Source organism: Pseudoalteromonas sp. NSLLW218 (assembly GCF_015864775.1).
Lineage (GTDB): Bacteria > Pseudomonadota > Gammaproteobacteria > Enterobacterales > Alteromonadaceae > Pseudoalteromonas.
In genome coordinates this window covers 1-57,671 of sequence record NZ_JADYWO010000016.1, presented here as the reverse complement: position 1 = coordinate 57,671, position 57,671 = coordinate 1, and the positions used below count along the sequence as shown (strand labels likewise).

The following is a 57,671-nucleotide window of genomic DNA, read 5'->3' as shown; positions in this document are numbered from 1 at the left end:
GATGGCGTAGATGCAAATGGTTTTAACCGAAGCGGCGTACGTACAATAGCAATACCTACAGAGCGCTACTTATTCGCCTCAAATGGTAGCTATGAGTTAAGTGACAAGCATAGCTTTTTTTATGAAGGCACTTACGCTGCAACAACAACTGTTTCTGAATTAGAGCCGTTCCCTTTTGCTTCTGATGATATTTATGCAAATGGCCAAGTACCGATTGAATTTAATGTAAACGGTGAAATATTACGTAATGCATTTGTACCAGACGATATATATAACGCAGCAACCGACACCGATGGTGATGGTATGCGTGATATCTTTTTTGCAAAACGTTTGAGTGACATTGGTAACCGTGGAGCACGAGCAGAGCGTGATACATTCCGTTTAGCGCTTGGTTTTCAAGGTGAAATAGCAGATGGTTGGTTTTACGATACTTACTACGTATATGGTAAAACAAAAGAGCAGCAAGTTTCTGGTGGTTTAGTCAACGTGCAAAGCTTCCGTCAAGGTTTAGAAGCTGTTATTGATAGCCAAGATTTAGATGGTGATGGTATTACTGACGAGGCTATCTGTATCGATGCGACAGCCCGCGGCTTTAACTGTGCGCCTGTAGACATTTATGGTTTTAATTCGTTATCACAAGGTGCTATTGATTTTGTAAGTGCACCTAGCTCTCTTTCAACGTCAGTTGAGCAAGAAATCATTGGTGGTAATATCTCAGGTGATTTATTTGAACTACCAGCGGGTGTTGTAGGCATTGCTGCTGGTTTTGAATACCGCGAAGAATTTTCACGCAGTGAATTTGATGCGCTACAGCAAGCCGGTCTTAATGCAGGTAATGCAATCCCAGCAACAGAAGGCTCGTTTGACGTAACAGAGTACTATGTAGAAGCAAACATCCCAGTACTTGATACTGTAACGATGAATGCAGCAGTTCGTTTATCTGATTATTCAACAGTCGGTAACACCGAAAGTTGGAATGTGGGTGTTGATTGGGAAGTAATGGATAGCTTACGTTTACGTGCTACTCGTGCTCGTTCAACGCGTGCTCCAAATATCGATGAACTATTTTCTCCGCCTTCACAAACGTTCCCAAGTGGTTTAAACGATCCATGTTTAGGTGTTACTAATAGTGGCGGTGGTGCTGCTGGTGATGCTTGTCGTACAGATGGTGGTGTTACAACTAATATCGCTACAAATGGTGAGTTCACGCTTAACCAGTCTGACTTACAAGGTATTAGTGGCTTTAACCGTGGCAACCAAGATTTAAAAGAAGAAGTTGGTGACTCTGTAACAGTAGGTTTAGTATTTACACCAGAAAACCTAATTTCAGGACTAGACATTACGCTTGATTACTTTGATATCGAAATTACAGATGCAATAGTATCTACACCTCGTCAGTTTATTCTTGACCAATGTTATGGCGGCGGCGATACAAGCTTTTGTGACTTTGTGACTCGTCGTAGTGCGCCATCAGGTAATAATAGTGCTGGTTCACTAGAATTTATCGACAGTGGTGTATCTAACAGTGGTGGTTTAGGTACAGAAGGTGTTGATTTAACACTAACGTACTCTACTGATATTGGTCCAGGTGCGTTTAGAACTCGCCTTGCTTATACTTACCTAATCGATGGTTATAGCATTCCACTTCCAGGCGCTGATAAAGATGAGTTTGCTGGAGAAATTGGTGCATCAGAGCATAAAGCTAACTGGAACTTTGGTTATAAACTTAACGACTTTGATTTTAACTGGAGCTTAACTTACATTGGCGCTGCAGACTTTGATGATCAATTCTTAAGTGGTTTTGGTATTGCTCCAGGTGGAGTAGGGATTGGTTCAGTAACGTATCATGATGTTCAAGCAAGTTACCATATCAGCGATTCAACAGAGCTTTACGCTGGTGCAAGTAACTTATTTGATAAAGAGCCACCGCGCATTTTATCGGGTGTAAGTGGTTCAAGTACTGGTACTGAAACTGATGCAGGTACGTACGACCCAATTGGCCAATCATTCTACATCGGTTTTAGAAGTAAGTTCTAACCAGCAATAACGACACTAATATAGTTACTTAATTAGTTACGTTCACAAAGCCCCAGTATCGCAGGGGCTTTTTTATTGGAAAAAATAATGAGAGCAGTAATGCTCATATATTGTTTATCCCAATATATGAGCATTGTACCCACTTAAACCAAAAACAACGCCACTGGTAACAGGGGCGTTGTTTAGTATTGGGAGCAGGCTAATATAGTAACCGAATCGCTTGATTATTTAACGATTTATCCCTATTTGTGGCCCTCTTCATTGAGGGCTTTTTTTTGCTAGTTTAGTCTAAGTAAGCCTTTAGCATCCAAACCAGTTTTTCTTGCTCTGAGATGTAATCGCTCATTAGTGAGGCAGTACCTTCATCATCTGCATCACCAGCTTGGCTTAAAATATCACGCTGCATGTGAATTAATGTGCTGTAACCAGCAAGTAGGTTTTCTACGGCTGTAACGCCATCACTAATACCTTTAGCTTCTTTAATTTTACTTACTTCAAGGTAATCAGAAAATGCATGTAGAGGCGCACCATCTAACGTTAAAATACGTTCTGCAACTTCGTCTACTTTTAGAAGTAGTAAGTTATAAATTTCTTCAAATTTAACGTGTAGTTCAAAAAAGTTACGGCCTTTAATATTCCAGTGAAAGCCACGCGCGTTCATGTATTGAATCTGGTAGCTACTCAATAATGTATTGAGTGACTTTATGATGTCTTCGCTTTTTGCACTGTTTAGACCAATTGCGTTTACATGTGACATAACTTGCTCCTGAATAACCGTTTGTTTGTGAACTTGTGATAAGTATCGCGGATTTTTATTGTTTAGTAAAATCGTTTAAATATATCTAGTTAATAGCTTTAACCTATTAACTGCTTTTGATATCAATACGCACCTCTAACTATTAATAGAAATGGGTCTGATTAATAAAAATACCACCCCTTAAAAGTAAATAAACTCTAAATAAGTATAAATTATGATCTAAAACAAACTTTATTCAAGGCGATAATTTAGCTATTTTTTTATTGATGCAGGTCAAAAATCATCCACCCTAACGGCGCATAATAAGTGTGTCGAAATAATTAGGAGAGATAACATGCATGCAAAAACAGCGAAACAAAATAAAGCAGAGTTAATAGTGGTAGGTCTTGCAGTCATCGCATTTGTATTAGGGTTAGTAGCCCACTTAGCAGGTGCGAGTTTTGCGAATTCGGATGTTTTTGGCTACATTGCGGCGCCGATTCCGCTTATATTGGCAGTAGTATTTTTAATTAGTTATAAAATAGCAGCCAATGCTGAGGATTAATCGCTTTCGTTTAAGCACTTTAAAATGTAATCGAGTACTTGGCGCGAGTAAATCATACTGGTATGGCTTAAATGAAACACTTTATGTTCGGCCATACCTTTAAGTTTGGTTTCATCTAGTAATACAGTGCCATCTGACTGGCTACCTTTAACTATTAAGGGCATAAGCCCAATAGGTAAATCGCCTGCAATACTGTAAAGCTTAGCTTTAAAAGGCCAATTACCATTTTTAGTGAGTAAAAATTCAACACTATTTTTTAAAAATGATTCAAACCCTTTTTGTTTCATCTTTTGCGCAATATGGCTGCCTTTGTGTGGAGTACCAAGCGTAATTACCTTCGTAACATTCTGGCTAGCAGGGGAGTTTGCCTCTAGGTAAGCACGTGCAATCAGCCCTCCCATAGAGTGGCATACAAGCGCTGCAGGCTCGTTAGAAATACACTCATCAATTTGTGCAAATATGGTATCGCGGTGAGGGTCGAGCGTATTATAGGTAATGTTTAATACTGTCATCCCCGATTCTTCAAGCCGTGAACAAAGTGGGCGCATAACAAAGCCAGACATATACAAGCCATGTAAAACAATAACGTGTTTAACTTTCATATGCTCCCTAATACCAATTTTATTAAAAACATGATCATTCTAGCGTATTAAATAATCCGCTACCTGCGTTAAAAATTATTTATATAGAACAACTATATGTCATAATTTTCGCCTTGTTATCGACTTATTTATTTGTCGCTATAATAGATAACTAATTTAATGCAATTGGTATAACTACCGTAATTACATTAACTGTAGCGGTTTTATTTCAATATTGGTTGTATCGGTATTTACCCATACTTCACCATCTTGAATGGTAATGGCGAGCTTAATTCCACGATCAACTAAAGCAGCAAGTGCTTGTGTTGCTGCATAATCAAGGCTAAAAATACTTAGATTTTTAAATTCATACAATTTAGGTTGATGTTTTTGCCACCAAATTGCTTGATTGTTTTCACCATAAGTATATAGCACTACTTTTTTAGATTTATTACAGGCTTTTTTAAGGCGTTTTTCATCTGGTAAGCCAAGCTCAACCCACAGCTCTATCTCTTCACTATAGCTAACATGCCAAAGTTCAGGCTCATCATCAGCGCTTAATCCTTTAGTAAATTCTAAACCATCACAGCTATTTAGAGCAAAAGCGAGTAAGCGAATCATCAACCGTTGATCGGTCTCTGATGGGTGTTGAGCCAAGGTTAAATTAAAATCTTGATAAACGTGGCGGTCCATATCGCTAAGCGATAACTGCACTTTCATAATGGTGGATTTAAGAGCCATAACAACTAATCTGAAAAAATTTGCGTCAGTATAGCGCAATTAAATGAATTGCCAGTTAAAATAGCGGTTAATTATACGTTAGGAGTTAAAAATGGCTATCCAGTGGTTCCCTGGGCATATGAATAAAGCCCGCAATGAAATTAAAGAAATAATGCCACAAATGGATGTGATCATTGAAGTGCTTGATGCGCGCATTCCCTACAGTAGTGAAAACCCGATGGTGGCAACCTTGCGTGAAGGCAAGCCAGTCATCAAAATTTTAAATAAGGCTGATTTAGCTGATCCTAAAATGACTCAAATTTGGAAAGATTATTTTGAGCAAGAAAACGGTGTTAAAGCGATTTCTTTTGGACATGATAAAGCAGCTGAAGTACACCGTATTAATGAGCTTTGTAAAAAGCTAGTGCCGCATAAAGTGGGCGCCGATAAGCAAATTAAAGCCATGATAATGGGTATTCCTAACGTGGGTAAATCTACGTTAATTAATGTATTGGCTGGACGTATAGTTGCAAAAACAGGTAATGAGCCTGCTGTTACTAAAGCGCAACAACGCATTAAGCTTGAAGACGGTATTATGCTTTACGATACGCCAGGTATGTTGTGGCCAAAAGTAGAAAACGAAAACTCAGGTTATCGCTTAGGCGCTACCGGTGCTATTCGTGATACTGCGCTTGAGTATGAAGAAGTAGCAAGTTACACCGCTGAGTACTTATTGCGTGCTTACCCTGAGCTTTTAAAAGCGCGTTATAAAATTGCCGAACTGCCTGAAAGTGATTGGGAATTTGTTGAAATGGCGGGTAAAAAACGCGGCTGTATCCGTGGTGGTAATCAAATAGACACATACAAAATGTCTGAAATACTAATCAACGAATTGCGCGATGGTATTATTGGCCGTATTACGATGGAAACTCCGCAAATGCGTGAGGAAGAAGAAGTAATGGTTGCTGGTTTACGCGCCGCTGCAGAAGCTAAAAAAGCAGCTAAAGAAGAAGAAAAGCTTCAACGCCGGGCACGAGCACGTAAAAATCGTCGTTAATTAGTTTAATTTAACCAACTAAATTACAGACATAAAAAAAGCCCGTAAGGGCTTTTTTAGTTTCATATCTACCGTCACCGATATGAGCAATGTAGCAAGTAAAATAGTAGGGCGGTTACTCATCATCAACATCAAGGGGCGTTGCGTTCATAACAAGTAACCATAGCTGTTTACGTGCGCCACACGTTGTTTCAGGGTCGAGAAACAAATCAATTCATTCCTTAACAAGTGGTATGCAATCCGTCTTGTTGATATTGATTATCAGTTAGATCTAACTGTCTGTCAACACCTAAATGCAAATAATTCTTATTATTGTGGAGCTTGTTTTTTATTCATATATAAATCGGCTAGTTAGCACTGCCATTTCATAAAAATGCTTATCTTGGTTAAACAATTAAGAATAGGTTTTTAATACTTATTAAATAATTTGATATGGATTTTTAGTATAAAAGCATTGATCTTTCAAAGTTAAAATAAATTCAAGCTAGGAATGATTTTATCGCCTTCCAAGACAGCGACTGCTTTGATATAAAATCAAATAGTCTCTTGTAAAATCTTAGCCCTCAAAGATTAACAGCCTTTAATTAGTGGCTAAAAATATTCGTACTAATTGGATATTTTAAGCCACTAACGCACTTTATTTGCTGTTATACGTAAATTAATCTGCTCCACTAGTACTTTATCCTGCTTGTTTAGACGCCCTACAATGAGTAAGAAGTCACTACCGTCAGTTTTTATTACTTTTATACTTGTGTTATCAAGCTTGGTTTTACCGTACGAGGCTTCTATTTTTTCTATATCTTTAAAGTGACTAAGATCCGATTCAAGCTTACCGTCATCGTTTTTGTAGTAACTAAAAATATAGTTTTCGGTTATTCCGTTACCGTCTTCTCGGTAATCAAATACTGCATCGCTATAAAAATAAAGTATTTCTTCGTTTTCAGGTGTTAGGCGATTACGTTTTAAAAAGTGTACTTGGTAAGGCCATAAACTATCGCCTTTGATAATTGCAGCATTGGGTAAAATATTTACTTCTTGAAGTACGCCCAAAAATAATAGAGGTGCAAACGCAAGCGAGATTAAATACTGTCTAATTCGCCAGTACGAGTTGTAATGTAAGGCTTCTTTACTTGTATCGGTTTGCTCAATGTAACTAACTAGAGGCAACCATAAAAATGGCATTATACAAATCACTATGGTTGCGTATTCGTCCATTCGATAAGCAAAGGCGCTGGCAAGTACCATTAGCCAGAGTGTTAAGGCAGTCCAGTTAGGCATTACTTTATTTTTGTTTAGCTGTTGTTGGCTGTGCTCTGCAAGTGCGAGATACAAAGGGTAATACCATAAAAATGCAAATATACCTCGAGCAATAGGCATAATACTTGAGTTATCGCGTTCTTTAATGGCTTTAAAGTTACGATAACTCCAGTAGTTAACAAATATGCCTAAACTCAAAATACTGTAAATAATAAACTTACTTACAGATACGGCATAAAATGGACTATCTTCAAATTTCACTTTTTTTGCTGACTCTAATCGCCAATCGGCGAAAAAGAATATGAGTACTAAAATATAACCAGCCAACACATATTTAAGCCAGCTATAACCGAAGCTATCTAACACATCAGCTGTTGTTTGAGGCGTTTCGCTCGCCTTTGCATATTTTAGAATAGGGTAATGAGTTGCTGATATTAACTTTTTACGCTGTGCTAAATAATCATCTATTTGAGTGGCTTTTATATGATCTTGTTTTGCGTAATAGCTATAGGTCAGTGTTAAAACGTTATTATTAAATTCAGTGGCTGTTTTTAAATTAAAGTAGTCGTTATCAATTTCTTCTTTTTCGCTATCAAATCCCCAATCTTTTTCTGTAAAATGTAGTTTTATTGTGGTGTTAATTATATTGGGATAGCTGAAGTAAAGCGGGTCAGTTCTGTTTACTTGTTTTGGTTCGTAAACACTGTTTTGTATTTCACTTGCATAAAAACTAGCTTCGTAGCCTTCATCTGTTTTTTCCCAAAATTCATCAATTAAATACGATTCTTTGGTTATTAGTTTACCCGTTTGCTCTTGCTCACTAATTGCCATTGTTTCATTTATTGATAAACCATTTAAAAATCCTTGGTAATACTCAAAGTAAGACTTAGCAACGCTATTTAGACCACTGCTGGCTATATTAATTCTTCGGTTAATTGCTTCAAATCCGGCATAAGTGTATTGGGTTTCAAAACGTGATGGCTCAGATACTTTTTCTGCAATAAAAAAGTTATCTTCTACAGATACATTTGTATGTACAGGCTTTTGTGCCATAGAGGTTAAAGCAGTTTCACCTTTATCAATAATTAGGGCATAGCCATAATCAGGTTGTGCTAAATATTCAAGTGTACCTCGTTGGTAGTTCACCGTAGGATCGAGCCAGTAGCGCTTTCCGTCTTGCTTAAGCGTAACAATTACGTGATTAAACACACTTGCAGTAGCCGGTAGTTCTATTAAACGTTTGGTTTCTTCAGTATCGACCAGCGCAGGGAAAGCCTCTATACCCATCGCTTTTAATAACGAAATAAGCAGTACCGTTTTATCTTTACAATCGCCGTATCGTAGCGAAAGCGTTTCTGAAGCTGACGTTGGTTGATGCGAGTTAGTGCCCATTTCAAGCCCTAAATATCGAACTTCGTCTTGGCTAAAGCGCAGTGCTGCGGCAATTTTATCTGATGTTTTTGTGTGTGTTGCTTTTATGTTTTCAGCTACATCCAAAATGCTATTTGGGGTTTCTATGGCTGATTGATAAAGTGGATATGCCCAGTTAACTACCTGACCCCAATCGTCAAACTCAGAAAAGTAAACTTGTGTATATGGGTCATACCACGTTGGGGTTTGAGAATTCTGCTCCAGTAAAGGTTCTTCAAAAAGAGTTATAGAATAATCTTTGCCATATTTATTAAGCGTTTCTTGAATATCGGCTGCGCCGTTTATTGTATTTATATGTAGAGGTGTTTGTTTACCCCAAAGTACACGCATATTTTGTTGCACTACGGGTACCGACCAGTTCAGCGTGCGTCTTGTACTAAATTTATTAGCATATATAGGGTTGCTGCCTGTAACGGTGTAGCTGTAATCAAGTATGTCGCCACTGCGCATATCATCAATAATAATATTGAGTGACAGGCTACCGTTATAAATACGATCTGCTAATTCAGATTCACCTTGTATAACCGTCATTCTCGCGCTACCAAGCTTATCAATGCGCTCGCTATTTCTAATAATTGTTAAGCTGTTTAATGTTAGCGACTCGTAACTTGGATCAAAATCAAGATTAAGCTGGCTTATATAATCAACACCACTTTGATTTAAAGCTTTCATAACTAGGCGGGTATAGCGTTGTTGCTTTTGTTTATTTGGAATATAAGTTTGGTTATCGAGTAACAAATAAAGTGTACCGTCACGCACTTTGGTTATGTCGGAATGCTTGGGTTGCTCAATAATATGTGTATTAACCCAATTAGCTGGTTTATCTATTTTATATTGCTGCGCAAAAATATTATGAGAGAAAATTAATAAGGTAAGTGCAAGTAGCCAAAAGCTGAGTCGAAGAAAGTTCCATTTCATTGTAGGGTCTTATAGTTGTTTTTATAAATACTATCGAGGAAAGAATGTACCAAATTTAGACTTTTTTGACAATGAGATGTTAACAGGCCCGTACGTGAGTAGTTAATTAATAGTATATAAATGAACTGCTATGTAATTGCGAAACGCTTAGCTTCCCCTAAAATGTTCTTGAAATAATTTTTTAGTGGTATTTCCAAACCATAATTAGTTAAACCTACTTTATTACTGGTTTCGTTAGATCTGCAAAAATCCTATCTGTTTATTCGTACGGTAATCATTAAAACCCTTAAAAGTATTTATAAATCAAAATATAACAGCAACTGTTTTTGCTCTTTTTGTTCATGAACTTTATGAGCAAAAAGCACATAACGATCATCAATGCACCTTACCTTCTAAATATTTCGTTAATTTCCCGTTAACAATAAGCTGCGCGTTAGATAGCAGTTTGTCGTCGCTTATCTACCTGACAATAAATATACACACAAGCGTGGAGAAAATAATGAAAGCAAGTAACACACAACTCGCTTTGGCAGTTGCTGCTGCATTAGCAAGCACATCCGTTTTAGCCAATAACGATACGCAAAAACTACAAGATCAATTGGATGCGCTACAAAAAGAAGTAAGTGCATTAAAAACTACCAGCGGTTTTAATTTAGAGTTTGGTGGACGGGTTCAGCTCGACTACAACTATTTTGACGGTGCTTACAACGCCGATAACGAGGGCTCTGGCGGCAGCGATTTTTTTCCTCGTCGTATTCGTACTTACGTTGAAAGTGAGCACGGAAATTGGGATCACAAGTTATTACTCGAATTTGCTGAAGGCACTGCTGAAATAGTGATGGCGCGTGTTCGTTATGCTTTTGATAACGGACTTAAAGTTAAAGCAGGTAAAATTCGTGAAGATATATCGCTAAATGCATTAACCAGTTCAAAGCACATTAATACGATTGAGCGTAGCTCGCTAGCCAATACTTTCTCTCCATTTTTTCGTTGGGGCGCTTCTGCTTATCAATATTTTAAAGACTCTGGCTTTCGTTACGCGATAGGCGTTTATAAAAATGATGCATTTGGTGCAACAGGTAGTGATGAAAACGACAAGCTTACTCTTGCTATTACTGGGCGTGCTACATGGTCGAGTGCATCACCTGGCGATGTAATTCATTTAGGCGTGTGGCATTCATATCGCGACATGGGAGGCAATGAATTAGGAGCACGTTTTGCGCGTGGTGAAGTGCGCGAAGCCAATACCCGCCTTGTTGATTATGCCGCCGGTGGTGTAACAAGCCCACTTGATAGCTTATCTCAAACCGGTTTTGAGTTTGCCTATCAGGCGAACTCTTTAACACTTGAGGCTGAATATGCAAGCCGCTCACTTGATGCCGCTAATAGTACTGATTTTTTAGATGGCGAGCGCTTTGATGGTTTTCATGTATCGGCAAGTTACTTTTTAGGGGGCGAGCAGCGCCAATACAAAGCGAGCTCTGCATTATTTGTACAACCTAAAAATATTAAAGATGCATGGGAGTTGGTGGCACGTGCTTCAGAAGTAGACGCTACAAGTAGCTTACAAGGCACAAAAGCAACAACTTATACATTAGGTACATCTTATTACGTAAGTAGTGATATTAAATTTATGGGCAATCTAATTTACAGCGATGTAGAAGGTGCCGGCACTCCAGCACTTGTTGGCGATGAAGACTCTGGCATGGGCTTTAGTGCACGTATGCAGTATTTATTTTAAGGATACACAATGAAATTATTTAAGTCATTTAAATCGGTAAAAACGACCATAATTGCAGCATCGTTAGTGCTTAGCAGTCCATTGGCAATAGCCGACACTCACTTTTTAATTCCAGGCGGTCCTGGTGGTGGTTGGGATACAACAGCCCGAGGTATAGGTGAAGGTTTAGTTAAGTCGGGTATTGAAGGTAACGCATCTTTTCAAAATATGTCTGGCGGTGGTGGCGGTCGCGCTATTGCATACTTAATCGAGTCGGGTACAAAAAAGGGCGATATTTTAATGGTTAATTCAACGCCTATTGTATTGCGTGCTTTAAGCGGGCGAATTCCTTATAGCTACCGTGATTTAACCCCTGTAGCCAGCATGGTTGCAGATTACGGCGCATTTGTTGTACGTAACGATTCTCCATTTAAAACTTGGGAGGATGTTATTAAATCAATAAAAGAAGATCCAAGTTCGATAAAAGTGGCGGGCGGTTCTGCTCGCGGCAGTATGGATCACTTAGTGGCGGCTCAAGCTGTTAAAGCGGCGGGTATAGATGGTCGACGCTTGCGTTATATTCCTTACGATGCAGGTGGAAAAGCGAAAGCAGGGTTGCTTTCAGGCGAAGTGAATTTACTTTCAACAGGTTTAAGTGAAGCGCTTGAAGTAGCTAACGGTGGTCAAGCACGCATTTTAGCGGTTACATCTGGTAAACCTTTACCTGATTACCCAGAAATCCCTACGCTTAAGTCGCTTGGTTACGATATGGAATTTGTAAATTGGCGTGGTCTTTTTGCTGCGCCTAATTTACCCGCTGAAAAGTTAGCACAGTACACAAAAAAGCTTCGTGAGTTGCAAAGTACTCCTGAGTGGGAGGCTGTGAGAGCTCGTAATGGTTGGCTAAATCTGTTTCAAGAAAAAGATGAATTTATTAAGTCACTAGAAGCGCAGGAAGCACAACTTAAAGTGGTTATGGAAGAGCTTGGTTTTATCCGTGCAGCACGTTAATCGAGGTTTAAAATGATGAATCGCGAATTACTAGGGCCAAGTTTATTCTTGGCACTATTTACTTTATATGCCGTGGTTGCATGGCAAATTCCACTATTACCGTTTGAAGAATACGAAACAGTTACCTCAGCGACTCTTCCTAAAGTATATGCTGGGTTTGGTATTGTGGTGTGCTTACTGTCTATTGGTTCAACATTGCTTAAACCAAGAGAAAAAACGAATGCAGGTGATGTTCTTGAAAAATCACACATGCTGCGCACTTTTGGTTTATTAATATTAATGGTGATTTATAGCGCTGCACTTGAGCCAATTGGTTTTTTAATTTCGACTAGTGCATTTTTGCTTGCCGGTTTTTTTGTGATGGGCGAAAGACGTAAGGGAATTTTGCTATTTGCATCGATCCCGGTTGCAGTGGTGTTTTGGTTTTTGATGACTCAAGTATTAGGTATTTACTTGGTTCCGGGCGATTTTTGGAGTTAAGTTATGTTTGATGGAATTATGCTTGGTTTGTCGACCGTGCTCGACTTTAATAATTTAATGTATGTTATTGCGGGTTGCCTTGTTGGCACCTTTATAGGCATGTTACCAGGATTGGGGCCAATTACCGCAATTGCCTTAATGATCCCTATTACTTATAGCATTGGCGCCGACTCGGGCATGATTTTAATGGCGGGTGTTTATTATGGAGCAATTTTTGGTGGCTCTACGTCGTCTATTTTAATTAATGCACCAGGGGTTGCAGGCACTGTGGCTTCTTCCTTTGATGGCTATCCGCTGGCAAAACAAGGTCATGCAGGTAAAGCATTGGCAATTGCTGCTTATTCCTCCTTTATAGGCGGAACAATTGGCGCCATATTATTAATGGTTGCTGCGCCTTTATTAGCAAAGGTGTCATTGAGTTTTCAATCCCCTGATTATGTAGTACTGATGTTTTTAGGCTTAACAGCTATCGCCGCATTTTCAAATAAAGGGCAATTTTTAAAAGCAATGATGATGACCGTGTTTGGCTTAATGCTAGCAACGGTTGGAATCGATCCGTCATCAGGTACTGACCGATTTACCTTTGGACAACCTGATTTACTCGACGGAATAAGCTTTTTATTAGTTGCTATGGCAACGTTTGCATTAGCCGAGGCACTTGTAAATGTTGTAAAGCCAGAGAAAAAAGATGCTAAAAATATTAATGATTCCGACACTCCGCAAATAGGTTCAACCAAGTTAAGTAAAGCCGAGGTTAAAGAAATAGCACCAGTAATTGGTCGCTCGTCTATTTTAGGTTTTATAGTGGGAGTGCTACCGGGTGCAGGTGCAACTATTGCGAGCTTTATGGCTTATGCAACAGAGCGAAATTTAGCGCCAAAAGGTTTAAAAGAAAAATTTGGTAAAGGCTCATTACGTGGCTTAGCTGCCCCAGAATCAGCAAATAATGCCGCGTGTACAGGATCGTTTGTACCGCTGTTAACGCTTGGTATTCCGGGCTCAGGAACAACTGCAATTATGCTAGGCGCTTTAATTGCTTACGGTATTCAGCCAGGTCCAATGCTTATGCAAGAAAACCCAAGTGTATTTTGGGCGGTTATTGTAAGTATGTACTTTGGTAACATTGTGCTGCTTATTTTAAATCTTCCGCTTATCCCTTACTTTGCAAAAGTGTTAGCAATGCCTAAGTCAGTACTTACTGTGATGATTTTGTTCTTTAGCTTAATTGGTGTTTACTTAGTGTCCTTCAATACCTTCGACTTATTTATGATGGTAGGATTTGCAGTGGTTGCGCTAATATTGCGATTACTGTCGTTTCCTATGGCACCATTATTATTAGGTTTTATATTAGGAGATATGATTGAGCGAAACTTCCGTCGTTCAATGATGATTTCCGATGGTTCATTAAGCTTTTTATGGGATCGCCCGCTAACATTGAGCATATTTATAATTTCAATTTTAGTACTGTTATTTCCTTTAAAAGATTATTTAATGCAACGCCGTCAAGACAAAGCAAATGCATAATTGAGAATGAAATGAAAAACACCAACAAGCTAAATCCATTGCAAAACATGGTCACAAAACCTAAACGTTTAGAAACACGATTAATTATTTGGGTAACAGGATTATGTGTATTGCAGGCTTTATTATTTGGCGCGTTGGTGTATCAACTTACAGCGCAAAGTTTACATAGCCATATTGGTGATAAGGCATTAGCTGTGGCTAGTAGTGTAGCTACACGTGCTGATGTAATTAATGCATTGCAAACCCCTAGTGACTTAAACGCTATCAATGTGCAAATTGAAGATTTACGACAACTTGTAGGTGCTGACTTTATTGTTATTGGCGATGAGAATGCATTTCGTATTGTACATCCTGATGAAGATAAAATTGGCAAGAAAATGGTTGGTGGCGATAGCCAAGCTGCGCTAAAAGGTAAACGCTATATTTCGGTAGCTCATGGTAGTTTAGGTGAATCAATTCGTGGCAAAGTGCCGGTGTACGCAGGTAATAATGAAATAGTAGGCGTTGTGTCGGTTGGTTTTTTAGTACAATCAATCGATCCGCTTATTCTCTCTCGCAGTAGTGAAATTTTAATATGGGGCTTAATACTTGTAGGTTTAAGTATACTGGCGGCTATTTATATTGGACAGCGTGTCAGAAATGCTATTTTTGGCCTGCAGCCAGATGAAATTGCACGTTTGTTTTCAGAGCAAGATGCAATTTTAAATACGGTACGCAGCGGTATTATTGCACTCGACCCGGACGGAAAAGTACGAAAACTCAACCAACGCGCCTGCGAAATATTAGATAAACCAACTTCAATTATTAATCAGAACCTCAGCTTAAACGATTTACTGCCAGAGCACGCAGAGTTTCTATTACGAAATCAGCGGCGTAAAATAGTGGGTTTTGAATTGTTTGCCGCCGATAAACGACTCATTTTATCGAGGTTTTCTTTACAGGTGCAAGGGCAGGCAGATGGTATTTTACTAAGTATGCGCCCCTCTGATGAACTTGAATATTTAAGCCAGCAACTTACTAAAGTTCAGGCTTTTGCAGAGCTTTTAAGGGTACAAACTCATGACTACTCCAATAAGCTCAACTTAATTGGCGCGTTAGTGCAAATGGGGAAAAATGAGCAAGCTATAGAAATTATAGGACAAGAAAGCCAAGGCTCCCAAGCACAAATTCATAACTTGTTAGAGTGTATACAAGACCCAGTGCTTGCTGGTTTGTTAGTTGGTAAATATCATAAAGCGCGAGAGTTAAATGTTGTGCTTGAGCTTAATCCCGACAGTCTACTTGGCGTTATTGCACGCAAAGATATGCTAGAGCGAGTAGTGTCTATTTTAGGAAACTTAATAGACAATGCCATTGAAGCTGCAATTAGAGCATCAGATTCTCGCTCTGCAAAAGTACGTGTAACCGTTGATGAAACCAGTCAAACACTTTTATTTGATGTAGAAGATACTGGCTTTGGGTTAGGCTCTGACCATGATGTTATTTTTACTCCTCAATACAGCTCTAAATCGGGAGCGGGGCATGGTATTGGGTTATATTTAGTAAAAACAAATTTGGACTCATGTGGTGGCACGTTAGAAATTGGTGAGTCAGACTTGCTTGGTGCAAGGCTAAGTATTTATATTCCAAAATAATAAGAGCATTAAATATGACGTATTCAGTAGTAATAATTGAAGACGAAGTAGAGGTAGCACAGCTATTAGCGCAGTACTTGTTATTACCAAATGGTGTGGCCGGTAGCCAAACGCCAAAGCAGAGCTTAAGACAAGCTCAGTATCAGGTAGTAGGCATTGCCGGTAATTTAAGTACGGCAACAGCTTTGTTGCATGCTATTGAACCCGATTTAATTCTACTCGATATACATTTGCCAGATGGCAATGGCTTAGATTTGTTAAGCGATTTACGACGACGGGCGATTAAAAGTGAAGTTATGTTGTTAACAGCAGCTAAAGAGGTCGAAACCCTTGAAAAAGCAATGCAGTTAGGCGCGTGCGACTTTTTAGTAAAGCCGTTAATGCTAAGCCGTCTTGATCAAGCTCTTGCACGTTTTGAATCACGTCAGCAATGTTTTTCTGATGCGAGTGAAGTAACACAGTCGATGGTTGATACATTATTTGGCTCAAAGCAACAAACCAACACGTCTATTCGTTTACCAAAAGGGGTCGATCAACTTACCCTACAAAAAATACATAATGCTTTTGTAGAGCACGGAACCACTGCATTTACCGCTCAACAAATGGGCGATTTAGTTGGCGTAAGCCGCTCTACAGCGCGCCGTTACTTGGAGTATTTACTGGAGTCAGGCAAGTTAACTGCGGATCAAAGCTACGGTAGTATTGGCCGCCCTGAACGCTGCTATAAAATAACGAAGTAACTTCGTGCATTTGAAGTAAATGCATTAAATTCCATTTATTTCAAGGCCTTGCATGTTTTTTGTTATGTTTGATATTTAATGGATTCTGGCATATAAAAAAATATGTTGAATTGATTGCATTTTAAGCGGCTTGTATGGTGATGTTCGCTTTAAGTGATGTTATACTCCTGCCGAATAATTTATCGACTTTATTAAGAGTAAAATTAATGGCAGATTTATCGAAGTACAGAAACATTGGTATTTTCGCGCACGTTGATGCGGGTAAAACCACGACTACTGAGCGTATCCTAAAGCTTACTGGTCAAATCCATAAAACAGGTGAGGTTCATGATGGTGAATCTACTACTGACTTCATGGAACAAGAAGCTGAGCGCGGTATTACTATTCAGTCTGCGGCTGTAAGCTGTTTCTGGAAAGATCACCGTTTTAACGTTATCGATACTCCTGGACACGTTGACTTCACAGTTGAAGTTTACCGTTCACTTAAAGTATTAGATGGCGGTGTTGGTGTGTTCTGTGGTTCTGGTGGTGTTGAACCACAATCAGAAACTAACTGGCGTTATGCTAATGACTCAGAAGTTGCACGTATTATCTTCGTAAACAAATTAGACCGTATGGGTGCTGATTTTTACCGTGTAACTGAACAAGTACGTAAAGTACTTGGTGCTGTACCACTAATCATGACTTTACCAATTGGTATTGAAGATGAGTTTGTTGGTGTTGTTGATGTTTTAACTAAAAAAGCATACGTTTGGGATGACACTGGTCTTCCTGAAAACTACGAAATCACAGATGTTCCTGCAGACATGGTAGAAAAAACTGACGAGTATTATGAAATGCTTGTTGAAACTGCCCTTGAGCAAGACGATGAACTACTTGAAGCTTACATGGAAGGTGAAGCACCTTCTGTAGAAGACATCAAACGTTGTATCCGTAAAGGTACTCGTGACCTTGCTTTCTTCCCTACATACTGTGGTTCTGCGTTTAAGAACAAAGGTATGCAGCTTATTCTTGACGCTGTTGTTGATTACTTACCAGCTCCTACAGAAGTTGACCCTCAACCTCTTATGGATGAAGAAGGTAACGAAAATGGTGAATTTGCAATCGTATCTGCAGATGAACCTTTCAAAGCATTAGCATTCAAGATAATGGATGACCGTTTTGGTGCATTAACATTCGTACGTATTTACTCAGGTAAACTAAACAAGGGTGATACTATCCTTAACTCGTTTACTGGTAAAACTGAGCGTGTGGGCCGTATGGTTGAGATGCAAGCAGATGACCGTAACGAATTAACTAGCGCACAAGCTGGTGACATCATTGCTATCGTAGGCATGAAAAACGTGCAAACTGGTCACACATTATGTGATCCTAAGCACCCAGTAACACTTGAGCCAATGGTATTCCCAACTCCAGTAATCTCGATTGCTGTACAGCCTAAAGATAAAGGCGGTAATGAGAAAATGGGTGTTGCTATCGGTAAAATGGTTGCAGAAGATCCATCTTTCCAAGTTGAGACTGATGAAGATTCAGGCGAGACTATCCTTAAAGGTATGGGTGAGCTTCACTTAGATATCAAAGTAGATATTCTTAAGCGTACTTATGGCGTAGACCTTATTGTTGGTCAACCACAAGTTGCTTACCGTGAAACTATCACTAAAGAAATTGAAGATAGCTACACGCATAAGAAACAATCTGGTGGTTCTGGTCAGTTCGGTAAAATTGATTACCGTATCAAGCCAGGCGAAGTTGCTTCAGGCTTTACGTTTAAATCATCTGTTGTTGGTGGTAACGTACCTAAAGAATTCTGGCCTGCAGTTGAGAAAGGCTTCAAGTCAATGATGGGTACTGGTGTTCTAGCTGGCTTCCCTGTACTTGACGTTGAAATTGAACTTTTCGACGGTGGTTTCCATGCCGTGGATTCATCTGCAATCGCGTTCGAAATCGCTGCTAAAGGCGCTTTCCGTCAATCGATCCCTAAAGCGGGCGCACAACTTCTTGAGCCAATCATGAATGTTGACGTGTTCACTCCAGAAGATCACGTTGGTGACGTAATCGGTGACCTTAACCGTCGTCGTGGTATGATGAAAGACCAAGAAGCTGGTTTAACAGGCAGCCGTATTAAAGCTGACGTACCGTTATCAGAAATGTTCGGTTACATCGGTACACTACGTACAATGACATCAGGTCGTGGTCAGTTCTCTATGGAGTTCTCACACTACGCTGCATGTCCGCAAAACGTTGCTGATACAGTAATCGCTGCAGAAAAAGAGAAAAAAGCTGCTAAATAATTAGCTCTTTAACTCTTTAAAAAAAACCCGCACATGTTGCGGGTTTTTTATTGCCTATAATTTAGTTTTTTTTGTAGTTGTTTATAGCTACATTTTATTATTAAGTAGTCCTATATTATCAGTTAGTAAAAAGGTATTAGAGAGCATTTTATTTACTTCATTTACTTAATCAGTTGGTTTGTAAGGAGTTAATTGTAAATGCTATGTAACCTACTGAATTTTAAGAACTTCTGTTGATGCTTCTATGTGCGTAATGTAGAATACCAGCACTTTCAGACTAGAGCTCTAAAGTCAGATAGGGAAGTCTCCGCAGCAGAGACGTTTACATATTAATTCCATATAAGACGTAACGATCATGAAATCTATTAAATTAGCACCAAACTGGTGGCTACAATTCACAAAATGTATTTTAGCATTCAGCATAATATTTTTAATTCATATTATGTTTACTGTGAACCTAAAGATTGTTTTTCTCACTGTAATGCCAGCTCTACTAATTATCATTGCTTTTAATATTCTTCATCTTCGTTTTTTACATTGTTATAAAGCAGGTATTTGTTATACACGTTTGTGCACAGAGCGCTATATCAATAGTGAGGAAATTAGTTGCGTATCATTTAGTTCGTTTTTTCTTTTCACCATTTTTAAGGTGAAGCTAGATAATGGCAAAAATTTCCATTTCTATAACTGGCAACTTGATGATGAAGCGCAGTCAGCTATTTCTGAAATGTACTGTAATAAGTTAGCTGACAAAGTGGAAAATATTAGCGATAAATGCAACGCTTGATTTTTAATTAAGATAGCAAAAAGGAGCGATTAATCGCTCCTTTTTAGTTTTTGTATTTTATAACGCGCTAATTAAACTTTTTTATAGCCTTAGCTTTTAGCGCTTTCATCTTTAGCCTGCTTGGCTTTTTAAAGGACTGGATAGGCATTGTTACCAATTGCTCTTGTGGTAGTGTCGGTATAGTTTGTGGATAAGCACCTTCCTCAGGTATCGAAATTTCTTTTAGGTGCGTTTTAAGCGCTTCTAGCGTTGAATCGTTATCAACTTCGCTAGGGCAAATAAATATACCTAACTTTCTAAGCTGTACACCGAGCTTAATGCTACTGGTATAGCGGATAATTGGAGCGCCTAACACTAAGCCTAATAATATAGGCGATAACCACCAAAAGAACACTGGTGTGAAGTAATAAGCTGTACTACCCCATGCAATAGCCACAATAGTTGAGAATAACGTATAACCAAACGCTTCCTTCCAAGGGACCATGCGACCTTCACGAGGTTGTGCATCCCACTTCACTTTTTTGCCTAAAAACACACAAAGTACAAAGTAAGCATGAAATACCATCATTAATGGGGCAACAATAATAGCAAATACAGTTTCAATGATTGAACCTAGTATTAGCTTAATTGAACCACCAAAGCGTTTGTTTCTATGTATTAGGGTTACTATTATGCCCATTAATTTAGGCATTAATAAAATAATAATAGTTAGATACAAGAGTGAATCAATAAGATCGGTTTTAGCTATTTGCCATGTGGGGAATAATTGGTAAACACGGTTAAAGTACACATCACTATTTAATGCGCGAGTTACTGCATCAATAGTACTTAGCGCCAACATTGAGAGCCAAATTAGCGATGAAATATAGGCTGTGGCACCGAGTAGAAAATGCAACTTACTCATTAATTTTAATTTGGATGACGATAGTAAACCTAAGTGCTGAATATTACCTTGCACCCAACGTCTATCGCGTACAGCGTAGTCTAGAATGTTACTTGGTACTTCTTCATAGCTACCTTCAATATCTGATAGCAACAATACATCCCAACCAGCACTATGAAGTAGTGAAGCTTCTACAAAGTCATGACTTAAAATTTCGCCGCCAAAAGGTGCATTACCTTTTAGTGTTGGCAAACCACAGCACGTTATAAATGCCTCAACTCTAATGATTGCATTATGACCCCAATAGTTTGCTTTATCAGTTTGCCAAAAAGCTGAGCCAGTCGCGAGCATTGGGCTATAAAGTACTGACGCAAACTGTAAAAAACGGCCAAAAAAGGTATCTTGACGAACAGGGATCGGAATAGTTTGGATCAGACCTGCTTGTGGGTTGTTGAGCATACTTGTAGTAAGCTCTAACATACATTTTCCGGTCATTACGCTATCTGCATCAAGCACAATCATATGGTCGTACTGGCTGCCCCAGCGCTCACAAAAGTCGGTTAGGTTACCTACTTTACGATGTTTGTTATCTTCGCGACGGCGATAGAATACGTGCTTTGCCGTATCACCTAAACGCTCACACAATGCATGCCACGCACTTAGCTCATTTTTAGCTATTTGTGGGTCTTGGGTGTCGCTTAATAAGTAAAAATCAAAGTTTGCAAGTTGACCTGTTTCTTTTAACGATTGCAGGCTGACTTCAAAACCCGCGATAACACGGTGGGTATCTTCGTTATAAATAGGCATTACAACGGCGGTTTTTTGGGCGTTAATTGCCTCCTCGTCAAACTCAATTGGTTTAATACGTTTCAATGTAAGTGGATCAATTCGTAATAGCTGTAATACAAAGCCAATTGTTCCACTACAAAAGGCCGTTACAATCCAGGCAAAAGTGATTGAGAATAATACTAAAAGAGCGTATTCAAGTAATGTCATACCGTTTGAGCTTAAAATCTCAAACATAATAGATATGCCGTAGCCAGATGTGCCAAGTGCCGCAATAGCAAATAGCCATACTCTTAGTGTTTTGAATGGCATAGGAGTGCCCTTCCCTTTATTACTTGATGTCATTTGGGTACCAAACATAGCTCCATACCTCGCTAATTTCTTTGTCTCGTAGTTTTAACGATAAACGCATATCAACGGGTTGATCGTCCTGTGGTGCAATTTTGAAAGCTACACGCCATCCTCGTGAATCAGGCAGTTTTTGGATATTTATGTCGGTTACTTCGCCTGTTGTAAGTTGAATGTCGGCATCTAATTTTAATTGTTCTGAAAGTTGATTTATTTCCGACCCAGTAAAATCAACAGTAAATTGGCGATGACTTTTTGGTGGTGGGTTGTCTTCACCAGGTAAAGCGGCGCTACCAATCCTTGTACGTAATACTCGCGCTTTTTCGTGCTGAGTTAAAGCTGCATTAAAGGTCGTCATTTTGTAGCTCAGCTTTAATGAATCTCCGGCTTTCATTGGCTTTTCTGGTACCCAGTAACTCACGATATTGTCGTTAGTTTCAGTATCAGTAGGTATTTCTACAAGTTCTACACGACCATTTCCCCATTCACCTTGTGGTTCGATCCATAGGCTGGGGCGGTTGTGGTAATGTGCTTCTGTGTCTAAATAGTTATTAAAGTTTCGATCGCGTTGAGCTAACCCAAAACCTTTTGGGTTATTGTACGAAAATGAAGTAACACTTAACTGCGAAGGATTGTTAAGAGGGCGCCATACCCATTTGTCATCAGTAGATTGAGTTAATAGACCATCCGAGTCATGAACTTCAGGGCGGTAGTCATCAAAAAATTTGGTGCTGTTTTCGCCGTGATAAAACATACTCGTTAATGGTGCTACACCCAGTTTTTTAATATCTTTACGCGCAAATATCTGCATATCAACATCAACTAGCATATTAGTGGTAGGGTCAACACTGAACTTGTATGCACCCGATATAGATGGGCTATCTAATAATGCAAAAATGGTAATTTGTGTTTGGTCGGCCTTTGGTTTAACTAACCAGAATTCTTTAAAAACTGGAAATTCTTCACCCGAATTTTCTGCAGTATCAATGGCAAGGCCTCTAGCTGATAAGCCATAAACCTGTTGAGGGCCAACGACTCTAAAATACGATGCACCCTGAAATACCATTACTTCATCTTTATACTCGTTAGTATTCAATGGGTAATGTATGCGAAACCCAGCATGACCTAGTTGAGTACCCGCAACACTTTTAGCTATTTCTTCTTGTAATGGTGCCGCTGTGCCATCATATTGGTAAAAGTCAGTACTGAAAGGTAAGCGACTGCGTTTAGAGTCGCTATCAACGGTATTTATTGTCACAGGTGTTTTATATAAAAAACCAGGGTGGAATAATTGTAGCTCGTACAGGCCTTCATCTTTCCATACTGCTTTGTCTTTTTTAAATCGAATTGAACGGTAATCCTGATAATCAATATTGTTAAGTGCTTCAAGCTCAATGTTTTTAGGTGCCACGTATTCTTCGCTTGCTAACTTTTTGGCGCGAGCGCTAATTACATCAAATAAGCTACTTTGTGGGATTGCTACATCAACGGTTGCAGCAATCGCTTGGTTGCTATTGCCCCAAGTCGAAAAAATAATAAGTAGACCCAGTAGTGGTGCTGACTTTTTTTGCCATTTAGGCAGATTTTGGGTTAATTGTTTCATTCTCATTCCTTTATAAAAACACGACTTATTTTTACGTTTAGGGTAAATATTGATTTTGTTTAGTAAGTATCTTCTTAATTATTTAAAGCAAAATGTGAACCCATATAAAAGTTCATACTTTTCAATAGGTAAAACCGATATACATAATAAAAAGAGTTTCATTGTGTAAAATTCACTCAAATGTATGTAGTTGTTACTGGTTAATTACTAGAAGATTCACAGATCGTCTGAACATATTACGGGGGGTTTAATGAAGCTTGTCTGAATTACATTTGTATAAAATAAAAAAGCCGCAAGAGCGGCTTTTTAAATGTTTGGATTTAACTTAGTTATTTCTTTTTAAATCGACGCACTATTGATAGTGGTGCTAAAAGAAGTGATAACCATAATAATGAACCTGCATCATTATCGTCATCTGAGCGTAAGTTATTTACTTTCACAGCTACTTTTTCAACGTTAGATAAGTTACCCACGCTATCTTGAGCTTGCACTGTTAAAGTAATACGATTTTCGAATTCGTAATCAATCTCTCCAGCAACAATTAACTGCCCCTGATTGTTAATTGAAACGCTATCATTATCAGATGTAATAAATTTAACAACAGGTGATTCATCGGCATTTGGATCACTAAAATCGAGCGTGCCGATAACTGTACCAATTGCGCTGTTTTCATCGACTGCAAAAACTTGATCAGCTGTAATAACAGGCGTTTGCTCTTCAGGTGTTAAAGTAATTTCAGATTTAATATCAATAATTACAGGGTCGTGATCTGATGCGCGGTATGCACTTTCAGAGTACAAACTAGATTGTTGACCTTCGCTTTTAAACTCTACATTGTAATCAAGAGAAATAGGTTCATCTGCGTTGATGTGCCAATCTGTTGCTGCAACAATTTTACTAAGTAGTGATTGGGTAGCTACTGCGTGATCTAAACTACCAGCGCGACCAGAAAAGCTGTAAGAGTAACCAAGTGTATCCCCATCAATTTCTGCAACTACATTTTTGTAGCCTTTATCAGCAAATGCACGTATTGGGTCTTCCATTGCGTAAGCATTCATATCGCCGACTAAAATAGTATCTTCGTCGTCAATACCGGTTGGTTTGCTATCAAGCCAATCAGCGAATGCATTAGCACCTTCTGTGCGTATTTCATTCCAACAGCCTTGACCATCACCTGAATCTGCATTATTACCCGAAGCACTACCACAGCTTTTAGATTTAAGGTGTGACACAGCAACTGTAAATACTTCATCAGTTTCTAATGATTTAAAGCTTTGTGCAATTGGAGCACGATTACTAAAATCAAATGGTGCTTCAGTTGTAATGGCAGCAGTACCTACTTCTTCTACTTTGTTAGCACGATAAATTAATGCGGTAGTAATTGCATCTGTACCAATTTGATCTACGTTAAAGTCAACAAATGCGTATTGGTTAGCTGAATCAGCTTCGTTTAATGCATTTACTAAGCTCGCAATAGCGCTAAATTCGCCAAAGCCATCATTTTCTATTTCCATTAAACCAACAACGTCGGCCTGGATAGCGCTAATTGCACTTACAATTTTAGCTTCTTGACGAATAAGTTCAGCTTCTGAATCTGCACCTCGAGCGGTAGGGAATCCTTCGCCTTGGCCATCACCATTAAAGTAATTAAGTACGTTGAAGCTAGCTACGCGTAAATCTGCTTCAGCATTAAGTTCAGGCGCATCTTCACGTGCATTTGTTGCAATAAACTGAGGTGCTAAAGTTGGGTGTATTCTGTAAAGGCTAAAGCTATAAGCAAGTGCACCTGTAACTGTGTTTACAGTGTCACCAGTACGTAATGTATTTTCTGCTGACAAGCCTGGAGTTGGGTACGCTGTTGGGTCTAAGTTTTGTACAGTAGAGCCATCATCTAGTAGGATCTTTTTAAGCAGGTTTTCTGTTTCAACTGCATTAGCCGTATCTCCAGGTAGTGCAACCTGTGTACCTTGATACAAGCGCTCTGTTGCTAACTCAACTTCACCATATCGACCAAGGCCAAAGTTATTAGTTACTACTAATGGTTGCTCCAAAGTAACTAGCATACCTTCAAAAGATTCTAAATCTGTTGTATCAGCTAAAGGTAAAGTAATTTTTGTAGCTGCTACAGGTAAACCTGTATCACAAATTGCTACTTGGCTTACGCTGCCAATTTGTGTTGCATCAAAATACTCTTCAACAGTACCTTGTACGCGCACATGGTCACCAACATTTACATCAGTATCTGCAAAATAAACAAACACACCTTCAGAAGTTAGTGGGTTGGCATCTATGTCTGCAGCAAGTGAGCTAACAAAAAAGCCTTTTAATTCTTCATCACCTTGAAAATCGGCGGTTACAACACCTTCAAGTTCTACTAATGTACCTACAAGTGGGCTAGCAGAGCCGTCACCTTGAATAGCATTTATTAGTGTTTTTTCTGCACCACAAACTAGTGGTTCAAGTGGTTCTGGTTCTGGAATTGGTTCAGGTGTTGTTCCACCATTACCTGCATGTGAACCTAAGCCGTCGAATGCATCAATTTTAAAGCTATCCCACTCTACACTTGGATCAAAAGTTGCGGTTGCATCTGTACGACCACTGGTAATAGTATCTTTACGGCGAAGAGTTTGGTCTTTTGCGGAAACACCGCCTCCTTCCCATGTTTCTCGTACTTCGTATTGACCAAAGCTATCTACAATATTACCGTTTTTAGTCAGTATTAGAGTATCGTCACCATTAAACCCAATAACGCTGTTTTCCAAATCGGCTTTGGCTTTTAAATCATCAGATGAGCTTGGATTGACAATTACAATAGTAGAATTTGCAGCAAGTGTTCCTGTAAGGTCTACAGAATTGCCAACTTCACTTTTACCATTTGAATACAAGCTAAGTGTATACCCCTCAAGAGAAAGCTCCGTATCAGCATTATTATAAAGCTCTATTGCTTTATTATTACTGCTTCCTTCTATATATTCTGAAATAATTAGATCAGCGGATGCTGGTGCACTGAGACTGGCTATAACAAGTGCGAGTGGTGTTATTTTTGTTTTAAACATTTTTTTATTATTCCCGTGTATTAATCCCAAAATGGGACACCAGTTTAGAGAATAAATATGACGAAAATAATACAAAAATGTAAACGAATGTAAATAAAAGGCGGTTTAACCGCCTTTTTATAAAACCCTTACTTTTTAGCTAGGTATTGTGCGGCTTGCTTAGCAAAGTAGGTCAATATTCCATCAGCGCCTGCACGCTTAAATGCAAGTAAAGACTCCATTATAGTAGCTTCCTCACTTAACCAACCGTTATCAATAGCTGCTTTGTGCATTGCATACTCGCCACTTACCTGATATGCGAAAGTAGGTACACCAAACTCGTCTTTAACACGACGTACAATATCTAAATAAGGCATGCCAGGCTTAACCATGACCATATCAGCGCCTTCTTGTAAGTCTAATGCGACTTCACGTATTGCTTCATCAGAGTTTGCAGGGTCCATTTGGTAGGTTTTTTTATCGGCACCTTTTAAGTTACCAGCAGAACCTATTGCATCTCTAAATGGGCCATAGTAGCTAGATGCGTATTTAGCTGAGTAGGCCATAATACGGGTATGCACAAACCCATCAGCTTCAAGCGCTTCACGAATTGCAGCAATACGGCCATCCATCATGTCTGAAGGAGCAATTACATCAGCGCCTGCTTCTGCATGTGAGAGTGCTTGTTTAACTAAAATCTCGGTGGTTACGTCGTTTATCACATAGCCAGTGTCATCAATAATGCCGTCTTGACCGTGCGTTGTGAATGGATCAAGTGCACCATCAGTAATTACACCCAACTCAGGAAATGCTTCTTTTAAAGCACGAACAGTGCGTTGGACTAAGCCATCATCATTATATGCTTCTTCGGCAAATAATGATTTTTTATCCGCAGGTGTTACCGGAAAAATAGCTAAGGCAGGTACACCAAGTTCAACAAGTTCTTTTGCTTCAAGCAACAGCAAATCTATTGATAAACGCTCGATACCCGGCATTGATTCAATTGCTTCGCGGCGATTTTTACCTTCAAGTACAAATACAGGGTAAATTAAATCGTTTACGCTAAGTTGATTTTCAGCCATTAAGCGGCGAGAAAAGTCGCTGCGGCGCATTCTGCGCATGCGAGTATACGGGAAAAGGTCTAATCCTGATTGGGCCATATTAATATGCTCCTACTGTGGTAATGGAAAAGTAATTACTTGATTACGGCCATGTTGCTTTGCGTAATAAAGTGCTTTGTCGGCGCACTCAGTAAAAATTTGAGGATTGCTAACATCATCAGCAATGCTGGTGTATACACCAGCGCTAATTGTAAATTGAATATCATTATTGGCAACCGTTACTGTACTGGCTGAGATAGCTGCTCGTATTTTTTCAGCTATGTCTTGTGCGCCTTCATTGGGGGTATTAGGTAATAGCACCACAAATTCCTCACCGCCGTAGCGGGCAACTTCATCTAGTGGGCGCTTTAAATGATCTTTTATTAAGTCAGATACAGCTTTAATAACTTGATCGCCAATTATGTGTCCGTACGTATCGTTAATGCTTTTGAACCGGTCTATATCAAGCATAACAATGCTAAGTGGTGTTTGCTCTCGGCGAGACCGACGAAGTTCCATGACGAGTTTCTTATCAAAAAAACGTCTGTTTTTTATTCCGGTTAAAGCGTCTTCGGTATTGAGTAACTCAAGTGAACGATTTTTTTCTTCAAGTTCTCTAAGTGTAACTTGTAATTCAAAGGTGCGTTCGTCGACTTGTGATTCGAGTTCTTGGCGCGTTTTTTCTTGTAACTTTAAGCGCTCTTTAAGCAGTGTATCTTGGGCTGCATTTTCAGCAATCAAGGTTTGCTGAGCTATTACTTCTTCATCGCGTTGTAAAATAAATAACTTCATTACACTGTAACATAGACAGAAAGTGCAGCTAAAAAAGCATGCAAATACAAATGCTAATGTACTTCTGCTAAAGGCGTATAGCCCCATTACTGCCACAATAAAATAAAGCATTACCACCAAGAAAAAAACTAATACGAGCAATAGCGCTTTATTAGGTTTAGAAGGCGCTAAACGCATGCACGTAAATGTAGTTGCAATATAAAAGCCTAAAGCGATTGGGGTAGCCGTTAAGCAAAATAGTGTCACTATATGGTTTGGAAATAACCAAATAAATAATAACGAGACACCTAATACGTTAACCACTACCTTTTGAACCGTTAGTAAAAAAGAGGGCTTTGGATGGCAAATTTGCTTTTGCAAAGGCAAAAACATTAAAGTAATAAGCATAAGTAGTATAGGGATCATAACTTGCTGTAACGCCGGCAAATTAGGGTGAATATATTTTAAGCCAAAGCCACAAAGGTAGGCTAAGACCCCCCCCAATGTGAGTGTGATTAAACCAGCACAAATAAAATAACGTTTACGCGAAAAACCATATAAAACTAAGCAGCTCACACCTAAAGAAAATATAAAACCAATCAATAAGCCATAGAGTAAATTAAGTTTACCTTTATGCGCTAAATAAGCTTCTGGTTGCCACAAAGTTAAAGGGACTCGCAAGCCTGAGCTATTCATCACCTTCAGTATAATAATCGTTTCGCTATTTGCAGGGCTAATTAGTTTAACTAATAAAGATTCACTTCTGATCGCACGCTTATCAAGGGGGTATGCATCGCCAATTTGGGTGTAAGAAAGTAATTGCGAGTTATGTAACTGATATACTTGAACGTCGTTTAGCAGAGGGTTGTTTAGCGACAACAGTTGTTCGGTATTATAACTAAGCGTGTTTTTTATTTTAAATTTCACCCATACAGAACGTTGCTCAAGACCTAGGTTAAGAGGTTTGCCTAAGGTTTTTTGCCAGTCTACCTTGCTACTTTGTTGTGCATGTAATAGCGACGTTGGTTCAAAAGAGTAATACAGGTTATTGATGTTTTGAGAGTTGAAATCGTGTTTTATTATTACCGGGTTTGCAAATGAATAAAAAGTGCAAAGAAGCATTAATAGACTTAGTAATGCCTTTGCGCAAGCCATTAGCAGCTCTTTAAACCAAAAACATTGTAAAAGTTTTCTGTTGTTTTTCGGGCTATTAATTCTTCATCTGTTTGATAAAGTTGCGCAACTGTTTGGCAAATATAAGGGAGCAGAGCGGGTTCATTTTTACGCGATTTAGGTTTTGGCTTAACTGTTCGTGGAATTAAAAATGGTGCATCAGTTTCTATTAATAATCGATCTAGAGGAATACTAGGTACTAGCTGTTGTAATTCTTTGCCACGCCTTTCATCACATACCCAACCTGTTATACCAATATACAGACCTAAATCTAAATATTGCTTAAGAGCTACAGAGTTACCCGTAAAACAATGAAGTACACCGCGAATATTAAACTCTTTTAGAATACTCAACATATCGTCACTTGCATCACGTTCATGTAAGTAAACCGGTAAATCTAATTTTTCGGCAAGCGTTAGGTGGCGTCTAAAAACGCTACGCTGTACATCGCGAGGTGAAAAGTCACGGTTATAATCAAGGCCGCACTCACCAATCGCTATAACTTGCTTATTGTTTGCAAGTGCAGTTAATTGTGCTTCTAATTCATCCGTCGCCGACTTAGCATCATGTGGGTGTATACCCGCTGTAGAATATTGAAGATGTTTTATTGCAAGTTCAAGTGATTGCTGACTGCTTGCAATATCACAACCTATAATAAGCATATTTGTAACACTGGCTTCGCTTGCGCGGGTAACTACATCACGATGCTGGTCATTAAATTGATGATTGGCTAAGTTAACCCCAGCATCAATTAACGTATATGACATTATTTAGTACGTTTAACGCGAATAGAGCGGTTTTTACCGTCTTGTTTCAGTAAAAAAGAGTTGAATGCACCACGGCTAATTACAATTGTATCGTTTTCTTTTAAACGCATGCTGTCAGAGCCAATTTGACGCCATTGTTGGCCGTTATCTAGAGAGATAATTAACTCGCCATAAGCGGCTTCTTTAACTGAAGTAACCATAGCTTTAATTTCAGTCTCTTTTTCTACCTGTGATTCTTTGTACTCTAAGCCAAAATCGTCAGCTTTTGCCTTTGCTTGAATTGGTGCAGCAGCTACGACTTGAGGTACATTGTTAGCCGTTGGTGGAGTAAGCGTTTTTGTTACTGTTGGCTTTGTTAGTGATTTACCAGCAACTGTATTGTCGTAGCAAAGTAATCGGTTAAAGTCATTTTCAATAAAGCTACATGCTTGTAACGCTTGAGTATTAAATTGTGTTTGCGCAGCAAAAGTAGGCGCACTTAATAAAACCAATAGTGAGAGTAGTTGTTTTTTCATTTTATTCCTCAGATTCTTTTTGTGGTTTAGCGGTATAGAATTTTGCTAAAATTAGGCCTAGCTCAAACAAAAGAAGCATCGGAAATGCTAGTAAAGTTTGTGATAACACATCGGGCGGTGTTAAAAACATCGCCACTACAAAAACGCCTACGACAATATATGGGCGCTTTTCTTTTAAGCTTTTTGTTGTTGTTGCACCACTCCAACATAGCAGCATAATTGCCACAGGAATTTCGAAAGCGACACCAAATGCAAAAAACAGTTTTAATACAAACCCTAAATAGCTACTTATGTCGGGCGCAAGAGTCATCATCTCTGGACCAGTACTTGTAAAAAAGCCTAAAATAATTGGCAGAACTACAAAATAACAAAAGGCTATACCGCCATAAAATAATACTATACTTGAGGCGAGAATAGGCATGAGCATTTTCTTTTCATGCTGATATAAACCCGGCGCTATAAACCCCCAAATTTGATGCAATATCCACGGAATTGACGCAAATAAAGCGACAAATAAAGTTAGTTTGAAAGGTGCAAAAAAGGGGGCAGTAACGTCGGTTGCAATCATAGTTGCAGTGCTTGGCAAATGCGAAACTAACGGCTGTGCAACAAAGGCATAAATGTCATTCGCAAAATATACTATGGCAATAAAAATAATGAAAATGCTCAATAGTGCTTTTATTAGCCGATCACGCAACTCAATTAAATGAGCTACAAATCCCGATTTTACTTCCTCAGCCATTATTTTTTATACCATGTAATAAGTTGACCACAAAGTGAGAGATAAATTTCACTTTTTTTCATCAAGTTGTTGGTTATTTGATGTATCCGGTTGTTTTTTCTTGTAGCTGTGAGTAACTGACTCAGCCGCTTTTTGTAACTCTGTTAATGAACTTTGTAACTCAGGGCTTAAATCTTTTAGTTCTTGTTGTTCTGCTTTTTTAAGGTTTTCGTGAAGTTCGTGAATACGCAGTTCCTCACTTACTTCGGCTTTTACCGAGTTGGCAAGTGACTTAGCTGTTTTAACCCATTTACTTACTGTTCTAATAGCAACAGGTAAGCGTTCTGGGCCAAGCACTACTAAGCCAACAATAAAAATAACAACAAGTTCCCACATCCCCATACTAATTAAACCTTATTGCTATCTTTGTTTTTTTCAGTATTGGTTGAGCCGTCAACGGTGCTTTTTTCTGATTGTTGAATTTGCTCTGACTTTTCTTGTTCACTCGCTGTGTCGTCTGACATTGCTTTTTTAAAGCCTTTAACAGCGCCTCCAATATCACCACCCATACCGCGTAGTTTTTTTGTACCGAAAAGTAAAACTATGATCGCTAAAACAATTAATAATTGCCAAATACTAATACCACCAAAACCCATGGTTTTCTCCAATATATAAACGGTTAAATGTATATTTTAAATACTAATTATACGCCCAATAGCGCAAATAGCACTCAGTTTATGCGTTGCGCCATGCTGTTATAAAACTAATAGCCGATAAGCTTATAGTAATACCTGCAGCTATTAAATCGTGCTGTAAATAACAAAGTGTTGCCATAATCATTGTAGCACTACCAAATAAACTCAATATTAAAGGTTTATGAGATACCTTTTGTTCTTGAGGTTTATGAGCGTGTGGTGCACGCTTTAAATTCTGGTAAATTAGATCAGGTAGTTCAGGCATTTTTTCAGCCCAAAATGGCAAGTTAGCATACATTTGCTTCAGTACTGATAGCGGTCCAACTTGCTGCTTAACCCAATCTTCTAAAAAGGGTTTAGCTGTTTTCCATAAGTCGAGTTGTGGATATAGCTGACGCCCTAATCCTTCAACGTATAATAAGGTCTTTTGCAGTAATACTAATTGCGGTTGAACCTGCATGTTAAAACGACGTGCGGTATTAAATAGATTTACGAGCACGTGACCAAATGAAATTTCAGCAAGCGGTTTATTGAATATAGGCTCGCACACTGTGCGAATCGCAAATTCAAATTCTTCAATGCTGGTATCGTGTGGTACCCAGCCAGAATCAACGTGTAGCTGTGCAACTTGGCGATAATCACGATTAAAAAAGGCAATAAAGTTTTCAGCTAAATAGCGTTTATCTTCTTTGCTTAACGTACCAACTATACCGCAGTCAATACCGATATACATTGGATTTTCAGGATGCTCGCGAGAGACGAATATATTACCCGGATGCATGTCGGCATGAAAAAAGCTGTCTCTAAACACTTGCGTAAAAAACACTTCTACGCCGCGCTCAGCAAGTAATTTCATATTCGTGTTTTGCGCCAGAAGTGAATCGGTATCAGAGACGGGTATACCGTAAATACGCTCCATTACTAGGACATTACTACGGCTATAATCACTGTAAACTGCAGGAATATACAATGATTCAGAGCCTTCAAAGTTGCGCTTAAGTTGAATGCCATTGGCACCTTCGCGCATTAAGTCGAGCTCGTCTAGGAGTGTTTTTTTATATTCTTTAACTACTTCTACAGGACGCAGGCGTTTTGATTCGTTATGGACTTTTGCAAGTACCTTAGCGAGCTTTTCCATTAACGCTAAATCGGCATTAATTTGCTCGTAAATATTTGGTCTAATAACCTTAATTACTACATCTTGCTCAATGCTTTGCTCATCAATAAGCTTTGCTGTATGCACTTGCGCTATAGATGCAGAAGCTAGAGGAGTTTGTGAAAACTCACTAAACAATTCACTTATATCGTTAATTTCTAGCGCTTTTTCTATTATTTTTTGTGCAAGTTCGCCTTCAAATGGCTGAACTTGATCTTGTAAAAAGGCAAGCTCTAAAGCGATATCATGAGGGAGTAAGTCACGACGAGTAGAGAGCATTTGGCCAAACTTAATCCAAACAGGGCCAAGCTCTTGTAGTGCCAGACGTAAACGTAGTCCTGCAGGTTTTTCTTTGTGCTGATTACGCAGCCAAAACAAACTGCCACGAGCTACTTTACCAAACCAAGGGATCTTATGTTTAGGAATTAGCTCGTCTAGCCCATAGCGAAGTAAAGTTTTGGTGATGTTATACAAACGTGCAGTCGACACAAAAAATCCTTAGCGGGTGTTTGAAGGTAAAAAAGAGTTTAACAAGGTATTTATACGCTGCTCAACAGCAGCTACTTGGCCTTTGAGTTCTCTATTTTTTTGTTTAAATTGCTCAAGTTCTAATGGGTGAATAGTAATTGCGAGCTCGTCTTGGCATAAACTTGTAAGCATTGTACCTATTTTAGTGTTGGTTTTGCTGCTCTTTTGTTTTAGTTTTTTTAGGTGTAGATATAACTGCTGAGCGGGGGTGTCGCCAATGTATTTAGAAAGCTGTTCAGGCCAATCAATATCAATGCCTGAAAACGCATTACTATAAGTTTGCGCAATATTTAAATCGCCTTGTAAGTCGAGCTTATCTTGGCGAATTAACTGGGTAAGCATAGCTGGGTTTTTAAGTGCTAAAAGCGTGTCTATATCTGCGCTGATCATACAATCTGCGTTTTCGTTACTTTGAGCACTGTATAAGTGCAATTGCTCAGCGCTATAAACAAGTTGGATACTTTGTTGCCAATCTCTTACTTCAACCACTAAGCGCTGATGTTTAACTGCGCTTAGTTTTTGAGACAATTGTGGGTCAAGGCTGAGAGCTTGATTTAGTACACGCTCAATAAGCGAAAGCACAAAATTAGGTAACATAAAAAATTCAGATGCCATTGCATCATTATTATTTTTTGTTATTGTCTCAAGTGCCATAACTGCAAGCCTTAATATTTAAAACCACGATGCAGCGCAACAATTCCGCCTGTGAGGTTTTGGTATGTTGTTTGCTCAAAGCCTGCATCTTCCATCATCGCTTTTAGCGTGTCTTGATCTGGATGCATGCGAATAGATTCAGCTAAATACTTATACGATTCACTGTCGTTAGCAACTAGCTTACCCATTGTAGGCAATAAATTAAATGAGTAAAAATCGTAAGCTTTACTAAGTACGTCATGCTCTGGTTTTGAAAACTCTAAAACAAGTAAACGACCACCTGGCTTTAAAATACGGTACATAGAGCGCAATGCTTTGTCTTTATCGGTAACGTTACGTAAGCCAAAGGCAATAGTGATCACATCAAAGCTATTATCTGGGAACGGCAGCATTTCTGCATTCATTTGTACGTAGTCGATATTGCCAACTAACCCAAGATTATGTAGTTTTTCACGACCAACTTTAAGCATAGATGAGTTTATATCACCTAAAACAACTTGACCCGTTTCTCCAACTAATTGACTAAACTTTGCCGTTAAGTCGCCAGTGCCGCCGGCTAAATCGAGTACATGATGGCCTTTACGAACACCTGAGCTTGCAATAGTTTGACGTTTCCATAAACGATGCACACCAAAAGACATTAAATCATTCATTACATCGTATTTTGCAGCTACTGAGTGAAATACATCAGCAACCATAGAAGCTTTATCGTTCTCGGCTACTGTTTTATAACCAAAATGCGTGGTCTTTTGTTCGGTTTCGTTCATGACTAATCTCTATCGTGACAATAGAGGTTAGTGTACTTTATTGTACACAGTAGGTGCAATTTGAATATGATTTATCAGGTAATTTATTGCCCTGCAGTGTAACTACTTTGCCCTAATGAACGTGCTTTATAAGCCGCATGAGATGCTTTTTTAGCTAGCTGATTAAAATCATCTTCTTGTTGATGCTGAGCAATTCCTAGTGATAAGCCAATACTAGGTAGTTTAATCCCTGTTTTTGAACTAACAAAGCGCAGCTTTTCGACACCATTTCGTACTTTCTCGGCTATTACATTGGCCGTATCTGGGTCGATGTCGGCGAGCAAAACAGTAAATTGATCTTTAGCTGTGCGACCAGGTAAGCCACTTTGAAAAACATATTTTTGAACTTGCTTAGCTACTTTATTCAAAATGACTTCACCAATAATATCACCATAATTTTCAGTAAAATGATCAAGGTTGTCTATTTGAATCGCTATTGCGCAAATAGACTTTTGTTGATTAGTCCACACTTGCGTTTGTTGCGTTAAATAATGGCGCTTATAAAGCCCTGTTTGACTATCAATAATATGTTGTTTACGAAGCTGAGTAAGTTGCTTTTGTGTTTTTTCGTGTAGTTGTTTAGCTTTACTGAGTTCTTGCTTAAATTGCTTATGTTGGTTGAGTAATTCGGCGGTTTGATTATGGAGTACTTCAAGCGCTTGACGGCTTTGTTCTATGTTGTTCTCATTAAGCGAATGTACGCACTCGCTTACTTGACCCGCAAAACGAACTATTTGCTTCTCAGTAGCATGAGAGTTTTGAGAAAGTGAATTTATAACACCATCAACGTTTTGAATCATGTTGACTTGCGCTAAGTGGCCGGTATTTAAAAACTCAGAATGTAGCTGTTCAATTAAAACGCTATCTATATTATCCTCAACAGCAATAGCACGATCTAAAGCTTTATTTAGCTTGAGATTAGTTTGACTGGTATAAGTATAAATAACTTGATAATTCAGCGGCGTAGGTGGGAGCGCATAACGCTCTAAAAAAACACACACTTTGGTCATTTTTTCTTGTGCAATAGCCATGGAATCATGGAACATCATTTTTTAAATACCAACTAAGTACGCATAAGTGCAAATTCGAATATCTCATTCCATGAGGCGGTTATGCGTCCGAGCTTTTTATTATTTTTTACTACAGTAATCGTTATGTGCGCCATTTAAAAGTAAAAACAGAAGTTAGGGAACTTAAATTTTACTTTAGCGGCTTGATAGCTGTTTTTCTCATCAATTAAGCTTGCTATTGGCAATGTTAGAGTCGTTTCTTAGTTTAATACACTTGTTTTTAGTAAGGTTTATTTATTAAAGTTGGTCTCATTTACTTGCTATTTATTTAGCCTGCGATAGTTTTATGAAATTAATAACACTGCTAAGTTACATTATAATGAATCACTTTTTAGTTAAGCCACTTCGCCAATCTTTATTTGGCATCACAATTTTATGTTCATTGAGTGCATGCCAAATAACAACACCAAATGCCAATAAACAATTTACACAAGTAGCAAAAAGCATTGTCGATTATAGGCAAAGTACTAATCCTTATAGCAATTTAGAGGGAGTTGAAGGTTATTTATTACCAAATTTATCGCCCAAATTTTTAGCACAAGAATATAAAAATAAAGCGAGTCTACTTGCTGAGCTAGACGCAGTTAATATTGCAAAGTTAAGTGATGAAAATCAAATAAACTTCAATATTATTCGAGCTCAAGTACAAAACAGTGTTGATGAATATGTATTTAATGCGCACTATATGCCGCTTACCTCAGAATATGGTTTTCATTCTGGTTTATCGTACATAGTAAACAGCTCTCAATATAAAAATCAGCAAGACTACCAAGTATATTTGACTCGATTAACACAAGTCCCACGCTTTTTTGAACAAAACATCTATTGGATGAAAAAAGGGATCGAAACAGGCCTTACCCAACCTAAAGCAGTGTTAGAGGGTTATGAAGACTCAATTAATGCTTACATTGTTGACGATGTAACTACATCTGAGTTTTATAAACCTTTTTTAACTAATACAGCAGGTTTGAGTGACGATAAATTTAAAGCGTTACAACAAAAAGCTAAAAACATTATAAAAGACGATGTTATACAGTCTTATAAGAATTACTTAGCGTTTTTTACGCAGCAGTATCGACCTAGTGCACGCACAAGTATTGGCATATCAGAGACGCCTAATGGCGAGGCATTTTATAAAAACAGAGCTAAGTATTACACCACTACCGATATGACACCTAAAGAGATTCATGAACTTGGATTGAAAGAGGTTGCTCGAATCCGCAGTGAAATGAAAGACGTAATAACAGAAGTAGGTTTTAAAGGCACGTTTGCCGAATTTATTCACTTTTTACGCACTGATCCACAATTTTACGCCACAACACCTGAGCAGCTTTTAAAAGAAGCCTCTTATATTGCTAAAAAAATGGATGCACAACTGCCTAAGTTATTTCATACCTTACCGCGTAAACCTTATGGCGTAGCACCCGTGCCAGCCAGCATTGCCCCTAAATACACAACAGGTCGATATTCTGGTTCTAATCGAGATGATGAAGCAGGGTATTACTGGGTAAATACTTACGCTTTAGATAAGCGCCCTTTGTATGTTTTAGAGGCATTAACGTTGCACGAAGCCGTGCCAGGTCATCATTTGCAAATCTCACTCAATGCTGAGCTTGAAAATTTGCCGAGTTATCGTCGTGATGCTTACCTTTCGGCATTTGGCGAAGGTTGGGGACTTTACTCTGAGTATTTAGGTTTAGAAGCAGGCTTTTACCAAGACCCATATAGCCGTTTTGGTCGCTTGACCTATGAAATGTGGCGAGCAGCCCGTTTAGTTGTTGATACGGGTATGCATATGTATGGCTGGAGCAGAGAGCGTGCCATGAATTTTATGAGTGAAAATACAGCGCTTTCGCTGCATAACGTTAAAACAGAAACTGATCGTTATATAACATGGCCTGCACAGGCGCTTTCGTACAAAATAGGTGAATTAACTATTAAACGTTTACGCTCTGAAGCAGAGCAAGCACTTGGGCACGATTTTGATATTCGTGAGTTTCATCATCAAATATTACGTCATGGTTCAGTGCCTTTATCGGTACTTGAAACGCAAGTACGCATTTATATTAAAAAGGAATCAGTTAAGCTGGAAAGTAAATAAGTATAATTTTTTAAAGTGGGTACTGAGTTGTTTTTTAGCTATTTAAGTTACAGGTTTGCTGGTAAGTACTTGTATTTATTTTAAGCTAGCAGATTAATAATTATGATGTGCCATTTACTTCATTAAAACGGTCAGTACTTATTAGCTATTATTTTAAAAATCACCAAGGGTCATAAATGAGCAATTTTATAATGTTTAGTATCGATATATTTGCAAGTATGTTTATAGTTGTGCTCGGGTTCGTTGTGCTTACTGTTATTATTTTTTATATTCGAGATGTAACGCAAACAAAGCATGCTATTAGGCGTAATTACCCTGTAATTGGTCGTTTCCGGTATTTTTTTGAACGCCAAGGTGAGTTTTTTAGACAATACTTTTTTGCTCAAGATAGAGAGGAAATGCCATTTAACCGCGCAGAGCGAAGCTGGGTTTATCGCGCTGCTAAAGATGTTGACCGTACTGCTGCATTCGGTTCAACACAAAGCTTAGAAGTAACAGGTACAGTTATGTTCATGAACTGTGCGTTTCCGACTTTAGATGAAGAAGCACTCGACCCGAGTAATGTCACTTTAGGTCCATACTGTAAAACACCTTACACCACTAATTCGTTATTTAATGTATCGGGTATGAGCTTTGGTGCGCTCTCAAAGCCTGCGGTTCGTGCTTTATCAAAAGGAGCTAAATTAGCAGGTTGCTGGATGAACACCGGTGAAGGTGGGCTAAGCCCATACCATTTGGAGGGGGGCGCCGATATTGTTTTTCAAATTGGTACCGCTAAATATGGTGCACGAGACGAGCATGGAAATTTAAGCACCGAAAAACTTAAAGAAATAGCGGCTCACGAGCAAGTCAAAATGTTCGAACTAAAAATGAGCCAAGGCGCTAAACCAGGTAAGGGTGGAATGCTTCCAGGGCGTAAAGTTAATGCCGAAATAGCTAAAATTAGGGGTATTCCAGAGGGGCAAGACTCTATTAGTCCCAATGGCCATCCTGAAATTAAAAACCCAGCCGATATTCTAGATATGATTGCCACGGTACGTAACGCGACAGGTAAGCCTACAGGCTTTAAAGCGGTAATTGGTGCCTACGGGTGGTTAGAAACGTTGTTCGCTGAAATAAATCATCGTGGTATAGAGTCAGCACCTGATTTTATTACCATAGATAGTGCTGATGGTGGTACGGGGGCGGCACCACAACCGCTTATGGACTCAGTGGGTTTACCACTACGTGAAAGTTTACCGCTGGTAGTTAACATGCTTGAAAAGCATGGGCTGCGAGATCGTATTAAAATAATCGCATCAGGTAAATTAATTGTTCCTTCCAAGGTTGCTTGGGCATTGGCACTGGGTGCTGATTTTGTTGTGTCGGCTCGAGGGCATATGTTTGCACTGGGCTGTATTCAGGCAATGCAATGTAATAAAGATACCTGTCCAACGGGGATCACTACACATAACGAGCGTTTGCAACGCGGTTTAAATGTAGCTGATAAAGCGCAGCGAGTAGCTAACTATAATAAATACATTCATTACGGAGCGGGGCTTATAGCTCATTCTTGTGGTGTTACTAGCGCACGTGAATTAAGGCGTGAGCACGTACGTATAGTGCAAGAAAGTGGTTTATCGGAGCCGCTTGATAAAATTTATGAAAATTATAAGTAAATTTTAATAATGGAAAAGGCGCTGATAGCGCCTTTTTTAATTTAATTGGCTTATTAATAAACTAAAAAATGCGTCTTTGTTGTCGCATGTTTGGGCATTCAAAATAAGCTGCTCGCCTAGCGCTAATGTTTGTTTTTGCACTGTAAGACGCGCAGCCTCATCACTAATGCTATCTATATCGGTTACATGTGCGAGCCCTATGGTGCGCCTAATTAATTCAGCACCACAATAACCAATAGTGTCTTGTAGTACGCTTTTCATAAAGTACTCACTATAACCTGTAGCCTTTAGCGCAGCTTCAGTAGTGTGCTCATTGATAAGCGTAAGCCAATGTTGTTCAAATAAGGTATAGCATTCAACAAGAGTGCTTAATAAATGAGTTTGGTAATTACGACGAGCCAAAAAATCTTCAATGCGCCCGTATTGCGCACAATAATTTAAAAGTAAATTACCAATAAAAGAGCCAATATCGAACCCAATAGGACCAAAAAAACCAAACTCAGGATCGATCATCTTTGTATTATTACAATCAACAAAAATACTGCCGCTATGCATATCACCATGAAGTAATGTTTGCGGGTTAGATAAAAAATTAGCTTTTAGTTTTGCGACTTCTAACTTTAAGGCGCTATTTTTTTGTATTGCATCAACTTCGCTTTGTAGTTGCTTTGGGTAGTTATTGCGTTCGTGCTCAATGTACGGATCGCTAAAAAATAAGTCTTCAGTAATTTGGCAAAGCTCGGGATTAGTAAATTGGCTAGCAAGTGTTTTTTTATTTTGTGCGGTTAAATAAAAGTCTGAATTATAAAAACCAGTATGGCTTAAGTAGGTCGCTACATGCTGCGCCAATTTAGGAAATTGCTCTGCATTATTTTGTGCAGTACGCAGTATTTGTAAATTACCTAAATCTTCTAAAATAGTGAGCGCTTGCATTTCACTATAATGTAAAACCCTAGCTGTATAAGTTGGGCAAATAGCGCCATGATTAAGCAAAACTTGTGCTTCTATACGAGCTCTATCAAGCGTTAATGGCCACGACTCACCCACGCAACGGGCGTAAGGCAAAGCTTGCTTTAAAATAACGCTATTATTTTGCTCATCAGTAATTCTAAATACTAAATTAAGATTGCCATCACCAAACTCGTACGCCGTTAAGGTTTGTCCGTGGGCAAAAAAATTACATTGGTTAGATTCAATTAACGTCGACACATAATCGATAGCGCGCTGTGCATTAAAAGCAACATAGTTAGTCATGGTTTAAATCTCAAAAATCAGCTTTTAAGCATTCTATACCTTTAAATGTTTAGATGTCTACAAGTCCAACTTGAGAGTTATTCAAAGTGGTGTAAAATAACGTTACGCATTTTTAATACCTTGAGCATTATGCAAAATTTAATCGCAAGCAGTTTAAAATATGAAAACGGGTCGCTTAGTGTGCTCGACCAATATTTACTACCTCACCAGCAGGTATGGCATCAGTGTCATGATGTAGAAACCATGAAAGAGCTGATCATTAGTTTAAAAGTGCGTGGAGCTCCACTTATTGGCTTAAGCGCGAGCTTGCTAGTGGCGTATTTAGCTGAGCAAGGGGTAGTTAAAAGTGAGCTTGAAAAAGCAATCAACGAACTAGAAGCCACTCGCCCAACGGCGGTTAATTTAATGCATTGTATGGCGGCACTACGTAAAGCTTTAACACAAAGCGATTATGTTACCGGTATTGTTACCACTGCTGAGCAGTTGTTTGTAGAAGATATAGCGCTGTGCGAGCGAATGGCAAACCGTGGCGCTGAACTAATAAATAGCGGCGACAACATATTAACCCATTGTAATACTGGGGCGCTTGCAACTGCGGGTATTGGTACGGCACTGGGTGTTATTTATAAAGCGCAGCAAAAACATGGCAACGTACATGTGTGGGTTGACGAAACACGACCCTTATTACAAGGCGGTCGCTTAACTGCCTTTGAGCTTGAGCGCTGGAAAATACCGTACACATTAATTTGCGATAATATGGCGGCAAGTTTAATGGCTGCAGGTAAGGTAGATAAAATAGTAGTAGGGGCTGATCGTATTGCCGCCAATGGTGATTTTGCTAATAAAGTGGGCACCTATAATTTAGCCGTACTTGCGTATTTTCATAACATTCCATTTTATGTAGTTGCGCCTATTACCACGCTTGATACCAACACCGCGTGTGGTGATGATATAGAAATAGAGCAACGTAATCCTCAAGAAGTGCGCGGAGTTAGCGGTAGCTTTGGTGAGGCTTTATGGGCACCCACTAATGCTAATGTATATAATCCTGCATTTGATATAACACCAGCAAAGCTGATTACAGGGTGGGTGTTAGATACTGGCGTTTATAACCAAAGCCAAGTAGAAAGTGGCGAACTTTTAAAAGCTTAAATAATTTTGCGATGTTTTGGTCCACATTATGTTTATTAGTGTGGACCAAGGTTTTGAATGTATGGCTAACTTACGATAATAGTGGAAATTGCTTGGCAATAGATGACTCCGTACTTTTTGCGACCCAGCCCTCTGTATTGTTAAATAAGCGAATGGCAGTGAACTCAGGGTCGCTTCCCATATCAAACCAATGCGGGGTAAGCTCTGGCACTGAAATTAAATCGCCTTGCTGGCAAAGTACCTGATAAACCTTATTGCCTAAATGCAGGCAAAATAGCCCTTGGCCTTTTACAAAAAAACGCACTTCGTCTTCACTATGAGTATGTTCAAATAAAAACTTTTTTCGCAGCTCTGATGCAGTAGGGTTTCCTTTAGCCAGTGATATTACGTCTACAGTTTGATAGCCATTTTCGGTTTTTAACCGATCTATATCGTTTTTGTACGCACTAATAATTTGCTCATGAGTAGTGTGCTCATTAATCTCTGCATTTGCTTGCCACTTTTCAAAACGTACGTTTACTTTAGCTAGTTGCTTTGCAATATCATCAGCATTTGATGAGCTTACGAGTGCTTTGTTTGCATTGTTGTCGGCATACACCGTTAATTGGCTCATACTAATTGCTCCAATTTAAATTGGCTAAAGTCATTAATATAAGGGTGTGCTTTAGTGCTTGCTTGCCCATCACGAATTAAATGTAGAGTTTTTAAGCCCGCAGCTTGTGCGGCATCAAGCTCGCCGGCTACATCACTTAAAAAGAGTATTTCTGCTGCTTTAAACGGTAACAGCTCAACAATAGTGTTATAGGCTGCTTGCTCTTGTTTTGCGCCAACTTTGGTGTCAAAAAAATCAGTAAATAAGCTGCGAATGTCGCCATAATCACTGTATTTAAAAAGTAGCTGCTGCGCTTTTACCGACCCTGACGAGTACACATATAAAGCAATATCGTTACTGTACTGAGCTTGTAAAAAATCAAATGCGTCTGGGTATAAATGACCTTTAAAATCGCCGTGTTCATACCCTGTTTGCCAAATTAAGCCTTGTAACTGCTTAAGTGGAGTGATTTTTTTATCTTCGTCAATCCAGGTAAGTAAGGTGCTAGTGACTTCTTCTATATCGGCGTTTGGCTTTTCTATAAGCGCTTTTACGGCACTGATTTGCTCGGCTACATCGGGCTTGTTAGCATTGGCGCGTACAAAGGTCGGTAACTGTTTTGCCGCGTAAGGAAACAATACCTCTTTAACAAACGAGATGCGGGTTATTGTGCCCTCAATATCGGTTAAAATGGCTTTAATCATTTAGTCACTCCCGCTTCAATACCTATTATTTTTAAGCGCTCTAGCTCGCAGCTAAATAAAAACTCTAAGGCTTCTAGGTGGCGACGAACTTCATCAATATTGCGTCCTACTGCATATAAACCATGACCACGTATAAGTACGCCATGTTCTATAGGTGTATGTAAATGATGGTCACTGACCAGCAGGCTTAATCGGTCAATATCTTGATCGTTATCGAAAATAGGAATGCTCAGCGTTTCTAAATGCGAAGTAAAGCCGCTCAGTGCTTTTTGCATTTCATAGCCTGTTAAATCAAGCTGATGACTTTGGGTAATTTGCGACAGTACGGTGGCGGCTACAGAATGAGTATGTAAAACACACTGTGCATCAGGTATAAGCTGATACAAACTTAGGTGTAATTGTGTTTCTGCCGATGGTTTTACAGCTCCACTTAGGCGCTCGCCTTGGTGGTCTAATTGCAAAAAATGCTCTTGCGTCAGTGAGCCTTTATCGTGCCCACTTGCCGTAACAACAAAGCCAGTACTAGTACGAGCTGAAAAGTTTCCGCCTGTTGCGGGTACCCAGCCTTTTTGGCTAACCCATTTTCCGGCTTCAATAAGTTGTGAAATAGCGGTATTGTTTTGCATACATTCCTCACTAATGAGCGTAAAGTTAATTGTTTTTAGACGGCTATACTTCTGTTTTGAGCAATGATAGCATCGCTTTAAGCGCAAAACCATCATTAAGGGCATCACGTGTTTGAAAATAAATTACCAAATTTAGGCGTCAGTATATTTAGCCAAATGAGCGGGTTGGCTAATGAGTTTTCGGCAATTAATCTCTCTCAAGGCTTTCCTGAGTTTGATGCTCCTGATCTTTTAAAAACGCAGCTAAATTATTATGTGCAGCAGGGCGTTAATCAATATTCACCTTCAAGTGGTGTACCACGATTACAGCAACAAATTGCTGATTTAGCAAAGCGAAAATATGCAGCTGATATAAACGCGGCTGATCAAGTTACGGTTACCTCGGGTGCAACAGAGGCATTGTTTGTGGCTATTCAAACAATCGTGCGCCCCAGTGATGAAGTGATTGTATTTGACCCTGCATATGACTCTTACCAACCTGCAATTGAACTTGCTGGTGGAAGGTCGGTACACATTGCTTTAAGTGCGCCAAATTACACTATTGATTGGCAAGTAGTAAGCCAAGCAATTACTAAAAATACCCGTGCCATTATTATTAATACGCCTCATAACCCAAGCGGTAAAATATTACAGCCACAAGATATAAAAGAACTTAAAGAGTTAGTTGGTACTCACAATTTATATGTAATAAGCGACGAGGTATATGAGCATATTACGTTTGATGAACAACCGCATTTAAGTGTATTACGCGATGATGAGTTATTTGCCAAAAGTTTTGTTATATCGAGTTTTGGTAAAACGTTTCACAGCACGGGCTGGAAAATGGGCTACTGTATTGCGCCTGCCGATTTATCTATCGAATTTAGAAAAATTCATCAGTACGTTACGTTTTCAAGCTTTACCCCCGCACAACATGCGCTTGCCGATATGCTAGAGCAGGAAGGCGAGCATATAGATGAGCTAAGTAGGTTTTATCAGCAAAAGCGTGATTTATTAGCGAGTCATTTAAGTAACAGCCGTTTTAAAATTTTACCTAGCCAGGGCACTTACTTTTTATTGTTAGATTACGGTAATGTATCGGATTTAAACGATGTTGAATTTTGCCATTGGTTAGTAGAGCAAGCAGGTGTTGCGGCTATTCCGTTAAGTGTGTTTTATCAAAAGCCCCCAACCGATAAAGTCATTCGTTTATGCTTTGCTAAAAACGACAACACTCTCATAAAGGCTGCGCAAATATTATGTCAACTTTAACTATTACAGCATTGCAAAGTTCGCTTCACTGGCTTGATAAAGACGCTAATTTAGCCATGTTTAATAAACAGCTTGAAGCAATTACACATCAGCCCGATCTTATTTTACTGCCCGAAACATTTTCGACTGGCTTTGCTATTAATTTAGATTGTGCAGAGCCCGAAAGCGGTAAAGTACTTACTTGGTTAAAGGCACAGGCTCATAAACATAATGCGGTTATTGCCGGTTCGGTACTGGTTGCGCAAGGCAATAAAAAAGCCAATCGGTTTTATTGGGTAAAGCCCGACGGTGAGGTGAGTTATTACGACAAACGCCATTTATTTCGCTTAGGCAGTGAGGGCGATTACGTTGTAGCAGGGCAAGCGCGTAAAGTTTTTGAAATCAACGGTTTTAAACTATTACCACAGGTGTGTTACGACCTCCGCTTTCCGGTATTTCAGCGTAATAATAACGACTACGATGTAATGATAAACGTAGCAAATTGGCCAGCTGTGCGCCGCCACATATGGGATACACTACTTATGGCGCGTGCAATGGAAAACCTGTGTTACGTAGTAGGCGTTAATCGTGTAGGGAATGATGGTAATGGTATTGCGCACAATGGTGGTACAGCGGTATACGACTTTAAAGGCGATGCCTTGACTAAAGCGCAAGATAACACTGAGCAGCTAGTTACTATAACACTTGAAAAAGCACCACTGGATGAGTTTAAAGCGGCGTTTCCTGCCTATTTAGATGCAGACTCTTTTACATTAATATAAACATGTTAATTTAGCGCAGAGCCAATAAAGTGTTAAAATAGCCGCTGATATTTTTTGTTGGCGGCAAATTTCGTAATGAACACTTTAATCACTCCTGTAATTTTAGCAGGTGGCATAGGCTCTCGCTTGTGGCCGCTTTCTCGCCAAGCAATGCCTAAACAATTTTTACCACTACTAAATGAAAACACGTCATTGCTACAAAGTACGTTGGCGCGTGTTTCTGATGGGTTGTTCGATAATGCTATTTTAGTGTGTAACGAACAGCACCGATTTATTGCCGCCGAGCAAGTTGCAAGCTTAGCCCCTAGTGCATTATTACTTGAGCCTAACGGTAAAAATACCGCGCCTGCTATCGCATTAGCGGCGCACTATGCACTACAAAATGGTGTTACTGGTCCGCTATTAGTGATGCCTGCCGATCATCATATTGGAAACTTTGATGTATTAACGGCTAAGCTCCCAGAAGCCGTAAAACTTGCCGAGCAAGGTAAGTTAGTGACGTTTTCTATTACTCCTACAGAGCCGCATACTGGTTATGGCTACATAAAACAAGGCGCGGCTATTGCTGGAACAGGTTGTTACGATGTTGCACAATTTAAAGAAAAGCCTGACTTAGATACAGCGAACCGTTATTTAGCTCAAGGGGGTTATAGCTGGAATAGCGGAATGTTTTTATTTACCCCTGCGGCTTATTTAAAAGAGCTCGAGCGGTTTGCGCCAAAAATAGCAATGAGTGTCGCTGCAGCGGCACAATTTACTAAAGATTTAGAGTTTACCCGCCCAAGCAACAGTGCGCTTGAGCACTGCCCAAGCGATTCAATAGATTACGCTATTTTAGAGCGAAGCGATAACGTAGTTGTTATGCCTGTTGATTTAAAATGGAGTGATGTAGGCAGTTTTTCATCCCTTGATGCGCTTACAAAAAAAGATGAAAACGGTAATAGTTTAAATACTAATTATATGGCTCAAAAAAGCACTAATAACTTAGTTATTAACGAGGCTGAGCACACTATTGCCACGCTTGGAGTAAGTGACTTAGCGATTATTCATACTCATGATGCCACGTTAATCGCAAATCAAAATGAGCTGGATTCTCTGCCTTTGTTACTTAAGCAAATTGCGACAACACAGGCTGATAAACTTAACCATAATCAAGTGGTTTTTCGCCCGTGGGGAAATTACCGTACTTTGGTTGAGGCTACTGGCTTTAAAGTTAAAAAAATTACTGTTAATAGCGGTGCTAAGCTTTCGACGCAGCGCCATCAGCATCGCGCTGAACATTGGGTTGTGGTTTCGGGTATTGCAGATGTGTGTATTGATGAGCAAGCGTATACGCTAACGCATGACCAATCGTGTTATATCGCCGCAAAACAAGTTCATAGCTTGGCTAATAATCAAAAAGAGCCGTTAATCGTCATTGAAGTGCAAACCGGTGCTGTACTAGATGAAAGCGATATAGAGCGATTTGATGATAAATATGGAAGAGATTAAAAAATTAAATTTATATCAAAAAGGATGTCTCAGTATTAATGAGTAAAGTAATTTATAAAATAACGCCGGATGTTAATCATTACAGAGTCATATTTCCTGATAGCGAAGCTTTATGTGAACCTGACCTATGGAAGTCTGATGGTTCATCAAAAGAGTCAACACTGATAAATTTTAGTGCCCATTATAATAATGAAAAAGAGACTCCTTTAGGTGATTTCACTGCAATTAATTTACAAGGTCTTGCTATAAGGGATCATGTAGCAAACGAATTGGCAGAGATTTTTGAAGATTCGGGAGAGTTACTTCCTTTCTATGTAGGTGATGACAGCTGGTACTTTTATAATGTCACTCGAAAAATAGAGGGCATCTTAGATGTTGAAATGAGTACTTTTATGCTGCCAAGTTTAAATATCGGATTACAAAAAGCGGTGTTCAAAAAAGAAAAACTACCAAAGCATAGCTGCATATTTAAAATGCCAGAGGATCGGTTTGAAGGTACATATGTTTTTGATTCTCGTATAAATGATAGAGACGTTTCTTTAAACCTATTTTGTACTTTGCAAGCACATGGCTTTACTGGGCTTAGCTTTGAAGAAGTTGCGAGGTTTGATTAACTTAAAGTAAAATTTAAAAAATATAAACGCTTTTTTAATTTCACTCTAACTGCCCGCGCACAAATTTTAAATATTGCTCTAAACTGCGTTGCCACAGATCTAAGGCTTCATCAAGCATATCGTTGTGTGGTTTTTTATCGAGTAAACGGCGCTCTATTTTTTTAAGCTCAATACCATAGCGATTAAAGCCAAGTTGCAGAGCAGTGCTTGCTTGTCGATGTAAAAGCTTAATGCATTGCTCTGGTTGTTGATCAATAAGCTTTTGACAGCGAATTAGCTTGTTACGCGCCGAAAGCACAAACTCATTATAAATCGACGACACTTCATCTTCACTAAACGAGCTGGTGAGTGTTTCGGCCGCTGTTTTGTCATACAAGGTATCAATAAGCTCTACTGCAATACTCGCAGTTTGATTAGATTGAGAGTCGCTAAGTGCTTGGCGAAGCTTCTCGTGCTTAATAGGCTTACCTACAATGTCTTTTATACCTAATTCTAAATACTCTTTTACTTCGTCAGGGCTAAGGCTTGCAGTAAATGCGAGTACTGGCGTTCGTTGATTTTTATGATCAATGCGTTTTAGCCGTTTAAGTACTTCTTGGCCTGTTAAATCAGGTAAGTTCATATCAAGCAAAACAACATCGAAGTGGTGAGCTTGCATGAGTTCTATAGCGCTTTTTCCATCTTTTGCGAGCTTAATTTTGTGCTCATCGTCGGCCATAAATTCTATAGCAATTTTTTGATTTAAATCTAAATCTTCAACCAGTAGTACATCAAGACCTGTTAAGTAATCTTTAGTTTGATGGCGCTGCTCTACAAGGCTTAATTCACCTAAAGTGAAGGTAACGGTAAAGCTAAATACACTGCCGGTTCCAAGCTGGCTAGCTATTTCGAGTCGGCTACTGAGCTTTTCAAGTAGGCGACTGGTAATAGCTAAACCAAGGCCGGTTCCACCTTTCTCTTTTCCTGCGCTACTTTGTACGTAGGGCTCTGTTAAGTAGGCTATCTCATCATTTTCTATACCTGGTCCTGAATCTTTTACACTAATTTTTATAGTGTGCTCAAGTTGCTTTTCTAAAACTAAATCAACCTGAATTTTAACGGTTCCGTGGTCTGTAAACTTTATGGCATTACCCACTAAATTAATAATTATTTGCCTAAGTTTTTGCTGGTCGCAGTAATAACAGGCTTGCTCAGGAATATTACATATTAGTTCAAACTTGAGCTGTTTTTGCTCGGCGAGAGGACTTAGTAATAAGCATAAATTATTAAGCCATGTTTTAAACTCGACATCTTCTTCGTAAAGCGCTTCGTCACTTTGATCCAAACTTGCATAATCGAGTACTTTATCTACCAATAAATTAAGAGATTCGGCAGAATTTATAATCGCCTCGCAGTAGGCTTTATTGCGAGTATCACTTGTTTGGTTCATAACAAGTTGGGCGCTGCCCAAAATACCGTTAAGCGGAGTGCGAATTTCATGGCTTATAGTAGATAAAAATAACCCGCGTATTTCTAAATCTTTTTGTGCTTTATCGGCTAACTTATTGAGATGCTGCTCTCTGCGCTCATTACACAATAACGCCATACCTGCAGCATAAAACATGGGCGCAATTACGCCATTTAAGAATAGCAAAGAGCTAAACCAGCCGTTTACTAAAAGGTTTTTTTGTTCAATGTTATTCATAAATAACGAGCGGCCAATAAAGCTTAAAGCAACAAGCGTTAAAATGGTTATGTATACAATGCTGCCATTAGGATAGGGTTTGCGTGCACATTTAATAAATATAAACAGTAAAAAACCGGCTTCTGCTATGTGTTGTATATCGGATGCAATTACTCTTTCGTGCAAAGATGGGTCAAAAAAGGTGTAATAGCCAAGCATTACAGTGCAAAAAACGGTCACTGAGCAAAGTAATTTAAAACCAATACCGTGATAATTTAAAAACTGACTAAGTGAAAGGCAGTGCACTATTGATGCGGCAAACATCATGCTACTGGCAGCGCTAATAATTACTAAATTATGTGTATCACCAACAAGAGTAAAGCCAATAACTGAGCCTAATAGCAATATGGGATAGAAAATATAAAGCAATGTGCCTGGAATTTGTTTGTTTGTTCGCCACGTCAAAAAGTTAAGTAAAGTCATTACAACCATGATGGCGATGCTGGCAAAATAAAGAGTGAAAGAGTCGAGCATTAATAGTCCAGCAAAGTAGTTTTTAAACAAATATTATTAAAAGTATACACTTATACCAATTTTCAAAACAGATCACTTAAGTAAGCAAATTAGTATTAAATAAGTATGCAACATATACAAAAACAGACACCTAAGTGTCTGCTTTTAATTTTAAACTAAATATTTGATTAACGAATTTCATCAGGAATATTTTGCTGTGCCCAAGATAGGAGCTCAATACGGTTACGACATTTAGTTTTTCTAAATGCGCTATATAAATGTGTTTTAACAGTGTGTGGACTGATACTTAAATCTTCTGCGATCTCTTTATTCTTCGAACCTTTGCTCATTAGTGAGATTATTGCTTTTTCTCGTTTAGTGAGTTTAACAGGCTCAATATCACCTTCAGTTAATTTATGCAGTGCATCTTTATTAAACTGAAGCATACGATTTAGTGCATTACACATTATATCGCGGCGATACCAAAGTTGATCTTCAAGTAGTAAGCGAATACCTTTCATTAATACATCGGCGTTATCTGTTGTGTAAAACACGCCACGGATACCGCTCAACAATGCACGGTTAGCAAGTTCAGGGTTTTCGTCTAGATTAAATAATATGATATCGCATTTAATACGTAGGTTTACTAGTTGTTCTTTTAGTTTTCCCCATGCATCCTTGCTTGATGTTTCAATAAACAAAAGTCGAGTCCCTTCAGGTATGTCTAAAATATTAGTACCTGTGGTTACGTCAAGGCCTTGCGTTTTTAACAAAGGTTCTAAAACGTTAATACCAATAGTGTTAATTGGCTCTTGATCTAATAACAAAAAGGCTGAACTGCTCATGTTTTTATACTCTTTTATAAAGCTGACTGACTGAGTTTATCACGACTTCCACACCTTTTGTATTAGAAAGTCGTTGATGTACTCAATAACAAATACGATATTACGATTATTTAAACATAAAATGTTGCAAATAAGTAACTATTTATTATTTATAACCATGAAAAACCATAACATTTGTAACTAATTAGTTGAGTGGAATAGTTTAGTGAAAATTTTAATTAATTTACTTTTTTTACATTTTGATAAGGTGGCCACCCCATCTCTTTACCGGCAAGCATGTGTAAATGTATGTGATAAACAGTTTGCCCACCATGTTCGTTACAGTTCATAACTACGCGGTATCCGTCCTCAGTAAAATTATGTTGCTTAGCTAATTTAGCTGCGGCTACGTATAAGTTGCCTACTAAATGTGAGTTTTCAGGATTTATATCATTTATAGTAGCAATTGCTTTTTTTGGGATAATTAATACATGAAATGGCGCTTGTGGGTTTATATCTTTAAATGCGAGAGTGTTTTCATCTTCGTAAATAATATCTGCCGGAATTTCACGATTAATTATTTTGGTAAAAATAGTTTCTTGGCTCATAGTGTGTTCCTAATTAAGTGTTGTGAATTTTAAGCTCACTAATGACAAACTTTCAAAGCAGTGTCAAACTGAAATCAAATAAAGGAGTTAATATGCTTAAACCAATTTTAATAAGTAGTGCAGTTGCATTATTAGTTAGTTTTTCGGCTAATGCTGAGAATATTCACTTTCCAGAAGAAATTGTACCACTGCAAGTGGGCGATAAAATGCTAGAAAGCTCTTTGTTTAGTCGTATTGACGATGTCGAGCTTGCTCCAGGGACCTATCAGCTTAGGCTAAAGTACACCGATTTATATGAAGATGATTATGACACGCATGAAGTTATAGAGTCGGAACCATTTTGGGTAAATGTAACTGTTGAAGCAGGTAAAGATTATACCTTAGTGTTTAATCGTGCTGAAAATGCGGTATCTGCAAAAGTATTTGCAGAAGCCCCTCAAGTGAGTTTAAAAGCAAAAAGTAGCGCTGTTGCTAAACCTTTAAGTGTTATTTCTAACACGCAGCTAGCAAGCAATAAACCGGCAATGCAAAATACAATGCCTGCAGGACCTTCACGTCCTAGCCAACCAATAAAGCCAATAGCACCAATTACAGGTAAGGGCATGCCAAGTGCGCCGCAAATGCTTGATTTTTGGTGGCAGCAAGCCACGGCTACGGAGCGTAAAGCTTTTTTAGAAAAAGTGACAAAGTAAAAAACAGAAAAACAAAAGGGCCAAATTTGGCCCTTTTTAGTTTCTAATTAACGCTATTTATTCAAATAATGCGTCAATAGTACCTTGCGCAAGAGGGTGATACCCAGAGCGTGCTTTTAAGTACACGCTTTGTGCCCACTCTTTTTTACCGTTAGTGATAAGTGATTTGTATAACGGTACAATTAACTTACGACGGCCAATACCTGATAGGTGCTTATTAAGCGCAGGATAAATTGGTTGATAACCATTACCTACTGCTAGCATAAACCAAGCAAATGCACGTTCAGCATTCGTTGATTGCGTTAGATTAAATTCACTATCAAGCTCGCTCATTTTCTCTATGCTTAAATCGCGTGGTAAGTTATTTAAAAAGTGTAGCCACTCATGCACAGACCAATCAGCTGTTGGTAGTTGAGCTGCTGTTGTGTCGCCTTTTAGCCATGCTGCTGTTGCAGTATCTACTTTATCAAATGCATCAGAAGTAGGATTGGGCGCGTCACTTGGTAAGCCAGGTTCAAAAATCCATTCGTTTACTTTATCCATACTTACAACACCCGGGTACTTCTCAATTAAGTTAGCTTTTAAGTAAGTAACAAATTGCGCGGTAGTAAGTGATTTAAACGAAAACTCTTTAAAGTACGCTTTTACAAACGGGTCAAACTTATCGCGGCCATATTTGTTTTCTAGATAGATTAAAAATAACTGACCTTTAGTGTAAGGCACTGAGCTAAACGCATCGTCTGGGTCGCGGCCATTAAGTTTTAAATTAAGGCGTGTATCTGGTGCATCAATTGTTTTAATTTGTGCGCGTAAAGACGCTGAATCAAGTGCTTGTTCCATAACCGCACGGTCACGACCAAATACTTCTTCCATAATGCGGTTTTCAACGTACGAGGTAAAACCTTCGTTTAACCATAAATCTTCCCACGTTGCGTTAGTTACTAAGTTACCTGACCAAGAATGAGCAAGCTCATGGGCAATAAGGTTAACTAAGCTTTTATCACCAGCAACAACTGTTGGAGTTATGAATGATAAGCGTGGATTTTCCATGCCACCAAACGGAAAACTTGGCGGTAACATTAATAAATCGTAACGACCCCAAGCATATTCGCCGTACATCGCGTTTGTTTTATCAATCATGGCTTGGGTGTCATCAAACTCAGCAACTGAGGCATCTAAAATTGTCGGCTCAGCAAATATGCCTGTTTGATGCGACATTGCTTTAAATTCTAAGTTACCTGCGCCAATAGCAATTAGGTAAGGTGAAATTGCTTGTGGCATATCAAAAATGTAATCGCCATCTTTATAAAGCGCATCTTTGTTATCGGCACTCATTACAGCACGTATATCTTTTGGTGTATGAATTCGTGCAGAGTAAGTTACACGCATTGCGGGTGTATCTTGCACTGGGATCCAACTACGTGCATGAATTGCTTGCGATTGGCTGTACATAAATGGATGCGTTTTACTTGCCGTTTGCGTGGGTGTTAACCATTGCAGGCCTGAAGCTTCTGGACGACTGTTGTAGTAAATACGAACTACTTCAGCTTGGTTTTTAAACACAATAGTAAGCTTTGAGCCTTTAACGTCATCTCGCTTAGCTAAATCAAAAGTCGCCTTTTTCCAGTTACCACTTTGATCTTTGTACATTACTTTATCAATGTCTAAGTCGCGGGTATCAAGTACAAGCGTTCTACTTTTGCTGTTGTTCCACTGAAGAGTATGCTCAACAAAACCTTCTAACTGCTTGTCGGCAAAGTCGACATCTAAATCAAGGTTTAAGTGAGTAGTAACAACATCATCAAGGTTAGCATACGAGTTTTGGTCAATCGCATTAGCCATTGCTTGCGAACACATACCCGCCATAGCGAGGCTTAAAAAAAGAGGTTTAATTTTCATCATTACTCTGAACACAAATAAAAAAGTGCTGGTTTTATATCACGATTGGCACGGTGGGTTGAGTGATTTTTACAATCTAGTGCCACATTTGCGACGATGAGGTAAACTATTGCGATTAGTTACCGGTATTTTTAGAGAGCTTTGTGGCGCATTCATTACACTCCTTACATACATTCGCATTAAACAGCCAATGCCAAAATTTTGTTGAAATTACTCAGCTTGAGCAACTTAAAACGCAAAGTTTTAGTACACCGTTTTGTTTGCTAGGCGAGGGCAGTAATACCGTATTTTTAAATGACTACATGGGTACGGTTATAAAAATAGCCTTAAAAGGGATTAAAATTACTGATCGTGAGAACGACACACTAATAACTATTGCCGCAGGCGAAAACTGGCATCAACTAGTCAGTTATTTATTAGAGAAAAATATACCAGGGCTTGAAAATCTAGCACTTATACCGGGCACTGTTGGCGCATCGCCGGTACAAAATATTGGTGCTTATGGCGTTGAGGTAGCTAAATTTATTGAGTTGGTAGAATACTTTGATTTAACCACTAAAACTATGCACTCACTAAATAACGAGCAATGTGAATTTGCTTACAGAGACTCAATATTTAAACATGCCCTTAAAAATAAAGCGGTGATCACGCAAGTGCATTTAGCGCTTCCAAAAAAGTGGCAACCAGTATTAAGTTATGGCCCCCTGCAGCAGCTAGATATTATTACACCGCAAGCAGTGTTTGAGCAGGTTATAAAAACGCGTAATAGTAAATTACCAAACCCATATACATTGCCAAATGCGGGCAGTTTTTTTAAAAACCCAATAATTACTAACCAGCAGTTAGCTGAGCTATTAAAGCCGTTTGCAGATTTACCTCATTACGAATATGGGCAAAGCCATCACAAGGTCGCAGCAGGTTGGTTAATCGATCAAAGTGGTTTAAAAGGGCACCGCGAGGCCGGTGTAGAAGTGCATGAACAACAAGCGCTAGTGCTTGTTAATCACGGAAATAGTGAAGGTAGTGACCTAATAAAAATGATTAAACACATTCAGCAAGTGGTTTATATGCGCTACAACATTATGCTTGAGCACGAAGTACGTTTGATAGATTCGTGCAACGAATGCCATATTAACGCGGAGCCTGAGCAATGAAAGCACCTGATGGAAACAAACTCGCTATTTTAAATGCACTCAACCAAGGAGGCTTTGTATCTGGGCAAGCCTTGGGTGAAAAGCTAGGAATTAGCCGAGCTGCGGTTAGTAAACATATTAAAACGTTACAAGAAATGGGCTTGGATATTTTTAAAGTGACTGGCAAAGGCTATTGTTTGAATAGTCAGGTGGGCCTTTTAAATAAAACGCAAATTGATCAATACTACAAAGCGCTAGGTGATAATACGGCCAATGTAGAAGTACACCCTATTATAGATTCGACCAACAGTGAGCTTATGCGCCGTATACAGGCTAAAACAGCGCTTGAGTCTGGGACTGTTATTGTTGCTGAAATGCAGCAAGCAGGGCGCGGCCGACGCGGCCGTGTTTGGCAATCCCCATTCGGCGCTAATTTGTATTACAGTTACTTTTGGCGTTTAGATGACGGGCTTCAAGCTGCAATGGGTGTATCAATTGCAGTAGGCCTTGCAGTTTATGATGCAATTAAAGCGTTATACCAAATTGACGTAGAGCTTAAATGGCCAAACGATATTTATATAAATAAGCAAAAGCTTGCAGGTGTATTAGTTGAACTCGACGGACAGCCGCAAGGTCCTTGTCAGCTTGTGATTGGTATAGGTATCAACTTACAAATGCCAGACAGCTTTAGCCAACATATAGACCAAGCGTGGACCGACTTAAATCAACATACCCAACAGCTAGATAAAAACCAGCTAGTGGCATCGCTTACTCATCACTTAGAGCAGCGTTTAGTGCAGTATCGTCAAACAGGTTTGCAAAATATGTATGAGCAATGGAATTCACTCAATGCATTTGCTGGTGATTATGTTGAGCTTAATACAGGGCACCGAAGCTGGCGTGGAATATGTGAAGGTATTGACCCACAAGGTGGAATACGAATTCGCCAAGATGGTGAAGTAAAAAGTTATTACGGTGGGGAAGTCTCCCTCAGAAAGGCGCAAGTATGAGATTACTGATCGACGTAGGAAATACATCACTAAAAGCTGTGCTGTGGGGTAACGAGCAAGCACAACCAGCAGATATAAATAACCTACCTTGGTTGCAAATAACCGAAGTGATTTATGCGTGCGTAGGGCGCAGTGATTTATTAAACGATATTCTAATGCAAGCGGCTAGCAATAATATTACTTGCTTTGAAGCCAAAGTAACCAAAACGCTTGGAGATCTTGTATGCGCTTACGAGCACGTAGGTAACTTAGGTATCGATAGGTGGCTTGCGCTTATTGCAGGCTTTACATTATACCCACATAAAGCATGCATTGTTATTGATGCAGGTACTGCCACCACAATTGACGTGCTTGATAGTGAAGGCCTACATTTGGGTGGCTGGATTTTACCTGGGCTTGATTTAATGACCTCATCGCTTACACAAAACACCCAACGTGTTTTTGATGACGGTAAAACACCATTTACTAATGAATTGGGTAAAAACACGCCAAACGGTTTAAAAAATGGTGCTTTAGTGGCAACCATCGGTGCAATTGAGCAAGCTAAGCTGAATTTAACGGCTCAAAAAACAGAACAAGCACCACAAATTATTTTTGCTGGTGGCTATGGCTCGCTATTGCAACAGCAATTTGCAGGAAGTATTTTTGATTCATTGTTAGTAATGAAGGGCTTAAATTATTGGTATGAATTAACCGAAACAGTATAAAAAAGTGCAAAAAACGTGTTTTCGCGTGAATATTGAGCATTTAAACTAAAAATTTACACTTTTTTTAATTTTATTGTTGCATCCCAATAAACCTTACTCTAATATCTCGCCCCGTACTAAAGCAGTGCCGACTTAGCTCAGCTGGTAGAGCAACTGACTTGTAATCAGTAGGTCAACCGTTCGACTCGGTTAGTCGGCACCACTTTCCTTTTACCGGAAGTGAATTAGTAGAGAATTATCGTGGAGGGGTTCCCGAGCGGCCAAAGGGATCAGACTGTAAATCTGACGGCTCAGCCTTCGCTGGTTCGAATCCAGCTC

48 protein-coding genes and 1 tRNA gene (1 of these 49 running past the window's edge) are annotated in these 57,671 nt (G+C 39.0%); 23 read left to right on the top strand and 26 right to left on the bottom strand.

Annotated features, from left to right (window positions below):
- On the top strand, window positions 1-2,037 hold the 3' portion of the coding sequence (locus I6E80_RS19250) for a TonB-dependent receptor (protein WP_197186249.1). Its footprint begins 906 nt before the window's first position; only the last 2,037 of its 2,943 coding nucleotides appear in the window; the start codon falls outside the window, past its left edge; the stop codon is at window positions 2,035-2,037.
- A gap of 283 nt (window positions 2,038-2,320) precedes the next feature.
- Here the strand turns inward: I6E80_RS19250 and I6E80_RS19245 are convergent, their stop codons facing one another.
- Window positions 2,321-2,794 (bottom strand): Dps family protein, encoded by a 474-nt coding sequence (locus tag I6E80_RS19245; RefSeq protein ID WP_004334993.1) that lies wholly within the window; start codon window positions 2,792-2,794, stop codon window positions 2,321-2,323.
- Between the two features lie 334 nt (window positions 2,795-3,128).
- Between I6E80_RS19245 and I6E80_RS19240 the strand changes: the two genes are divergently transcribed.
- Window positions 3,129-3,338 (top strand): hypothetical protein, encoded by a 210-nt coding sequence (locus tag I6E80_RS19240; protein WP_024599694.1) that lies wholly within the window; start codon window positions 3,129-3,131, stop codon window positions 3,336-3,338.
- Here I6E80_RS19240 and I6E80_RS19235 read toward each other — a convergent pair.
- Both I6E80_RS19235 and I6E80_RS19230 read right to left on the bottom strand, forming a co-directional pair.
- A complete protein-coding gene (locus I6E80_RS19235; protein WP_024599695.1) occupies window positions 3,335-3,940 on the bottom strand; it encodes an alpha/beta fold hydrolase in 606 nt (201 codons plus the stop codon). The two genes, I6E80_RS19240 and I6E80_RS19235, sit on opposite strands and share 4 nt — an antisense overlap.
- A gap of 183 nt (window positions 3,941-4,123) precedes the next feature.
- Entirely contained in the window at window positions 4,124-4,660 is a 537-nt protein-coding gene (locus tag I6E80_RS19230; protein WP_024593828.1) for a YaeQ family protein, read from the bottom strand.
- A 91-nt stretch (window positions 4,661-4,751) separates the two neighbouring features.
- Here I6E80_RS19230 and ylqF point away from each other — a divergent pair, with 91 nt between their 5' ends.
- On the top strand, window positions 4,752-5,696 hold the full coding sequence (gene ylqF, locus I6E80_RS19225) for a ribosome biogenesis GTPase YlqF (RefSeq protein ID WP_024599696.1): 945 nt from the start codon (window positions 4,752-4,754) through the stop codon (window positions 5,694-5,696).
- 627 nt (window positions 5,697-6,323) lie between these two features.
- Here the strand turns inward: ylqF and I6E80_RS19220 are convergent.
- Window positions 6,324-9,302: a DUF3857 domain-containing transglutaminase family protein gene (locus I6E80_RS19220; RefSeq protein ID WP_197186248.1), complete on the bottom strand. Its 2,979-nt coding sequence runs from the start codon at window positions 9,300-9,302 to the stop codon at window positions 6,324-6,326.
- A gap of 499 nt (window positions 9,303-9,801) precedes the next feature.
- Between I6E80_RS19220 and I6E80_RS19215 the strand changes: the two genes are divergently transcribed.
- From I6E80_RS19215 to I6E80_RS19180, 8 genes are all read left to right on the top strand, one after another.
- Complete coding sequence (locus I6E80_RS19215; protein WP_197186247.1) at window positions 9,802-11,043, top strand: OprO/OprP family phosphate-selective porin; 1,242 nt, start codon at window positions 9,802-9,804, stop codon at window positions 11,041-11,043.
- Window positions 11,044-11,052: 9 nt separating this feature from the next.
- Window positions 11,053-12,033 carry a tripartite tricarboxylate transporter substrate binding protein gene (locus I6E80_RS19210; protein ID WP_024599699.1) on the top strand — a complete coding sequence of 327 codons (981 nt, stop codon included), beginning with the start codon at window positions 11,053-11,055 and terminating at the stop codon, window positions 12,031-12,033.
- Window positions 12,034-12,045: 12 nt separating this feature from the next.
- Window positions 12,046-12,513 carry a tripartite tricarboxylate transporter TctB family protein gene (locus tag I6E80_RS19205; protein ID WP_197186246.1) on the top strand — a complete coding sequence of 156 codons (468 nt, stop codon included), beginning with the start codon at window positions 12,046-12,048 and terminating at the stop codon, window positions 12,511-12,513.
- 3 nt (window positions 12,514-12,516) lie between these two features.
- Complete coding sequence (locus I6E80_RS19200; protein ID WP_197186245.1) at window positions 12,517-14,037, top strand: tripartite tricarboxylate transporter permease; 1,521 nt, start codon at window positions 12,517-12,519, stop codon at window positions 14,035-14,037.
- A gap of 11 nt (window positions 14,038-14,048) precedes the next feature.
- Entirely contained in the window at window positions 14,049-15,671 is a 1,623-nt protein-coding gene (locus I6E80_RS19195; protein ID WP_197186244.1) for a sensor histidine kinase, read from the top strand.
- Between the two features lie 14 nt (window positions 15,672-15,685).
- Window positions 15,686-16,411 (top strand): response regulator, encoded by a 726-nt coding sequence (locus I6E80_RS19190; RefSeq protein ID WP_170072783.1) that lies wholly within the window; start codon window positions 15,686-15,688, stop codon window positions 16,409-16,411.
- A gap of 206 nt (window positions 16,412-16,617) precedes the next feature.
- Entirely contained in the window at window positions 16,618-18,702 is a 2,085-nt protein-coding gene (fusA, locus tag I6E80_RS19185) for an elongation factor G (RefSeq protein WP_076925899.1), read from the top strand.
- 355 nt (window positions 18,703-19,057) lie between these two features.
- Complete coding sequence (locus I6E80_RS19180; protein ID WP_033036928.1) at window positions 19,058-19,489, top strand: hypothetical protein; 432 nt, start codon at window positions 19,058-19,060, stop codon at window positions 19,487-19,489.
- A gap of 67 nt (window positions 19,490-19,556) precedes the next feature.
- On the opposite strand, the gene mdoH is transcribed toward I6E80_RS19180, so the two are convergent.
- The 14 genes from mdoH to I6E80_RS19110 form a co-directional block, all read right to left on the bottom strand.
- Complete coding sequence (mdoH, locus tag I6E80_RS19175; RefSeq protein ID WP_024599705.1) at window positions 19,557-21,518, bottom strand: glucans biosynthesis glucosyltransferase MdoH; 1,962 nt, start codon at window positions 21,516-21,518, stop codon at window positions 19,557-19,559.
- Complete coding sequence (locus I6E80_RS19170; protein WP_024599706.1) at window positions 21,490-23,109, bottom strand: glucan biosynthesis protein G; 1,620 nt, start codon at window positions 23,107-23,109, stop codon at window positions 21,490-21,492. Before I6E80_RS19170 ends, mdoH begins: the two co-directional genes overlap by 29 nt.
- Before the next feature lie 329 nt (window positions 23,110-23,438).
- Window positions 23,439-26,165: an ExeM/NucH family extracellular endonuclease gene (locus I6E80_RS19165; protein ID WP_170072782.1), complete on the bottom strand. Its 2,727-nt coding sequence runs from the start codon at window positions 26,163-26,165 to the stop codon at window positions 23,439-23,441.
- A gap of 128 nt (window positions 26,166-26,293) precedes the next feature.
- Window positions 26,294-27,304: a porphobilinogen synthase gene (gene hemB / locus I6E80_RS19160; RefSeq protein ID WP_024599708.1), complete on the bottom strand. Its 1,011-nt coding sequence runs from the start codon at window positions 27,302-27,304 to the stop codon at window positions 26,294-26,296.
- Window positions 27,305-27,316: 12 nt separating this feature from the next.
- Window positions 27,317-29,170 carry a diguanylate cyclase gene (locus I6E80_RS19155; RefSeq protein ID WP_024599709.1) on the bottom strand — a complete coding sequence of 618 codons (1,854 nt, stop codon included), beginning with the start codon at window positions 29,168-29,170 and terminating at the stop codon, window positions 27,317-27,319.
- Window positions 29,170-29,955, bottom strand: coding sequence for a TatD family hydrolase (locus I6E80_RS19150; RefSeq protein ID WP_197186243.1), 786 nt, complete (start codon window positions 29,953-29,955; stop codon window positions 29,170-29,172). The genes I6E80_RS19155 and I6E80_RS19150 overlap by 1 nt, the downstream gene beginning before the upstream one ends.
- On the bottom strand, window positions 29,955-30,470 hold the full coding sequence (locus tag I6E80_RS19145) for a hypothetical protein (protein WP_024599711.1): 516 nt from the start codon (window positions 30,468-30,470) through the stop codon (window positions 29,955-29,957). The genes I6E80_RS19150 and I6E80_RS19145 overlap by 1 nt, the downstream gene beginning before the upstream one ends.
- Window position 30,471: 1 nt before the next feature.
- Complete coding sequence (gene tatC / locus I6E80_RS19140) at window positions 30,472-31,212, bottom strand: twin-arginine translocase subunit TatC (RefSeq protein ID WP_024599712.1); 741 nt, start codon at window positions 31,210-31,212, stop codon at window positions 30,472-30,474.
- Window positions 31,213-31,260: 48 nt separating this feature from the next.
- The gene (tatB, locus tag I6E80_RS19135) at window positions 31,261-31,593 is read right to left on the bottom strand and encodes a Sec-independent protein translocase protein TatB (protein ID WP_024599713.1); all 333 of its coding nucleotides are present in this window, start codon (window positions 31,591-31,593) and stop codon (window positions 31,261-31,263) included.
- 5 nt (window positions 31,594-31,598) lie between these two features.
- On the bottom strand, window positions 31,599-31,847 hold the full coding sequence (tatA, locus tag I6E80_RS19130; protein ID WP_024599714.1) for a Sec-independent protein translocase subunit TatA: 249 nt from the start codon (window positions 31,845-31,847) through the stop codon (window positions 31,599-31,601).
- A 79-nt stretch (window positions 31,848-31,926) separates the two neighbouring features.
- Window positions 31,927-33,531, bottom strand: a complete 1,605-nt coding sequence (gene ubiB / locus I6E80_RS19125) for a ubiquinone biosynthesis regulatory protein kinase UbiB (protein ID WP_197186242.1) — start codon at window positions 33,529-33,531, stop codon at window positions 31,927-31,929.
- A gap of 9 nt (window positions 33,532-33,540) precedes the next feature.
- Complete coding sequence (locus tag I6E80_RS19120) at window positions 33,541-34,224, bottom strand: SCP2 domain-containing protein (protein WP_197186241.1); 684 nt, start codon at window positions 34,222-34,224, stop codon at window positions 33,541-33,543.
- An 11-nt stretch (window positions 34,225-34,235) separates the two neighbouring features.
- The gene (gene ubiE, locus I6E80_RS19115; RefSeq protein WP_024589468.1) at window positions 34,236-34,991 is read right to left on the bottom strand and encodes a bifunctional demethylmenaquinone methyltransferase/2-methoxy-6-polyprenyl-1,4-benzoquinol methylase UbiE; all 756 of its coding nucleotides are present in this window, start codon (window positions 34,989-34,991) and stop codon (window positions 34,236-34,238) included.
- An 83-nt stretch (window positions 34,992-35,074) separates the two neighbouring features.
- Window positions 35,075-36,061, bottom strand: coding sequence for a GGDEF domain-containing protein (locus tag I6E80_RS19110; RefSeq protein WP_024599717.1), 987 nt, complete (start codon window positions 36,059-36,061; stop codon window positions 35,075-35,077).
- 358 nt (window positions 36,062-36,419) lie between these two features.
- Here I6E80_RS19110 and I6E80_RS19105 point away from each other — a divergent pair, with 358 nt between their 5' ends.
- Both I6E80_RS19105 and I6E80_RS19100 read left to right on the top strand, forming a co-directional pair.
- Window positions 36,420-38,201, top strand: coding sequence for a DUF885 family protein (locus I6E80_RS19105; protein WP_024599718.1), 1,782 nt, complete (start codon window positions 36,420-36,422; stop codon window positions 38,199-38,201).
- A 176-nt stretch (window positions 38,202-38,377) separates the two neighbouring features.
- A complete protein-coding gene (locus I6E80_RS19100) occupies window positions 38,378-39,859 on the top strand; it encodes an FMN-binding glutamate synthase family protein (protein WP_024599719.1) in 1,482 nt (493 codons plus the stop codon).
- Between the two features lie 36 nt (window positions 39,860-39,895).
- On the opposite strand, the gene mtnK is transcribed toward I6E80_RS19100, so the two are convergent.
- The gene (mtnK, locus tag I6E80_RS19095) at window positions 39,896-41,113 is read right to left on the bottom strand and encodes an S-methyl-5-thioribose kinase (protein ID WP_197186240.1); all 1,218 of its coding nucleotides are present in this window, start codon (window positions 41,111-41,113) and stop codon (window positions 39,896-39,898) included.
- A gap of 129 nt (window positions 41,114-41,242) precedes the next feature.
- Here mtnK and mtnA point away from each other — a divergent pair, with 129 nt between their 5' ends.
- Window positions 41,243-42,265 carry an S-methyl-5-thioribose-1-phosphate isomerase gene (gene mtnA / locus I6E80_RS19090; RefSeq protein ID WP_197186239.1) on the top strand — a complete coding sequence of 341 codons (1,023 nt, stop codon included), beginning with the start codon at window positions 41,243-41,245 and terminating at the stop codon, window positions 42,263-42,265.
- 70 nt (window positions 42,266-42,335) lie between these two features.
- Here mtnA and I6E80_RS19085 read toward each other — a convergent pair whose 3' ends face one another.
- Genes I6E80_RS19085 through I6E80_RS19075 form a run of 3 tightly spaced genes read right to left on the bottom strand, consistent with a single transcriptional unit; the run spans window position 42,336 to window position 44,187 of the window.
- Window positions 42,336-42,878: an acireductone dioxygenase gene (locus tag I6E80_RS19085; protein ID WP_197186238.1), complete on the bottom strand. Its 543-nt coding sequence runs from the start codon at window positions 42,876-42,878 to the stop codon at window positions 42,336-42,338.
- A complete protein-coding gene (gene mtnC / locus I6E80_RS19080) occupies window positions 42,875-43,561 on the bottom strand; it encodes an acireductone synthase (protein ID WP_197186237.1) in 687 nt (228 codons plus the stop codon). The genes I6E80_RS19085 and mtnC overlap by 4 nt, the downstream gene beginning before the upstream one ends.
- Complete coding sequence (locus tag I6E80_RS19075) at window positions 43,558-44,187, bottom strand: methylthioribulose 1-phosphate dehydratase (protein WP_197186236.1); 630 nt, start codon at window positions 44,185-44,187, stop codon at window positions 43,558-43,560. The genes mtnC and I6E80_RS19075 overlap by 4 nt, the downstream gene beginning before the upstream one ends.
- Before the next feature lie 108 nt (window positions 44,188-44,295).
- Here I6E80_RS19075 and I6E80_RS19070 point away from each other — a divergent pair, with 108 nt between their 5' ends.
- The 4 genes from I6E80_RS19070 to I6E80_RS19055 all read left to right on the top strand — a co-directional run bounded on the left by I6E80_RS19070 (window position 44,296) and on the right by I6E80_RS19055 (window position 48,304).
- On the top strand, window positions 44,296-45,438 hold the full coding sequence (locus I6E80_RS19070) for a methionine aminotransferase (RefSeq protein WP_197186235.1): 1,143 nt from the start codon (window positions 44,296-44,298) through the stop codon (window positions 45,436-45,438).
- Complete coding sequence (locus I6E80_RS19065) at window positions 45,426-46,199, top strand: amidohydrolase (RefSeq protein ID WP_197186234.1); 774 nt, start codon at window positions 45,426-45,428, stop codon at window positions 46,197-46,199. The genes I6E80_RS19070 and I6E80_RS19065 overlap by 13 nt, the downstream gene beginning before the upstream one ends.
- Window positions 46,200-46,274: 75 nt before the next feature.
- Complete coding sequence (locus I6E80_RS19060; RefSeq protein ID WP_197186233.1) at window positions 46,275-47,690, top strand: mannose-1-phosphate guanylyltransferase/mannose-6-phosphate isomerase; 1,416 nt, start codon at window positions 46,275-46,277, stop codon at window positions 47,688-47,690.
- A gap of 38 nt (window positions 47,691-47,728) precedes the next feature.
- Window positions 47,729-48,304: a hypothetical protein gene (locus tag I6E80_RS19055; protein ID WP_197186232.1), complete on the top strand. Its 576-nt coding sequence runs from the start codon at window positions 47,729-47,731 to the stop codon at window positions 48,302-48,304.
- A gap of 40 nt (window positions 48,305-48,344) precedes the next feature.
- Here the strand turns inward: I6E80_RS19055 and I6E80_RS19050 are convergent, their stop codons facing one another.
- From I6E80_RS19050 to I6E80_RS19040, 3 genes are all read right to left on the bottom strand, one after another.
- Complete coding sequence (locus I6E80_RS19050) at window positions 48,345-50,501, bottom strand: response regulator (protein ID WP_169044553.1); 2,157 nt, start codon at window positions 50,499-50,501, stop codon at window positions 48,345-48,347.
- 167 nt (window positions 50,502-50,668) lie between these two features.
- Window positions 50,669-51,325, bottom strand: a complete 657-nt coding sequence (locus I6E80_RS19045) for a response regulator transcription factor (RefSeq protein WP_004334929.1) — start codon at window positions 51,323-51,325, stop codon at window positions 50,669-50,671.
- Window positions 51,326-51,543: 218 nt separating this feature from the next.
- On the bottom strand, window positions 51,544-51,912 hold the full coding sequence (locus tag I6E80_RS19040) for a histidine triad nucleotide-binding protein (protein ID WP_197186231.1): 369 nt from the start codon (window positions 51,910-51,912) through the stop codon (window positions 51,544-51,546).
- Between the two features lie 92 nt (window positions 51,913-52,004).
- Here I6E80_RS19040 and I6E80_RS19035 point away from each other — a divergent pair, with 92 nt between their 5' ends.
- Entirely contained in the window at window positions 52,005-52,604 is a 600-nt protein-coding gene (locus tag I6E80_RS19035) for a DUF2057 domain-containing protein (RefSeq protein WP_169044554.1), read from the top strand.
- A 57-nt stretch (window positions 52,605-52,661) separates the two neighbouring features.
- Here I6E80_RS19035 and I6E80_RS19030 read toward each other — a convergent pair whose 3' ends face one another.
- Window positions 52,662-54,503, bottom strand: a complete 1,842-nt coding sequence (locus I6E80_RS19030; RefSeq protein WP_197186230.1) for a M1 family metallopeptidase — start codon at window positions 54,501-54,503, stop codon at window positions 52,662-52,664.
- A gap of 143 nt (window positions 54,504-54,646) precedes the next feature.
- Here I6E80_RS19030 and murB point away from each other — a divergent pair, with 143 nt between their 5' ends.
- From murB to I6E80_RS19010, 4 genes are all read left to right on the top strand, one after another.
- A complete protein-coding gene (gene murB / locus I6E80_RS19025; RefSeq protein WP_197186229.1) occupies window positions 54,647-55,657 on the top strand; it encodes a UDP-N-acetylmuramate dehydrogenase in 1,011 nt (336 codons plus the stop codon).
- On the top strand, window positions 55,654-56,646 hold the full coding sequence (gene birA, locus I6E80_RS19020; RefSeq protein WP_197186228.1) for a bifunctional biotin--[acetyl-CoA-carboxylase] ligase/biotin operon repressor BirA: 993 nt from the start codon (window positions 55,654-55,656) through the stop codon (window positions 56,644-56,646). The genes murB and birA overlap by 4 nt, the downstream gene beginning before the upstream one ends.
- The gene (locus tag I6E80_RS19015; protein WP_182197737.1) at window positions 56,643-57,353 is read left to right on the top strand and encodes a type III pantothenate kinase; all 711 of its coding nucleotides are present in this window, start codon (window positions 56,643-56,645) and stop codon (window positions 57,351-57,353) included. Before birA ends, I6E80_RS19015 begins: the two co-directional genes overlap by 4 nt.
- A 126-nt stretch (window positions 57,354-57,479) precedes the next feature.
- Window positions 57,480-57,555, top strand: a tRNA-Thr gene (locus I6E80_RS19010).
- Window positions 57,556-57,671: the final 116 nt, after the last annotated feature.

Coding starts and splice junctions, on each gene's coding strand:
- I6E80_RS19245 (WP_004334993.1), bottom strand. CDS start 2,794: ATGTCACATGTAAACGCAATTGGTCTAAACAGTGCAAAAAGCGAAGAC.
- I6E80_RS19240 (WP_024599694.1), top strand. CDS start 3,129: ATGCATGCAAAAACAGCGAAACAAAATAAAGCAGAGTTAATAGTGGTA.
- I6E80_RS19235 (WP_024599695.1), bottom strand. CDS start 3,940: ATGAAAGTTAAACACGTTATTGTTTTACATGGCTTGTATATGTCTGGC.
- I6E80_RS19230 (WP_024593828.1), bottom strand. CDS start 4,660: ATGGCTCTTAAATCCACCATTATGAAAGTGCAGTTATCGCTTAGCGAT.
- ylqF (WP_024599696.1), top strand. CDS start 4,752: ATGGCTATCCAGTGGTTCCCTGGGCATATGAATAAAGCCCGCAATGAA.
- I6E80_RS19220 (WP_197186248.1), bottom strand. CDS start 9,302: ATGAAATGGAACTTTCTTCGACTCAGCTTTTGGCTACTTGCACTTACC.
- I6E80_RS19215 (WP_197186247.1), top strand. CDS start 9,802: ATGAAAGCAAGTAACACACAACTCGCTTTGGCAGTTGCTGCTGCATTA.
- I6E80_RS19210 (WP_024599699.1), top strand. CDS start 11,053: ATGAAATTATTTAAGTCATTTAAATCGGTAAAAACGACCATAATTGCA.
- I6E80_RS19205 (WP_197186246.1), top strand. CDS start 12,046: ATGATGAATCGCGAATTACTAGGGCCAAGTTTATTCTTGGCACTATTT.
- I6E80_RS19200 (WP_197186245.1), top strand. CDS start 12,517: ATGTTTGATGGAATTATGCTTGGTTTGTCGACCGTGCTCGACTTTAAT.
- I6E80_RS19195 (WP_197186244.1), top strand. CDS start 14,049: ATGAAAAACACCAACAAGCTAAATCCATTGCAAAACATGGTCACAAAA.
- I6E80_RS19190 (WP_170072783.1), top strand. CDS start 15,686: ATGACGTATTCAGTAGTAATAATTGAAGACGAAGTAGAGGTAGCACAG.
- fusA (WP_076925899.1), top strand. CDS start 16,618: ATGGCAGATTTATCGAAGTACAGAAACATTGGTATTTTCGCGCACGTT.
- I6E80_RS19180 (WP_033036928.1), top strand. CDS start 19,058: ATGAAATCTATTAAATTAGCACCAAACTGGTGGCTACAATTCACAAAA.
- mdoH (WP_024599705.1), bottom strand. CDS start 21,518: ATGTTTGGTACCCAAATGACATCAAGTAATAAAGGGAAGGGCACTCCT.
- I6E80_RS19170 (WP_024599706.1), bottom strand. CDS start 23,109: ATGAAACAATTAACCCAAAATCTGCCTAAATGGCAAAAAAAGTCAGCA.
- I6E80_RS19165 (WP_170072782.1), bottom strand. CDS start 26,165: ATGTTTAAAACAAAAATAACACCACTCGCACTTGTTATAGCCAGTCTC.
- hemB (WP_024599708.1), bottom strand. CDS start 27,304: ATGGCCCAATCAGGATTAGACCTTTTCCCGTATACTCGCATGCGCAGA.
- I6E80_RS19155 (WP_024599709.1), bottom strand. CDS start 29,170: ATGGCTTGCGCAAAGGCATTACTAAGTCTATTAATGCTTCTTTGCACT.
- I6E80_RS19150 (WP_197186243.1), bottom strand. CDS start 29,955: ATGTCATATACGTTAATTGATGCTGGGGTTAACTTAGCCAATCATCAA.
- I6E80_RS19145 (WP_024599711.1), bottom strand. CDS start 30,470: ATGAAAAAACAACTACTCTCACTATTGGTTTTATTAAGTGCGCCTACT.
- tatC (WP_024599712.1), bottom strand. CDS start 31,212: ATGGCTGAGGAAGTAAAATCGGGATTTGTAGCTCATTTAATTGAGTTG.
- tatB (WP_024599713.1), bottom strand. CDS start 31,593: ATGGGGATGTGGGAACTTGTTGTTATTTTTATTGTTGGCTTAGTAGTG.
- tatA (WP_024599714.1), bottom strand. CDS start 31,847: ATGGGTTTTGGTGGTATTAGTATTTGGCAATTATTAATTGTTTTAGCG.
- I6E80_RS19120 (WP_197186241.1), bottom strand. CDS start 34,224: ATGGCACTTGAGACAATAACAAAAAATAATAATGATGCAATGGCATCT.
- ubiE (WP_024589468.1), bottom strand. CDS start 34,991: ATGAACGAAACCGAACAAAAGACCACGCATTTTGGTTATAAAACAGTA.
- I6E80_RS19110 (WP_024599717.1), bottom strand. CDS start 36,061: ATGGCTATTGCACAAGAAAAAATGACCAAAGTGTGTGTTTTTTTAGAG.
- I6E80_RS19105 (WP_024599718.1), top strand. CDS start 36,420: ATGAATCACTTTTTAGTTAAGCCACTTCGCCAATCTTTATTTGGCATC.
- I6E80_RS19100 (WP_024599719.1), top strand. CDS start 38,378: ATGAGCAATTTTATAATGTTTAGTATCGATATATTTGCAAGTATGTTT.
- mtnK (WP_197186240.1), bottom strand. CDS start 41,113: ATGACTAACTATGTTGCTTTTAATGCACAGCGCGCTATCGATTATGTG.
- mtnA (WP_197186239.1), top strand. CDS start 41,243: ATGCAAAATTTAATCGCAAGCAGTTTAAAATATGAAAACGGGTCGCTT.
- I6E80_RS19085 (WP_197186238.1), bottom strand. CDS start 42,878: ATGAGCCAATTAACGGTGTATGCCGACAACAATGCAAACAAAGCACTC.
- mtnC (WP_197186237.1), bottom strand. CDS start 43,561: ATGATTAAAGCCATTTTAACCGATATTGAGGGCACAATAACCCGCATC.
- I6E80_RS19075 (WP_197186236.1), bottom strand. CDS start 44,187: ATGCAAAACAATACCGCTATTTCACAACTTATTGAAGCCGGAAAATGG.
- I6E80_RS19065 (WP_197186234.1), top strand. CDS start 45,426: ATGTCAACTTTAACTATTACAGCATTGCAAAGTTCGCTTCACTGGCTT.
- I6E80_RS19060 (WP_197186233.1), top strand. CDS start 46,275: ATGAACACTTTAATCACTCCTGTAATTTTAGCAGGTGGCATAGGCTCT.
- I6E80_RS19055 (WP_197186232.1), top strand. CDS start 47,729: ATGAGTAAAGTAATTTATAAAATAACGCCGGATGTTAATCATTACAGA.
- I6E80_RS19050 (WP_169044553.1), bottom strand. CDS start 50,501: ATGCTCGACTCTTTCACTCTTTATTTTGCCAGCATCGCCATCATGGTT.
- I6E80_RS19045 (WP_004334929.1), bottom strand. CDS start 51,325: ATGAGCAGTTCAGCCTTTTTGTTATTAGATCAAGAGCCAATTAACACT.
- I6E80_RS19040 (WP_197186231.1), bottom strand. CDS start 51,912: ATGAGCCAAGAAACTATTTTTACCAAAATAATTAATCGTGAAATTCCG.
- I6E80_RS19035 (WP_169044554.1), top strand. CDS start 52,005: ATGCTTAAACCAATTTTAATAAGTAGTGCAGTTGCATTATTAGTTAGT.
- I6E80_RS19030 (WP_197186230.1), bottom strand. CDS start 54,503: ATGAAAATTAAACCTCTTTTTTTAAGCCTCGCTATGGCGGGTATGTGT.
- birA (WP_197186228.1), top strand. CDS start 55,654: ATGAAAGCACCTGATGGAAACAAACTCGCTATTTTAAATGCACTCAAC.
- I6E80_RS19015 (WP_182197737.1), top strand. CDS start 56,643: ATGAGATTACTGATCGACGTAGGAAATACATCACTAAAAGCTGTGCTG.